The sequence below is a fragment of the Paenibacillus sp. J22P59 genome (assembly GCF_059383895.1).
Map to the genome: position 1 here is coordinate 1 of NZ_JBXENX010000018.1, position 57,671 is coordinate 57,671.

General features: G+C 46.5%; 58 protein-coding genes, 1 tRNA gene, 1 rRNA gene, 1 other RNA gene and 1 riboswitch (1 of these 62 running past the window's edge). Of the genes, 25 read left to right on the forward strand and 36 right to left on the reverse strand.

Annotated elements, in window-relative coordinates; all coding sequences use genetic code 11:
• The 15 genes from AC50YO_RS23115 to rpoE form a co-directional block, all read right to left on the reverse strand.
• Window positions 1-188 (reverse strand): 16S ribosomal RNA (locus AC50YO_RS23115); the annotation flags it as partial.
• 333 nt (window positions 189-521) lie between these two features.
• On the reverse strand, window positions 522-785 hold the full coding sequence (locus tag AC50YO_RS23120; RefSeq protein WP_494850687.1) for a pro-sigmaK processing inhibitor BofA family protein: 264 nt from the start codon (window positions 783-785) through the stop codon (window positions 522-524).
• Window positions 782-1,090 carry a hypothetical protein gene (locus AC50YO_RS23125; RefSeq protein WP_494850689.1) on the reverse strand — a complete coding sequence of 103 codons (309 nt, stop codon included), beginning with the start codon at window positions 1,088-1,090 and terminating at the stop codon, window positions 782-784. The genes AC50YO_RS23120 and AC50YO_RS23125 overlap by 4 nt, the downstream gene beginning before the upstream one ends.
• A 159-nt stretch (window positions 1,091-1,249) precedes the next feature.
• Window positions 1,250-1,849: a recombination mediator RecR gene (gene recR, locus AC50YO_RS23130; protein WP_494850690.1), complete on the reverse strand. Its 600-nt coding sequence runs from the start codon at window positions 1,847-1,849 to the stop codon at window positions 1,250-1,252.
• A 97-nt stretch (window positions 1,850-1,946) separates the two neighbouring features.
• Window positions 1,947-2,258: a YbaB/EbfC family nucleoid-associated protein gene (locus tag AC50YO_RS23135; RefSeq protein ID WP_494850692.1), complete on the reverse strand. Its 312-nt coding sequence runs from the start codon at window positions 2,256-2,258 to the stop codon at window positions 1,947-1,949.
• 22 nt (window positions 2,259-2,280) lie between these two features.
• Window positions 2,281-4,047, reverse strand: coding sequence for a DNA polymerase III subunit gamma/tau (gene dnaX / locus AC50YO_RS23140; protein ID WP_494850693.1), 1,767 nt, complete (start codon window positions 4,045-4,047; stop codon window positions 2,281-2,283).
• Between the two features lie 167 nt (window positions 4,048-4,214).
• Window positions 4,215-4,482: signal recognition particle sRNA large type (gene ffs, locus AC50YO_RS23145), an RNA gene on the reverse strand.
• A 108-nt stretch (window positions 4,483-4,590) separates the two neighbouring features.
• Complete coding sequence (locus AC50YO_RS23150) at window positions 4,591-4,905, reverse strand: hypothetical protein (RefSeq protein WP_494850694.1); 315 nt, start codon at window positions 4,903-4,905, stop codon at window positions 4,591-4,593.
• Window positions 4,906-5,087: 182 nt separating this feature from the next.
• The gene (gene rpmE / locus AC50YO_RS23155) at window positions 5,088-5,285 is read right to left on the reverse strand and encodes a 50S ribosomal protein L31 (RefSeq protein WP_494850696.1); all 198 of its coding nucleotides are present in this window, start codon (window positions 5,283-5,285) and stop codon (window positions 5,088-5,090) included.
• Between the two features lie 112 nt (window positions 5,286-5,397).
• A complete protein-coding gene (locus AC50YO_RS23160; protein WP_494850697.1) occupies window positions 5,398-6,651 on the reverse strand; it encodes a radical SAM family protein in 1,254 nt (417 codons plus the stop codon).
• A 23-nt stretch (window positions 6,652-6,674) separates the two neighbouring features.
• A complete protein-coding gene (gene rho, locus AC50YO_RS23165; protein ID WP_494850699.1) occupies window positions 6,675-8,030 on the reverse strand; it encodes a transcription termination factor Rho in 1,356 nt (451 codons plus the stop codon).
• A gap of 132 nt (window positions 8,031-8,162) precedes the next feature.
• Window positions 8,163-9,416, reverse strand: coding sequence for a UDP-N-acetylglucosamine 1-carboxyvinyltransferase (gene murA, locus AC50YO_RS23170; RefSeq protein ID WP_494850804.1), 1,254 nt, complete (start codon window positions 9,414-9,416; stop codon window positions 8,163-8,165).
• 488 nt (window positions 9,417-9,904) lie between these two features.
• The gene (locus AC50YO_RS23175) at window positions 9,905-10,303 is read right to left on the reverse strand and encodes a response regulator (protein ID WP_494850701.1); all 399 of its coding nucleotides are present in this window, start codon (window positions 10,301-10,303) and stop codon (window positions 9,905-9,907) included.
• Window positions 10,304-10,442: 139 nt separating this feature from the next.
• A complete protein-coding gene (gene pyrG / locus AC50YO_RS23180) occupies window positions 10,443-12,047 on the reverse strand; it encodes a CTP synthase (RefSeq protein WP_494850703.1) in 1,605 nt (534 codons plus the stop codon).
• A gap of 348 nt (window positions 12,048-12,395) precedes the next feature.
• Window positions 12,396-12,974, reverse strand: a complete 579-nt coding sequence (gene rpoE / locus AC50YO_RS23185; protein WP_494850704.1) for a DNA-directed RNA polymerase subunit delta — start codon at window positions 12,972-12,974, stop codon at window positions 12,396-12,398.
• A 367-nt stretch (window positions 12,975-13,341) separates the two neighbouring features.
• On the opposite strand from rpoE, the gene AC50YO_RS23190 reads away from it, so the two are divergent.
• Window positions 13,342-14,475: a S8 family peptidase gene (locus tag AC50YO_RS23190; RefSeq protein ID WP_494850705.1), complete on the forward strand. Its 1,134-nt coding sequence runs from the start codon at window positions 13,342-13,344 to the stop codon at window positions 14,473-14,475.
• 31 nt (window positions 14,476-14,506) lie between these two features.
• Here AC50YO_RS23190 and AC50YO_RS23195 read toward each other — a convergent pair whose 3' ends face one another.
• The 6 genes from AC50YO_RS23195 to speE all read right to left on the reverse strand — a co-directional run bounded on the left by AC50YO_RS23195 (window position 14,507) and on the right by speE (window position 20,052).
• Entirely contained in the window at window positions 14,507-15,211 is a 705-nt protein-coding gene (locus AC50YO_RS23195; protein ID WP_494850706.1) for a hypothetical protein, read from the reverse strand.
• Entirely contained in the window at window positions 15,208-16,074 is an 867-nt protein-coding gene (locus AC50YO_RS23200) for an ABC transporter ATP-binding protein (protein WP_494850708.1), read from the reverse strand. Before AC50YO_RS23200 ends, AC50YO_RS23195 begins: the two co-directional genes overlap by 4 nt.
• Window positions 16,075-16,197: 123 nt before the next feature.
• Entirely contained in the window at window positions 16,198-17,877 is a 1,680-nt protein-coding gene (gene argS, locus AC50YO_RS23205) for an arginine--tRNA ligase (RefSeq protein WP_494850710.1), read from the reverse strand.
• A 199-nt stretch (window positions 17,878-18,076) separates the two neighbouring features.
• Entirely contained in the window at window positions 18,077-18,526 is a 450-nt protein-coding gene (locus AC50YO_RS23210) for a YwiB family protein (RefSeq protein WP_494850712.1), read from the reverse strand.
• 64 nt (window positions 18,527-18,590) lie between these two features.
• Entirely contained in the window at window positions 18,591-19,121 is a 531-nt protein-coding gene (locus tag AC50YO_RS23215) for a DNA-deoxyinosine glycosylase (RefSeq protein ID WP_494850714.1), read from the reverse strand.
• Between the two features lie 103 nt (window positions 19,122-19,224).
• Complete coding sequence (gene speE, locus AC50YO_RS23220; protein ID WP_494850715.1) at window positions 19,225-20,052, reverse strand: polyamine aminopropyltransferase; 828 nt, start codon at window positions 20,050-20,052, stop codon at window positions 19,225-19,227.
• A 191-nt stretch (window positions 20,053-20,243) separates the two neighbouring features.
• Between speE and AC50YO_RS23225 the strand changes: the two genes are divergently transcribed.
• The 7 genes from AC50YO_RS23225 to AC50YO_RS23255 all read left to right on the forward strand — a co-directional run bounded on the left by AC50YO_RS23225 (window position 20,244) and on the right by AC50YO_RS23255 (window position 27,722).
• Window positions 20,244-22,346, forward strand: a complete 2,103-nt coding sequence (locus AC50YO_RS23225) for a transglycosylase domain-containing protein (protein ID WP_494850716.1) — start codon at window positions 20,244-20,246, stop codon at window positions 22,344-22,346.
• A gap of 154 nt (window positions 22,347-22,500) precedes the next feature.
• Entirely contained in the window at window positions 22,501-22,785 is a 285-nt protein-coding gene (locus tag AC50YO_RS23230; RefSeq protein WP_494850718.1) for a hypothetical protein, read from the forward strand.
• A 256-nt stretch (window positions 22,786-23,041) separates the two neighbouring features.
• On the forward strand, window positions 23,042-24,013 hold the full coding sequence (gene cyoA / locus AC50YO_RS23235; protein ID WP_494850806.1) for a ubiquinol oxidase subunit II: 972 nt from the start codon (window positions 23,042-23,044) through the stop codon (window positions 24,011-24,013).
• Between the two features lie 21 nt (window positions 24,014-24,034).
• Window positions 24,035-26,008, forward strand: a complete 1,974-nt coding sequence (locus AC50YO_RS23240) for a cbb3-type cytochrome c oxidase subunit I (RefSeq protein WP_494850719.1) — start codon at window positions 24,035-24,037, stop codon at window positions 26,006-26,008.
• Complete coding sequence (gene cyoC, locus AC50YO_RS23245) at window positions 26,009-26,635, forward strand: cytochrome o ubiquinol oxidase subunit III (protein WP_494850721.1); 627 nt, start codon at window positions 26,009-26,011, stop codon at window positions 26,633-26,635.
• Between the two features lies 1 nt (window position 26,636).
• A complete protein-coding gene (gene cyoD, locus AC50YO_RS23250; protein ID WP_494850722.1) occupies window positions 26,637-26,951 on the forward strand; it encodes a cytochrome o ubiquinol oxidase subunit IV in 315 nt (104 codons plus the stop codon).
• A gap of 117 nt (window positions 26,952-27,068) precedes the next feature.
• A complete protein-coding gene (locus tag AC50YO_RS23255; RefSeq protein ID WP_494850724.1) occupies window positions 27,069-27,722 on the forward strand; it encodes a peptidylprolyl isomerase in 654 nt (217 codons plus the stop codon).
• A 127-nt stretch (window positions 27,723-27,849) separates the two neighbouring features.
• Here the strand turns inward: AC50YO_RS23255 and AC50YO_RS23260 are convergent, their stop codons facing one another.
• Window positions 27,850-28,206 (reverse strand): hypothetical protein, encoded by a 357-nt coding sequence (locus tag AC50YO_RS23260; RefSeq protein WP_494850725.1) that lies wholly within the window; start codon window positions 28,204-28,206, stop codon window positions 27,850-27,852.
• Window positions 28,207-28,518: 312 nt separating this feature from the next.
• Here AC50YO_RS23260 and AC50YO_RS23265 point away from each other — a divergent pair, with 312 nt between their 5' ends.
• The 4 genes from AC50YO_RS23265 to AC50YO_RS23280 all read left to right on the forward strand — a co-directional run bounded on the left by AC50YO_RS23265 (window position 28,519) and on the right by AC50YO_RS23280 (window position 32,797).
• Window positions 28,519-29,475, forward strand: coding sequence for a polyprenyl synthetase family protein (locus AC50YO_RS23265; protein WP_494850727.1), 957 nt, complete (start codon window positions 28,519-28,521; stop codon window positions 29,473-29,475).
• A 90-nt stretch (window positions 29,476-29,565) separates the two neighbouring features.
• Window positions 29,566-29,751 (forward strand): hypothetical protein, encoded by a 186-nt coding sequence (locus AC50YO_RS23270; RefSeq protein WP_494850729.1) that lies wholly within the window; start codon window positions 29,566-29,568, stop codon window positions 29,749-29,751.
• 66 nt (window positions 29,752-29,817) lie between these two features.
• Window positions 29,818-32,160, forward strand: coding sequence for a sensor histidine kinase (locus AC50YO_RS23275; RefSeq protein ID WP_494850731.1), 2,343 nt, complete (start codon window positions 29,818-29,820; stop codon window positions 32,158-32,160).
• Window positions 32,144-32,797, forward strand: a complete 654-nt coding sequence (locus AC50YO_RS23280) for a response regulator transcription factor (protein WP_494850733.1) — start codon at window positions 32,144-32,146, stop codon at window positions 32,795-32,797. The genes AC50YO_RS23275 and AC50YO_RS23280 overlap by 17 nt, the downstream gene beginning before the upstream one ends.
• A gap of 5 nt (window positions 32,798-32,802) precedes the next feature.
• On the opposite strand, the gene AC50YO_RS23285 is transcribed toward AC50YO_RS23280, so the two are convergent.
• From AC50YO_RS23285 to AC50YO_RS23305, 5 genes are all read right to left on the reverse strand, one after another.
• Window positions 32,803-33,435 carry a hypothetical protein gene (locus AC50YO_RS23285; protein WP_494850734.1) on the reverse strand — a complete coding sequence of 211 codons (633 nt, stop codon included), beginning with the start codon at window positions 33,433-33,435 and terminating at the stop codon, window positions 32,803-32,805.
• Entirely contained in the window at window positions 33,435-34,562 is a 1,128-nt protein-coding gene (locus AC50YO_RS23290; protein WP_494850736.1) for a hypothetical protein, read from the reverse strand. Before AC50YO_RS23290 ends, AC50YO_RS23285 begins: the two co-directional genes overlap by 1 nt.
• Window positions 34,563-34,590: 28 nt before the next feature.
• A complete protein-coding gene (locus AC50YO_RS23295) occupies window positions 34,591-35,139 on the reverse strand; it encodes a zf-HC2 domain-containing protein (protein ID WP_494850738.1) in 549 nt (182 codons plus the stop codon).
• Entirely contained in the window at window positions 35,136-35,690 is a 555-nt protein-coding gene (locus tag AC50YO_RS23300; RefSeq protein WP_494850808.1) for an RNA polymerase sigma factor, read from the reverse strand. Before AC50YO_RS23300 ends, AC50YO_RS23295 begins: the two co-directional genes overlap by 4 nt.
• 191 nt (window positions 35,691-35,881) lie before the next feature.
• On the reverse strand, window positions 35,882-36,406 hold the full coding sequence (locus AC50YO_RS23305; RefSeq protein WP_494850740.1) for a YwhD family protein: 525 nt from the start codon (window positions 36,404-36,406) through the stop codon (window positions 35,882-35,884).
• 104 nt (window positions 36,407-36,510) lie between these two features.
• On the opposite strand from AC50YO_RS23305, the gene AC50YO_RS23310 reads away from it, so the two are divergent.
• From AC50YO_RS23310 to AC50YO_RS23330, 5 genes are all read left to right on the forward strand, one after another.
• The gene (locus tag AC50YO_RS23310) at window positions 36,511-38,520 is read left to right on the forward strand and encodes a M1 family aminopeptidase (RefSeq protein WP_494850742.1); all 2,010 of its coding nucleotides are present in this window, start codon (window positions 36,511-36,513) and stop codon (window positions 38,518-38,520) included.
• A gap of 17 nt (window positions 38,521-38,537) precedes the next feature.
• Window positions 38,538-39,353 carry a hypothetical protein gene (locus tag AC50YO_RS23315; protein WP_494850743.1) on the forward strand — a complete coding sequence of 272 codons (816 nt, stop codon included), beginning with the start codon at window positions 38,538-38,540 and terminating at the stop codon, window positions 39,351-39,353.
• 289 nt (window positions 39,354-39,642) lie between these two features.
• A riboswitch (cyclic di-AMP (ydaO/yuaA leader) is annotated at window positions 39,643-39,795 on the forward strand.
• Between the two features lie 3 nt (window positions 39,796-39,798).
• Window positions 39,799-40,269, forward strand: a complete 471-nt coding sequence (locus AC50YO_RS23320; RefSeq protein WP_494850810.1) for a C40 family peptidase — start codon at window positions 39,799-39,801, stop codon at window positions 40,267-40,269.
• Between the two features lie 124 nt (window positions 40,270-40,393).
• Window positions 40,394-41,743 carry a cryptochrome/photolyase family protein gene (locus tag AC50YO_RS23325; protein WP_494850745.1) on the forward strand — a complete coding sequence of 450 codons (1,350 nt, stop codon included), beginning with the start codon at window positions 40,394-40,396 and terminating at the stop codon, window positions 41,741-41,743.
• Between the two features lie 118 nt (window positions 41,744-41,861).
• Window positions 41,862-42,392, forward strand: a complete 531-nt coding sequence (locus AC50YO_RS23330; RefSeq protein ID WP_494850746.1) for a GNAT family N-acetyltransferase — start codon at window positions 41,862-41,864, stop codon at window positions 42,390-42,392.
• A 6-nt stretch (window positions 42,393-42,398) separates the two neighbouring features.
• On the opposite strand, the gene AC50YO_RS23335 is transcribed toward AC50YO_RS23330, so the two are convergent.
• The gene (locus tag AC50YO_RS23335; protein WP_494850748.1) at window positions 42,399-42,692 is read right to left on the reverse strand and encodes a hypothetical protein; all 294 of its coding nucleotides are present in this window, start codon (window positions 42,690-42,692) and stop codon (window positions 42,399-42,401) included.
• 172 nt (window positions 42,693-42,864) lie between these two features.
• On the opposite strand from AC50YO_RS23335, the gene motA reads away from it, so the two are divergent.
• Together motA and motB are read left to right on the forward strand one after the other, a co-directional pair.
• On the forward strand, window positions 42,865-43,665 hold the full coding sequence (gene motA / locus AC50YO_RS23340; protein WP_494850750.1) for a flagellar motor stator protein MotA: 801 nt from the start codon (window positions 42,865-42,867) through the stop codon (window positions 43,663-43,665).
• Complete coding sequence (motB, locus tag AC50YO_RS23345; protein ID WP_494850752.1) at window positions 43,649-44,473, forward strand: flagellar motor protein MotB; 825 nt, start codon at window positions 43,649-43,651, stop codon at window positions 44,471-44,473. The genes motA and motB overlap by 17 nt, the downstream gene beginning before the upstream one ends.
• A gap of 57 nt (window positions 44,474-44,530) precedes the next feature.
• Here the strand turns inward: motB and AC50YO_RS23350 are convergent, their stop codons facing one another.
• The 3 genes from AC50YO_RS23350 to AC50YO_RS23360 are packed head-to-tail and all read right to left on the reverse strand — an operon-like array spanning window position 44,531 to window position 47,868.
• The gene (locus AC50YO_RS23350) at window positions 44,531-45,241 is read right to left on the reverse strand and encodes a pseudouridine synthase (RefSeq protein WP_494850754.1); all 711 of its coding nucleotides are present in this window, start codon (window positions 45,239-45,241) and stop codon (window positions 44,531-44,533) included.
• A 10-nt stretch (window positions 45,242-45,251) separates the two neighbouring features.
• Window positions 45,252-46,010, reverse strand: a complete 759-nt coding sequence (locus AC50YO_RS23355) for an NAD(P)H-binding protein (RefSeq protein WP_494850756.1) — start codon at window positions 46,008-46,010, stop codon at window positions 45,252-45,254.
• A 58-nt stretch (window positions 46,011-46,068) separates the two neighbouring features.
• On the reverse strand, window positions 46,069-47,868 hold the full coding sequence (locus tag AC50YO_RS23360) for an ATP-binding protein (protein WP_494850758.1): 1,800 nt from the start codon (window positions 47,866-47,868) through the stop codon (window positions 46,069-46,071).
• Window positions 47,869-48,103: 235 nt separating this feature from the next.
• Here AC50YO_RS23360 and tadA point away from each other — a divergent pair, with 235 nt between their 5' ends.
• On the forward strand, window positions 48,104-48,583 hold the full coding sequence (gene tadA, locus AC50YO_RS23365) for a tRNA adenosine(34) deaminase TadA (RefSeq protein WP_494850760.1): 480 nt from the start codon (window positions 48,104-48,106) through the stop codon (window positions 48,581-48,583).
• A gap of 18 nt (window positions 48,584-48,601) precedes the next feature.
• On the opposite strand, the gene AC50YO_RS23370 is transcribed toward tadA, so the two are convergent.
• Window positions 48,602-48,769, reverse strand: coding sequence for a Spo0E family sporulation regulatory protein-aspartic acid phosphatase (locus AC50YO_RS23370; protein WP_494850761.1), 168 nt, complete (start codon window positions 48,767-48,769; stop codon window positions 48,602-48,604).
• 262 nt (window positions 48,770-49,031) lie between these two features.
• Between AC50YO_RS23370 and AC50YO_RS23375 the strand changes: the two genes are divergently transcribed.
• The 3 genes from AC50YO_RS23375 (at window position 49,032) to AC50YO_RS23385 (ending at window position 51,393) form a co-directional block, all read left to right on the forward strand.
• Window positions 49,032-50,519 carry an ABC transporter substrate-binding protein/permease gene (locus AC50YO_RS23375; RefSeq protein ID WP_494850762.1) on the forward strand — a complete coding sequence of 496 codons (1,488 nt, stop codon included), beginning with the start codon at window positions 49,032-49,034 and terminating at the stop codon, window positions 50,517-50,519.
• Window positions 50,512-51,234, forward strand: a complete 723-nt coding sequence (locus tag AC50YO_RS23380; RefSeq protein WP_494850764.1) for an amino acid ABC transporter ATP-binding protein — start codon at window positions 50,512-50,514, stop codon at window positions 51,232-51,234. Before AC50YO_RS23375 ends, AC50YO_RS23380 begins: the two co-directional genes overlap by 8 nt.
• Before the next feature lie 82 nt (window positions 51,235-51,316).
• Window positions 51,317-51,393: transfer RNA gene (locus AC50YO_RS23385), tRNA-Arg, on the forward strand.
• Between the two features lie 276 nt (window positions 51,394-51,669).
• On the opposite strand, the gene AC50YO_RS23390 is transcribed toward AC50YO_RS23385, so the two are convergent.
• From AC50YO_RS23390 to AC50YO_RS23400, 3 genes are all read right to left on the reverse strand, one after another.
• Window positions 51,670-52,086: a VOC family protein gene (locus tag AC50YO_RS23390; protein WP_494850766.1), complete on the reverse strand. Its 417-nt coding sequence runs from the start codon at window positions 52,084-52,086 to the stop codon at window positions 51,670-51,672.
• A complete protein-coding gene (locus AC50YO_RS23395; protein ID WP_494850768.1) occupies window positions 52,086-52,517 on the reverse strand; it encodes an SRPBCC family protein in 432 nt (143 codons plus the stop codon). Before AC50YO_RS23395 ends, AC50YO_RS23390 begins: the two co-directional genes overlap by 1 nt.
• Before the next feature lie 74 nt (window positions 52,518-52,591).
• Window positions 52,592-53,614 carry a sigma-70 family RNA polymerase sigma factor gene (locus tag AC50YO_RS23400; protein ID WP_494850770.1) on the reverse strand — a complete coding sequence of 341 codons (1,023 nt, stop codon included), beginning with the start codon at window positions 53,612-53,614 and terminating at the stop codon, window positions 52,592-52,594.
• A gap of 333 nt (window positions 53,615-53,947) precedes the next feature.
• Here AC50YO_RS23400 and AC50YO_RS23405 point away from each other — a divergent pair, with 333 nt between their 5' ends.
• Window positions 53,948-54,127: a hypothetical protein gene (locus AC50YO_RS23405; protein ID WP_494850771.1), complete on the forward strand. Its 180-nt coding sequence runs from the start codon at window positions 53,948-53,950 to the stop codon at window positions 54,125-54,127.
• Between the two features lie 121 nt (window positions 54,128-54,248).
• Here AC50YO_RS23405 and uvrA read toward each other — a convergent pair whose 3' ends face one another.
• Window positions 54,249-56,762 (reverse strand): excinuclease ABC subunit UvrA, encoded by a 2,514-nt coding sequence (gene uvrA, locus AC50YO_RS23410; RefSeq protein WP_494850772.1) that lies wholly within the window; start codon window positions 56,760-56,762, stop codon window positions 54,249-54,251.
• A gap of 233 nt (window positions 56,763-56,995) precedes the next feature.
• Here uvrA and AC50YO_RS23415 point away from each other — a divergent pair, with 233 nt between their 5' ends.
• Window positions 56,996-57,671 carry the 5' portion of a TioE family transcriptional regulator gene (locus AC50YO_RS23415; RefSeq protein WP_494850773.1) on the forward strand. 41 nt of this gene lie beyond the right edge of the window, so only the first 676 of its 717 coding nucleotides appear in the window; its start codon is at window positions 56,996-56,998; its stop codon lies beyond the right edge, outside the window.

Sequence of the window (57,671 nt, forward strand, 5' to 3'; positions counted from 1 at the left end):
GTTGTGTATCCGGTATTAGCATCCGTTTCCGAATGTTATCCCAGTCTTACGGGCAGGTTACCCACGTGTTACTCACCCGTCCGCCGCTAGATTCATTGAAAGCAAGCTTTCAATGAATCCCGCTCGACTTGCATGTATTAGGCACGCCGCCAGCGTTCGTCCTGAGCCAGGATCAAACTCTCCATTTAAGAGTTTTCACAATCAACCGGAGTTGATATGAAAATCTCGATGTGTTTTGATTGCTCATAAACATTTTTATTGCTTCTCCATCAATCCGAGGATTAATGGGGCAGTTTCGCTCGTTGTTCAGTTTTCAAAGAACAATTACTTTTTCGTGTCAGCCGATGTTGTTCTCAGCGGCGACTTTTATAATATAACACAGCTGCCTAGATGATTGCAAGTACTTTTTTTTATTTCTTTTTTCAATCCTTATTTCCTTGCACTTGGCGCGAGAAGTAATATACCATGCTTTATTAGCGTAGGTCAAGCCTTTCCTTATAATTAGTTGTTTTCAAGCATATTTAGATGACAAAGTACTGTATTCCGGTAATTAAAGCGATGCCCGGCACTCCAAGTACAACGACAGTACCTATTGTAACCGGATTTAGTGGAATATACATCTTGGGAATTAATCCCGAGTAATTCAACAGATACAATACGCCTGCTGCCAGTACCATATGGATAGCAAAAGCCTTGAACCAAGACCAAGATAATCGATTCTTAACTAAGGTTGCCAACAAGAGCATTGATGATACTACTAATATAATAAGCCATATTGTCTTCATTGCGACATTCCCTCCCAACGCGGCCATACTTTATTCGTCTTTTTCGCAAGCCTTAGCAGCATTTCGTACCTTTTTTCTGCAGCAATCATCGCAAATATCGCATAGTCGATTTGGTCCTTGCCTTCTGCTACTTCGAAAAAGGTATTCGCATTCATCCATTCCTGATGCGCTACGGCGATTTCTTTTCTTAATTCCTCTGTCCATCGTTGCTGCTCCAGATCCGTTTTTAGCTGCAGTTGCTTCTCTTGCCTTACATCAATCTTTTGCTGCAAACCACGATTGCTTCCCCATAGGCCAACTCTCATCTTATTGCTCCCTTCGCTTGTCCCATCATCCAACAACGACGTTATTCTATATGTATAGCTGATGGATATCGTTTAGAACTTCAGCGAAGCTTCAATTTCAGTTCTCCAATAAAGCAAAGAAGAGCTATCCCTAAGGACAGCTCTTCTGATACGTACTATTTAGTTCAGCTCTCTTCGACCTTCCAAAGCTTTGGACAGAGTAACCTCATCCGCATACTCCAAATCTCCGCCTACCGGGAGACCATGAGCAATGCGAGTTACACGTATTCCAAAAGGCTTCACCAATCGAGAGATGTACATCGCTGTAGCTTCTCCTTCGATATTCGGGTTCGTAGCAAGAATCAGCTCTTGCACCCTCTCATCACTTAAACGTCGAAGCAATTCAGCTATACGGATCTGATCAGGGCCGATTCCTTCCATAGGAGAGATCGCACCCTGCAACACATGATATTGACCTTGGAAATCCTTCATTCTCTCCATCGCAACAAGATCCTTGGATTCCTGCACAACGCAGATTACCGAATGATCTCTTGTCTTGTCCTGACATAGCCTGCACGGGTCGGTGTCGGTTATGTTGCAGCAGATGGAGCAATACGTTAGATTTCTTTTGACGCTGACCAGCGCTTTGGCAAAATCAATAACATCATCCTCGTTCATACGAAGAACATGAAAAGCCAGTCTTCCCGCCGTCTTAGGACCAATGCCCGGCAGACGTGAGAAAGCGTCGATCAGCTTCGCTATCGGTTCGGGATAATACAAAAGCGTGCAGCTCCTTTCAAGCTGAAGCCATACCGATTGGCATAAGCAGCCGGCATCTTCCTTTGGCGCAGCTTAATCGTACGCCGCAAAGTAAAATCTAGAACAATCCAGGGATTTTCATGCCGCCTGTGAATTTACCCATATCGTTATTCGCAAGGTCATCTACTTGTGTTAGTACATCGTTAATCGCTGTGATAACGAGATCTTGCAGCATTTCTACATCTTCTGGATCTACCGCTTCTGGCTTAATTGTGATGCTCAGAATTTTCTTATGTCCATTAGCGACTACAGTAACGGCGCCGCCACCTGAAGTTGCTTCTACCGTTTTGTTAACGAGCTCTTCTTGCGCCTTCATCATTTGGTCTTGCATCTTCTTTACTTGCTTCATCATTTGATTCATGTTATTCATCATGATCACCTCGTAATTGGAGTTAGGTTTCTTCTTTTACGACAACCAGATCTTCGCCAAACAATTTCACTGCTTCCTCTATCCATTCAGGACGGCGTGAGCTATCCGCAACCTCGATCGCATCAGGCTGAAGCTCTATTGCTTTCCCCTTCTGCGGTCCCCCCGAACTTTCAGAAGCCGCTTGCCAATCCTTCAGCATAACGGTAACGAACTTAATCGGCTTACCTAGTACATCTTGCAATACCCGTTCAATAATCTCGCGATGGGCAGGCTTTTCGGTCGTCTCTCGATGCATCGTGTTCTTGAAGGCAATAAGTATGGAATCCTCCTGCGCTGCTACTGGCTCACCATCAACGAACCAAGCATGCACCGTGATCTTAGCTTCCTTCACTCGCTGGAGGATCTCATTCCACTTCATCCGAACCTGCCCTGACTGCGGGCTTCCGGAAGCAGCGATGTAAGCATCAAGCTTAATAGATACTTTACTAACCGCTGCTCCTCCAAAGCTACCGCCACGATTACGCTGAACTGCTGAAGCACGAGAATTTCCGCTATCCGATGCTGCAGGGGAGACTACGCCATTGCGGAGCAATTGCTCAAGCTTCCGCTCCAGCACCTCCACCTTCTGCCGCAATTGCTGCACCTCAGCAGGCGCAGCAGAAGGTACTTCCGAAGATGCTCCTTCTCCTTGCCCTGCTGCACGATCCTCATTCAACGTACAAATCTTCATAAGCGCAACTTCAAAAAGAGTCTGCGGTTGTGCAGCATGCTTCATATCGGATTGATAGCCGTTAAGCGTATCAATCATACGGAACAATCTCTCTGCACTGAACGCTTCGGCCATAGGCCGGAAGCGCTCGGCATCGACAACCCTTTCCGTAGCTCCCCCTTGTGGAGCCAACTTCAATACCAAGAGATCTCTAAAGTAGTAAATGAGATTCTCGATACATTTGTCTGCACTCTTGCCTGCTTGGGTCAAGCTTTCCACTAGTGGCATGATCGCTGCCACGTTACGCTGCTGTACAGCCTCAGCGAGCTCATAGAACTGCTCGGCTGCCATACCTCCAGTAACATCAACTGCTCCCTCTAGGGTAATGCGAGATCCTCCAAAAGCAGATACCTGCTCAAGCAAGCTAATCGCATCTCTCATACCGCCTTCTGATAATCTGGCGATATAAGCAATAGCATCATCATCTGCTTCGATGCCTTCTTCAGCACAAATCGTCATCAGCCGCTGGGACTGCTCTTCCAACGATACTTGCCTGAAGTCGAATCTCTGGCAGCGTGATATTATCGTTGCTGGCAGCTTATGAGGCTCCGTAGTTGCCAGTATAAATATCACGTGCCCCGGAGGCTCCTCCAGTGTCTTGAGCAATGCATTGAATGCTTCGGCGGTGAGCATATGGACTTCATCTATTATATACACTTTATATCTGACTTCAGAAGGTGCATAACGCACCTTGTCCCGAATATCCCGAATTTCATCGATACCCCGATTGGAGGCAGCATCAATCTCCAGAACATCCATACTATGCCCTGCCGTAATTCCTAAGCAAGCATCACATTCATTGCATGGCTCTGCTGCAGGGCCTCGCTCGCAGTTGACTGCTTTAGCCAGTATTTTGGCTGCGCTAGTCTTGCCTGTTCCACGCGGACCGTTGAATAAGTAAGCATGTGAAACCCGGTTCTCCCGAATGGCGTTCTGCAAGGTTTGGATAATATGCTGTTGTCCGACCATATCCTGAAACGTCTGCGGACGCCAGGCACGATATAATGCAATATGTGTCACGCGGACCGTTCCTTTCGGCTTTTCCTGTCGTCATCAGGCTAATTACCTGTCCCTCTATTATACATTCATCAAGTCTATTAGCAAAACAAAAAACACCCGTATTCAGAAATTCGACAAGGCCGAATTGCTTCACTGGTGTCCACCTGTATTCCTATTTAATAATTGTACCGTGCACCTGCTCTCGATCCATGCGACCCAGGCGGCTTCCTTGCGTCCCAGCTCGAGTCAGGCACTCCCTCGGCACATGAACTAACTGGCTTACGGCTGCTTCCTTCCGGACCTGACCGGGTTCACTAGCGTACATTGCGAAGGACCCAACTGTCAACACTGATTGCAAATGCCAAACCCCGCATCGACATAACCTAAAACAGGAATTCAACCTCGCTAAAGCGGATTGCGAGTTACAGGGCACCGCTAACTCCCCATCTAGCACGGCAAAACTAAGTATAGCCGATCCACGAGCAAAGCGCAACTGCATGATCAATATGGAGTTAAATTACCATATTGTCCAATGGTCTTTTTGAGCTTCAAGCTGCTCAATTTTCACCTGCCCGTCTCTACCTTTACTTGATATCGAGGCATATTGGATTGCAGCAGGCTCTGCGCTTTTCGCTGTATTTCTTTCATTTCTTCGTTCGTGACATTCCGCTCCACGGTTAAGAATGCCCGGAGATATTGTCCATTAAAGGTAATGCTGCTATCTTTTACGCCTTTCACTTGCTGCAGTACCTCTCCGGCAAATTTGCCGTCTGACTTATAATTCAGATAAGAAAACGAGTTAGGCACATTAGGGTTGCTGTTGGAATAACCCATGTATCCATCATGGCCATAAGTTTTCACCTGATTGGAATTACTCATATTTCGAGGGTTGCTGCATCCGCTTATGCTTAGAGCTAGCCCCATGCAACAGACCAACATGAACCAAGACTTATGTTTTGTCAACAAATGAGTACGCATCAAAAAACCTCCCTTTCACCATAGGATGGCTAAGGGAGGTTCTTGTATTCTGCCAAATAAAGCCAGAACATTGGCTCTTGAAATTAAATGCCGTATTTTTTCTTGAAACGATCGACGCGACCGCCCACATCCAAGAACTTTTGCTTGCCCGTAAAGAACGGGTGGCATACGGAGCAAACCTCTACGCGCAGGTTCTGTTTAATCGAACCAGTCTCGAAGCTATTGCCACAAGCACAAGTAATAGGAGATACGTGGTATGTCGGATGAATACCTTGTTTCATCTCGTTCACCTCTTTCTGCCCTGAGCCACATGCGGACCCAGAGTTAAAATCACACATTCGGATTATAGCACGACCCTACCTAGCTTGCAATCCCAATATATGTTTTGACCGATTATCTGGAAAGCGCAGCAGGAGGGAGATGCGTGTAAGACCCTATTGCCACATCAGGCAATTCCTCACGGAATATCTCCAGCATTTGCTTCATGCCATAAATTTCACCTTGTGCAGGCGGAATCAAGGAAAGATAGCTCTCTGGATCAATATTCAGATTCCGCATCTGAATCAGCTTCAGCCCAGTACGCTTAACGAATCCAATCATCGCTTCCATCTCTTCCTCCCGATCGGTTACCCCAGGGAAGATCAAATAGTTTATTGAAGTATATACGCCTTTATCAGTCGCGTATTTCAATGACTTCTCTACATTAGCCAGGGTATATGCCCGCGGCTTGTAGTAGGCGTTGTAATGCTCGTCAAGCGCACTGATCGTGCTAACCCGCATCAGATCAAGACCGGCATCAACAATCGCACGAATATGGTCGGTAAGGCCCGCATTCGTATTAATGTTGATATACCCTAGCGAGGTCTGACTGCGGACACGGCGCATAGCCTCAACAATAATTTTAGCTTGCGTCGAAGGTTCACCCTCACATCCCTGGCCGAAGCTGATTATCGAATCCGGATGGCGCAAATGCTCCAGCATAATTTCTGATATCTCATCCACAGTCGGCTTAAAATTCATTCGAGTCTGCGGCGCAACGAACCCGCTATCATCGGGCTGTTCCGAGATACATCCGAAGCAGCCTGCATTACAGGAATACGAGACGGGCACACCGCCCTCCCAACGCTGCAAGAAGGTATTCGAGGAAGTTAGGCACTCATAACCAAGAGCGCAATTCGATAGATGCTTATACAAACGGTTCTCTGGATACTTGGTAAGCAAATTCTCAACCTGTGCCTTCACTTCACGACGATCACAGTTGAGCGGGTCCCATTTCTCCGGATCATCACTTTGTTCAGCTGCTACATAAAATCCATTATCCTTCCACACAACTGAGGTGTAACCGAATAAAGGAAACTTTTCTTTCTTATCTGTCTTTACATAGCCCGGAAGAGCAAGACGCGTGAAACCTTGCGGGAGTAAAGCTCCCACCGCCTGGACATCGCCTGCTAGCATCTCCATCTCTCCAGTATCGGGGTTAATGCCGACAGGACGAGTATGAGGCAAGCCGACAAGAGTAGCTCCGCTTGGCAGCGGAATCAACTCATTGTCCATTAGCTCAACAATCATATCTCCGCTGCGCCCAAGCGCTATATAGTCAGGGTGATCGTATAAATTACCCTTTTCATCTGCATAGACCAGATTCATCTTGATGTCCTCCCTTCAGCAGCTTACGAGCCGTGAGTCGTTCGCGGCGTAGTAGGACGCCTGCTCGTTGTTGATCCGCTGCTTGCTGATGTGCTGCTGGTTTTTAATCCGGAACGCTGCGCTGGCTTCTCGTCAGCCGTATCGAGCGACATCAAAAACTCGCTATTGGTCTTGCTGTCAGCCAATTTTTTAAGGAAGCTATCAACAAAGTCCGGTGTATCCGTCATATTGCGGCGAACAACCCACAGCTTCTCCAGTTCTTCCTTGGACAAGAGCATTTCCTCTCTGCGCGTACCTGATCTGCGAATATCCAGTGCCGGGAATATACGGCGTTCAGCTAGCTTGCGGTCAAGATGCAGCTCCATATTGCCTGTTCCTTTAAACTCTTCATAAATGATGTCATCCATACGCGAGCCTGTCTCTACAAGAGCTGTCGCTAGTATGGTCAAGCTTCCGCCCTCTTCCACATTACGCGCCGCACCGAAGAAACGTTTTGGACGGTGAAAGGCTGCCGGATCAATACCTCCGCTTAATGTACGTCCAGACGGCGGAATGACTAAATTATAAGCACGTGCCAGACGAGTGATACTGTCCATAAGAATAACAACATCCTTCTTATGCTCTACCAATCTCAATGCTCTCTCAAGCACAAGCTCTGCCACTTTAATATGATTTTCTGGAACCTCGTCGAACGTTGATGCGATAACTTCCCCTTTAACCGAACGCTGCATATCCGTAACTTCTTCTGGACGCTCATCAATCAACAGCACAAATAACTCGATCTCCGGGTGGTTAGTCGAAATACTGTTGGCAATTTCTTTGAGCAGTAAGGTTTTACCTGCCTTAGGAGGTGCCACGATAAGTCCACGTTGGCCTAGTCCTACAGGTGCTAGCAAATCCATAATTCGTGTTGAAAGTTTGGGAGATGCCGTCTCCAGCACAAGTTTCTTCTGTGGATATAGAGGGGTTAGAGCGGGAAAGTGAAGTCGTTCCGATGCAACTACCGGGTCCATGCCATTAACAGCATTCACCTGAAGCAGCCCGAAGTACTTCTCAGAATCTTTGGGCAGCCTACATTTACCAGATACAAGATCCCCTGTACGCAAATCAAACTTGCGAATCTGGGAAGCAGAGATATAAATATCCTCTTTACTTGGCAAGTAGTTAATCGGTCTAAGAAAACCGAAGCCCTCCGGCAAAATTTCAAGAACTCCCTGCATAAACATAAGGCCGCTTTTTTCAGCTTGCGCACGCAAAATTGCAAAAATTAATTCCTTTTTCTTGAGCTGACCGTAATAAGGAATTTGATACTGCTTTGCCAGCTTGTACAATTCCGTCAGCTTCATCTCTTCCAGATCTGCGATCTGAAGATCAGTCATGTTCTCACCACTTTATTCAGTTTTTGGATACTCTATATGATTCAGTCATTAAGTCCCGATCTATCATTATATACCAGATTCGGCGCCTTCTATTCGTACGAACGATAGATAGCGCCGAATTAACCATCCCTGTTATTCCATCTCACGCCATACATCGGCGCCTAATTTTCTTAAGTTGTCTACCAAGTTATCATAACCGCGGTCAATATACTCTACACCCATGATTTCTGTGATGCCTTCCTTCACAGTAAGGCCAGCTATCATAAGTGCTGCCCCTGCGCGTAAATCTGCTGCACGCACTTTGGCCGCATTGAGTTCTCCGCCTTCAACAATTGCCGAGCGTCCTTCTACCCGTATGTTAGCACCCATTCGCGCTAGTTCAGGCACATGCTTGAAGCGATTGCTGTACACATAATCCGACAAAATGCTGACGCCCTCTGCCTGAGTAAGCAAGGTGGTCATTGGCGATTGGAGATCAGTAGGAAACCCCGGGTAGACTAATGCCTTCACATCAATAGCTGAATAATTCGGTCCGCCTATAATCCTTATCGACTCATCCATCTCATGAACAGTAACGCCCATCTCTTCCAGCTTAGCTGTCATAGCTTCCATATGCTTAGGAATTACATTGTCGATTACAACATCACCGCGTGTTGCTGCAGCAGCGATCATATACGTACCCGCTTGAATTCGATCTGGAATAATAGAGTGACGGCAGCCATGCATACGCTCGACTCCTTCAATGCGAATCGTTTCCGTACCGGCTCCTTTGATTTTCGCGCCCATAGCGCCGAGAAGAGTAGCTACATCTATAATTTCAGGCTCTTTCGCCGCATTTTCGATAATCGTTGATCCCTTGGCACGTGAGGCCGCAAGCATAATATTAATCGTTGCTCCGACGCTAGCGACGTCAAGATAGATCTTAGCTCCACGCAGTTCCTTAGCAGAAATACGCATTGAGCCATGCTCATTCGTTACGGTTGCACCCAAAGCTTCAAAGCCTTTAATATGCTGATCAATAGGCCTTGGCTCGAAATTACAGCCGCCTGGCAGTCCAATAATCGCTTCTCCGAATCTTCCGAGCATAGCGCCCATCAAATAATAAGATGCACGAAGCAGCTTAACCTTGCCATTAGGCATTGGTCTTGCTTCCAGACGCGATGGATCAATGCGCATCACATCGCCTTGCCAAGAAACAGCAGCACCCAGCTCCTGCAATATTTCACTATAAACGGCCACGTCACTTATATGAGGTAAATTGTCCAATATGACTTCGGATTCTGCCAATATAGCAGCTGGAACTAACGCAACCGCGCTGTTCTTAGCACCGCTAATTTGAACGGAACCCTTCAGAGGACGTCCACCGCGTATCATTAATTTCTCCATCAAATTCATAGTCCTCCCGTAGATTGGAAGGGAACAAAGGAAAAACGCCTCGATAAGCAAATGCTTAGGCGCTCGCTATATCATAGCGATTCGGCATCCCATGCTCCTGTTATTACGCTTGGTGTCACTACTACTCAACAAGCGAATGTTCCTCTTGGATAACAACTGTCATGGCTGCACGAGCAGAGTAAAGTATCCATACCTTACGGGCCGTGCGTTTTAAGTTTTGTATTCACGTTGAATGGCGACTGCAATAGCTTGAACACAAACAAATCGCTTCGTTTGGCTCAGGGAGCTACCATGCAAAACAACCGGTACCAGAATGGCATCGGATACTACAAATCTTCAAGCCTTACCCGGCTTGTGCCATTATATCATAACAGGACAAGGAATGGTAAAGGTGTTTTGGTCAACTATTGGCCTATTTCAAGGTTTTGGAAATGAAAGCGCTACAGCCAAATTCACTATAGAAAAAAAAGGGCCCCGTATCAGGACCCTACCGCAAAACGATTATTCGTATTGCCTCCGTGCAGTTGCATATTGACCGCCATACGCATCTCATCAATGTCGAATGGCTTGGTGAAATGCATAAGCGCTCCCAAATCTGTCGCTTCCTTAATCATGTCAAGCTCACCATAGGCTGTCATCATAATAACCTTAATTTCTTTGTTGATGGCTTTCACATGCTTTAAAATTTCAAGCCCGTCCATTCCGGGAATCTTCATATCGAGAAGGACCAGGTCAGGACTCTCATGCTTCACAATTTCCAAAGCAAGCTTGCCGTTCGACGCTTGGAAAGTGTTGTAGCCCTCGCTGCTGAATACTTCCATCAGGAGTACCCGGATACCGTTCTGATCATCAACGATCAATACCTTCTTCTTCTCCAAAATATAATACCTCCTACGACTTGAGCGACAACTGGTCAACTCTCCCATAATCGTTAATATATTCGAGGATAGAGGCATATAATCCTTCTCACTTACGGAAAAATTTGCAAAATATTAGTTGCTTATCATTTACCCTGTCTTATTGCCCCGAATATTGCAGAGCAGCACTTACAAAGCCGCGGAACAAACGCTGAGGGCGGTTAGGACGTGAAGTGAATTCTGGATGGAATTGTGCTGCCAAGAACCAAGGATGACCTGGCAATTCAATCATTTCTACCAGTCTTCCGTCAGGTGATGTCCCAGATATCATGAGACCTGCCGACTCCACTCTCTCCCGGTATTCATTGTTGAACTCGTACCGATGGCGGTGACGCTCATACACAAGCTCTTCGCCATATTCCCGAGCAGCCAATGAACCTGATGAAAGCTTACAAGGGTACAGGCCTAGGCGCATTGTTCCGCCCATATCTTGAATATCCTTTTGCTCAGGAAGCAAGTCTATAACTGGGTAAGGAGTGGATGGATTAATCTCCGAGCTGTTGGCATTATCCAACCCTACAACGTTACGCGCATATTCTACAACGGCTACTTGCATACCTAGACAAATGCCGAAGAATGGAATCTTCTGCTCACGTGCATGACGGATCGCAGCGATCTTCCCTTCAATGCCTCGGTCACCGAACCCGCCTGGTACCAGAATGCCATGAATGCCATGAAGCTTGTCCGCTACATTCTCATCGGTCAGTTCTTCTGAATTTACCCAACGAAGCTTGATCTCGGAATCATTGTCTATTCCAGCATGACCAAGTGATTCTACGATACTGAGGTAAGCATCATGAAGTGCAACATACTTACCTACAATTGCGATTTCAGTCGTTTTGTGCAGCGATTTGACCCGCTCAACCAGACTTTCCCACTCCGTCATGTTCGGTTGATTCGTAGTCAGCTTCAAATGATTGACTACAATATCATCCAGTCCTTGCTCACGCAGCATAAGAGGTACTTCGTATAGGGTCGAAGCATCGCGGCATTCGATAACCGCATTCGCATCAATATCACAGAACAAGCCAATCTTGCGCTTAAGATCTTCTGCAAGAGCGTGCTCCGTACGGCATACGATGACATTCGGCTGAATACCGATACTGCGCAATTCTTTAACGCTGTGCTGGGTCGGCTTCGTCTTCACTTCGCCCGCCGCTTTGATATAAGGAATGAGTGTAACGTGAATGTACATAACATTCTCACGGCCAATATCACTCTTAATCTGACGTATAGCTTCAAGGAATGGCAAGCTCTCGATATCGCCCACTGTTCCGCCGATTTCTGTAATAACAACATCAGATCCCGCTTCTTTGCCGGCACGATATACGCGTTCTTTAATCTCGTTGGTAATATGAGGAATAACTTGAACTGTTCCGCCCAAATATTCGCCGCGACGTTCTTTGGAGATGACATTAGAGTAGATTTTACCAGTTGTTACACTGCTGTACTTCGTGAGGTTGATATCAATAAAACGTTCATAATGCCCAAGGTCAAGGTCAGTCTCGGCTCCATCGTCTGTTACGAATACTTCACCATGCTGATAAGGACTCATTGTTCCTGGGTCTACGTTGATATAAGGATCGAACTTTTGAATCGTTACTTTCAAGCCTCTGTTTTTCAACAGACGTCCAAGCGATGCAGCCGTAATCCCTTTGCCAAGAGAAGAAACGACGCCTCCCGTTACGAAAATATATTTGGTCACTGTAATATACCCTCCATGCTTTTATGGTTATGTTTAGGTTTGCCCATTTGTCCGATAAACATGGACGCATAGGCGCCACATAGGTCTATCCATTTTATGGTTAAAAGCTCAAATGAGCTCTATATGAACCCTTGACTTGTACAAACAAAAAAAGTGACACCCGTCTTCACGGGGCACTTTTCATTTGGCACATTATGGTACGGTACGTTAACCGAATCTTAAAGCCCATGCAATAGTTTACTCTGCCCTTGTAGGGCCTGTCAAGGGAAAACGGGAGAACCGCTCCATTGACAGGTAAGCTAACGCTATGCAGGGTAAACATGATCAGAAGAGAGCAAGAATGGAAGGTTACTTATCGTTACCTTCCTCTTCATCCTCATCAAAATCATCTTCATCTGAGTCAGCATCGTCGTCATCAGCATCAAGCTCTTCGCCCGCTACTTCCTCGTCGATCTCTTCATCATCAATGGTTGCTTCTTCATCGACTTCCGCTTCTTCTTCAGCTTCCTCGAATTCACGGTCCTCGTCGTATACATCGTAATCTTCTTCTTCCGCTGCGTAAGTATCCTCTTCCTCGTCAGCGAACAGATCCTCATCATCAAGCTCATCTTCGTCATTGATGATACGTGGACGCTTAGCGTTAGCAATTGGATCTTCATTACGCTCTACTGGATACCAGCGCTTCAGTCCCCACATATTGCTGCCGACACATGCGAAGCGGCCATCAATATTAATTTCCGTATATACCTGAGCTATAACCTGATTAATGTCATCCGCCGATAGCTTGCGTACTTTAGCAATCTCCATCATCAGATCACGGTAGTAATAAGGCGTATTCGCTGCCTTGAGCACTTCAAATGCCAAATCGACCATAGGCATTTCCTTTAAGCGTTCAGGATCCAGCTTTAAAGTAAAATTGCTGCTCATATGGACACATCCTCTCTTGCCAGTATCTATCTTGCATAATCGTTTCCTTTATCAAACTATAGTAAAACCTATTTCATTCAAAAAAGCAAGCGGCTTGTCAAGCCATCCCTGCTCATGAAAGCTTGGACAAACAAGCAAAAAGCGAAGGGCTGTCCCTTCGCTTTGACTGTATCCATCCGGATAGTGCATGTCGGTGCACCCCGGAGAAGTAAGAGTCCTTAAGAACTCTTACCTCATCCTATGTCTGCTAACACGTTTTGACACGGTTTCAAGCCTAAATATGTGAAAAAAGGCAAGTGGCTCATGCAAGCGAAATAACTCGTTCATATAATAGTCCAGCATCGTCCGTCGGGAGGGGACGCGAATTTTGGACACCACCTCTTTTCTCCATTGGCTGCAAAGCACGATGGCTTGCACAGGACAGGCGACAAAAAACCGGATTATCCGTTTTCAGCAGCAAAGCGATTATCGACGATTTCTTCAAGATTGGTCTGAAGCGTCGACATCCTCTGCGCCCCTGAAGACAATTAAGCAAATGCAGATCATCCGTTCGATTTCTTGCCGTCTTCCTATTGAAGAAACGCTCGCGCAATTCTCTGGGCAGGTGTGGATAGAGAATGACCGCCGCCTTTCCGTGCATGCTGCCGCGCAAAAATCTTCTTCGCATGAAAAAGGCATCCCATGGGGCGTACAGCAAGTAAAAGCCCCCGCAGCCTGGAGTACGACTACAGGACACCGCATCAAAATAGGCGTAATCGACACAGGAGTCGATTTCAGCCATCCTGACTTGAAGCATTCCTTATCTCGCGGCATTAATCTATTAAACCGAAGCATGCTTCCCCATGATGATAATGGGCATGGCACTCATATTGCAGGAACGATTGCGGCTGCAAATCAAGTACAGGGCATGATCGGTATCGCCCCCAGATCGCAAATTTTTCCTGTAAAAGCTTTCGACCATAATGGAAGCGCATTTGTCTCCGACATCATCCTAGGCATTGATTGGTGTGTCCGCAACCGAGTCAATATTATTAACATGAGCTTCGGCATGAAAACACGCAGTAAAGCGCTTCTTACCGCAATAACGAATGCATATAACGCAGGAGTTGTTGTTGTTGCCTCATCTGGCAATGATGGCAAACGCCGCGCCGTCGATTATCCGGCACGTTACTCGCAGACGATCTCAGTTGGTGCAACAACCAAGCTAAGACGTATCGCTCCATTCAGCAATCGCGGCAGCTATATCGATATTTATGCTCCCGGGGACAAGATTGTGTCCTCCTGGCTGCGCGGCAAATATAACGAGATGAGCGGAACCTCGATGGCAACCTCGCATGTCAGCGGTGCGATTGCTCTGCTTCTTGCTCTGAAGCCTGGCTTATCGCCGGCTGAAATTAAATCTATACTGAAACGATCTGTCCAGCCGCTTCGAGGACCGAAGGCTCCTCGGCTCGTCGGAGAGCTTGATATTATGCGAATGCTTCAGGCCGCGGAGCGATAAGCCCCGCGGCTTCTCTTCGTCTTCCATCCTGCTACTTGCGATGCCAGCGCATGAAACTGGCGGTGCCAGCCAAGACAACAAGGGTATACAGAGTGCTCCATAAAAGCGGACCAGTCCCATCCACGGCTGTATCTACTTCATTCCAACTCTCCATCACAATGCCAGCAGGAGGCAACAGCCAGGTCAGTGGACGAAGCCAAGCAGGCAAGGTATCTGCGATAGCTGTTGATGATAGCGACAAGGTCAATAGCAGGAGCAGTCCACCAATGGTGGAGATAAAGCGATTGCCGAACCACTCATATAAAAAGGCTGCCAAGACAACTCCAAGAAGAGCCAGTATGAGATGACCGTATATGGCGAACAAGGACTCTCCGAAGGAGACTTCTCGTTTGAAGGCGCCTCGGATTATAGGAAAATAAACCGCCGCTAGTGACAGTGGGAGGGTTGTAATCCATGCGGTAAGCATTCGACTCCAATAGTAACGCATGGAGCTTCGAGCGTGCATATTGGTCAATTGCTGCTGCACCTCAGGTTCTACGAAGTAGAAATTCAGTCCTAGCCATGAGCTAATCAAATAAAGAATAACGGCAGTAGCCGCATAACTGCTCATAACAGGGCTTGGGATGACAGAATAGATCCAGACCAGAATAATAAGATACAAGGCCATCGGAGTAAAATAACGATAAGAGCGGCTAAATTGAATAAGCTGATAATTCACTAGATGCATCCAGCTCATAAGTCACCTCCGGACCGCGTCAATGAAACAATCGACCCGCCCTTGCTCAGCAGTTCCTTCAAGATGGAATCACTTTCCCCCGCTTCAACAATGAGCTTCAGTACCGAATCTGATCCATCCACCTTCAGCACGCCTTTTCTATTGGATAAGGAAAGATAGTCGGTTACACCTGTTGCATGAATTCGCACAGTTGCCATCGCCAATACTGAGCCTCGTATCGCGCTCCATTCCCCGCTCGTTTGATCCATGTATAAGCTCCCCTGCTTCACACGCATAACTCGATCTGCCAGACTGCTCAACAAAACAGTCTCATGACAGGCAAATACCAACGTCATTCCCTGCTGCTTGAGCTGCCTGAGCAGTTCAACCAATTCCTTCACAGTATACTCGTCCAGGCCAGATAACGGCTCATCCAATACCAGCAGCTCCGGCTCAGAGAGCACCGCCTGAATCAATCCGACCTTTTGCAGCATGCCTTTGGAAAAGTAACGAATTTGCGTATCTCCCGCATTCGTAAGACGTACAAGCTCCAGCAGCTCTCGAATGCGGCTATCCAGCTTCTGTCGATCAAGCCCTCGGATCAGTCCCATATGTCTCAAATACTCGAATGCAGTGAATCGCAGCTTGGGAAAACGGTCAGGAACATACCCTAGCCGAGCGGGCTGTTCGCCAAGATAATGAATCTGCCCTGATGTAGGGGATGTCATGCCTAAGATTAGCCGCAATAGAGTACTCTTGCCGCTGCCATTCTCCCCTACAATCGCCAGAGCCTCTCCTTTATGTATAGAGAGGGTTACCTGATTCAGCACATTCCTCCCCTGGAATCTCTTCGTCACATCCTCCAGATTTACAATAACCTCCATCATTCTTCTCCTTATGCTGGGTAATCAATCTAGAATCCTTGATAAAAAAAGGGCTGCATCCCCGTCATCTTGGCAATGATCGGTGAAACAGCCCTTCCTGATGTCTTAGCTATGGATACTTCCTTACATCCGTTCTGGTGCGGATACGCCGACTAAGCGAAGCGCATTGGCGATGACCGTCCGAACTGCGTCTAGCAGAGCAAGACGAGCCTGTGTTTGAGCGGCATCCTCTGTGATCACGCGCTCTGCCTTGTAATAACTATGGAACTGCGAAGCCAGTTCATAAACGTACCGTACGAGTCGATGCGGTGCATATTGCTCTGCCGCCTCCGCAACCTCCTGCGGCAGCTCGCCAAGCTTGCGAAGCAGATCGAATTCCGCTTCGGAAGAAAGCTTCTCTAGATCAACAGCATCAAGCGCAAGCCTAGCAATGCCTTGCTCTTCAGCTTGGCGGAAAATGCTGCATACGCGAGCATGTGCATACTGCACATAGAATACAGGATTCTCGTTGGATGTCGAAATCGCAAGATCCATATCGAAATCAAGATGTGAATCCATGCTCCGCATGGTGAAGAAATAACGGATTGCATCTACCCCTACTTCCTCCATTAGATCCTGCATCGTAACTGCCTTGCCGGTACGCTTCGACATTTTCACCTTTTCGCCATCTTGGAAAAGGCTAACCATCTGTGCAATCAAGACTACCAGCTTATCAGGATCATTGCCAAGAGCCTCCATTGCTGCTTTGACACGTGGGATGTAACCATGATGGTCCGCTCCCCAAATATTGATCATGCGATCGTAGCCTCTGTTATATTTATCACGGTGATAAGCAATATCAGGAGTCAAATAAGTATATGAACCGTCATTTTTCACCAATACACGGTTTTTGTCATCCCCGTAAGGCATCGTTGACAACCATGTCGCGCCTTCCTCTTCATACACTTGCCCCTTCGCCTTCAAAGCATCCAGAGCCTCTTCTACTTGTCCGTTAGCGTACAGGGAGGATTCACTGTACCAGATATCAAAGCCGACACGGAATTTGCCCAGGTCGCGCTTGATTTTGTCCAGTTCCTTCTCTAGGCCAAACTCTCGGAAGAACGTGAACCGATCATCGTCAGTCAGAGACAACAACCGGTCTCCCTCTTGCTCAGCAAGCAGCTTGCCGAATCCGATAATATCTTCACCGTGGTAACCGTCCTCCGGCATGGCTGCTTCTTGGCCCAGCGCCTGGCGGTACCGCGCCTCAATTGAATGAGCGAGATTGTTCACTTGATTGCCTGCATCATTAATATAGTATTCACGTGTTACTTCATAACCTGCGAAATCAAGTACATTACAGAGAGCATCGCCAACAGCTGCCCCGCGGGCATGGCCCAAGTGAAGGCTTCCTGTCGGATTGGCACTGACGAATTCGACCTCTACCCGTTGGCCAGCACCCTTGCCTACACGGCCGTAGTTTTCTCCAGCAGCCGTAATCTCAGAGATAACCGAATACAGATAGCTTTTGTCCATCCGGAAGTTAATGAAGCCTGGGCCCGCAATTTCTGCGGATTGGATTCCGAATTTCTCTCCATTTAAATTAGCGATAATTGTCTCCGCAATTTGGCGCGGGTTCTTCTTAGCGAGCTTAGTCAGCTGCATAGCCGCATTTGTCGCCAAGTCACCATGTGCTTTATCCTTAGGCACTTCCAGCACGAAGGCCGGTAGCTCTTCGCGTCCAGCAAGCCCCCCTGCCACCACTGCATCTGCAATGGCTTCTTTGACCTTCTCATACATTTGATCCAATACGTTAGTAGTCATTTATTTTTTCCTCCTAAAGGTTTTGCGTAGCAAAATCCAACATCGAAAGCATACGCTTAGGTTTTGCGTAGCAAAATCCGACTTCGAAAGCTTACGCTTAGGTTTTGCGTAGCAAAATCCGACTTCGAAAGCTTACGCTTAGGTTTTGCGTAGCAAAATCCGACTTCCCGTTATTTATGGGCCACTTCGCCCCGCTAGCCTATACTCGTTGCTCCACATGAAGCTTATTCTGAAACCGACCCGATAATTGTTCATTAACCCACAAGTCATACTCCCATTCGATCAGGAACGGCGGCACAAGCTCTGCCCCTTCATATCCATTCTGTGGAGCAGCAGTTAGTTTCTTCGTATCGGTCTCCATTCGGAATGACGTGTACGGAGATTTATAAAATCCGTCTCTTCGAGTAACTCCTGCCATGAACAGCTGCTCTGATTCGACTGCGCCTCGTCGGGTAATCGACAATTCATTGGTTCTGTAGCGTACAAGCGTACGTATCTGATCCGCATCAGTACCGCCCGCTGGAACTTCTTCATAGCGAATATAGATAGATCGCTCCTTACGGAACCATTCTCCATTATAGATATGTACACCTGTCGAGCCATCCTGCGTGCTCTCTAGCGTTATTTTTACAAGCATTTTGTCCAACATGGTCTTACTCCTATTGATTCCGTCTTCTTATATGTTACTACTATATACAGGACAGCCCGCAATTTCAACGATTAGGTGGCATTTCACCGTTCAAATAGGGCAATAGAACACTCCAGGCTGCTATTCGATCTTCAAGGTTCCGCATTTTTTGCGTCGGTATAGGGCTTGTTGAAGGCAGCTTCACTAAAACAATCGTTTCAAAAGCAGGATGATTCTTATAATATTTGCGGAAGGTATCATACGCTTTGCTTCCATTGAAGGCGAAGCAGCGAAGCTGCGGGTACTTCGCAATAAGAGCAGGCAAATCATTGGGCTTCTCATCGCGAATGTTGACGTCCAGACTTCCCTCCCTCACACAGGATTCAATGACATCGAACACCGCCAAATGATGCTCCTGAAGAAAAGCAATTCTATTCCTATAGTCCGCATCAGGAGCGCCTGCTCCAAACAATCCATAGACAACTCCCCAGAAATAATTGCGTGGATGCCCGTAAAATTGTTGATGCTCAAGAGATTTGACGCTAGGCGCCGTTCCTAATACGAGCACACGAGCATGTTCATTAATAATGGGTGGAAATGAATGAATTCTAGTCATGCTTACCCCGCCCTTCCCCTATTCGTTATCGCTGTCTCCTCAGTATTCTTCAAATAAATAAAAAGCATCATCCACTTGATGGATGATGCTTTGGCTTGTTCGTTTATTTTACCAGATCTTCTACAAATTTCGGCAATATGAATGCTGCTTTGTGAAGACGCGGAGTGTAATACTTCGTATCAATCTCAGGGATGGAAGCCTCGTCCACCTCAAGCGGATCATACTTTTTGCTGCCCATTGTGAATGTCCACAGACCGCTCGGATACGTTGGAATATTCGCGCAATAGACACGTACGATCGGGAATACTTCTTTTACATCTTTGTTAACGCTTTGAATGAGATCGGCTTTGAACCAAGGATTGTCCGTTTGAGCAACGAAGATGCCGTCTTCTTTCAATGACTCGTAGATGCCTTGATAGAAGCCGCGTGTGAACAGGTTCGCCGCAGGCCCTACTGGCTCCGTGGAATCAACCATAATAACGTCATAAGTATTCTTATGATCATGAATGTGCATGAAGCCGTCGTTTACGAGCACTTCAACACGAGGGTTGTCCAATTCACCTGCAATTGAAGGCAAATATTTTTTCGAATATTCAATAACCTTGCCGTCAATATCAACAAGAACCGCTTTTTTTACCTTAGGATGCTTCATCACTTCGCGAATAACGCCGCCATCGCCGCCGCCTACAACCAGCACGTTCTCTGGGTTTGGATGCGTATAAAGCACAGGGTGAGCGACCATTTCATGATACACAAACTCATCCTTAACGGTGGTCATTACCATGCCATCAAGAACGAGCATCGTGCCGAATTCTTCCGTTTCAATCATATCTAACTGTTGAAAATCAGTTTGTTCATTTACGTAGCTCTTTGTAATCTTCGCCGTAATGCCGAAGCTCTCGGTTTGTTTTTCCGTATACCATAATTCCATGTCGCTAGATCCCTTCTTTCCTTCAATGGTTCACAGGTTCACCCTGTATTATAGTAGTTCGAGGGGAAAAAGCAACCTTTTCCAAGCGATCTAACAAAAAAAATAGTCAGCTCCGATGACTCGTGAATATCGCGGTCTCCCTTTTTCCATACTAAGGAAAAGGAATCGTGTATACGAAGGGAGCCGGCAGCATGAATAAGCCGAACGTCCGGCCGGGCAAACCGCGCCGTAAATCTGCTTTTCCTATTCTTACCGAACGGTTTCTCCCGCAACTATTAAGGCTCAGAAAAAGGCTGCGCTGGACCATCGGAATAATGATCGTGATGACTGTACTGGTCAGTGCTTCACTGCTCTATTTGAGATTTCAATCACTCCCAGTTGCTTCAATTAGTCAAACATCGCAAATGCTTGATCTGCAGGGGCAAGTTATTGATACTTTCCATACGGGAGAAAACCGAAGATCTGTACCGCTAGAGGAAATATCTCCTTATGTCATACAAGCGACACTAGCTATCGAGGATCGCAGGTTCTACGAGCATCTTGGCTTCGATATGAAGGGGATGGCAAGAGCGGTTCTAGTCAATGTAGAATCCTTCTCAGCCAAGCAAGGCGCCAGTACGCTTACACAGCAGCTGGCACGCAACCTGTACTTAACCCATGAGAAGACCTGGCAGCGCAAGCTCAAAGAAGCGATCTATACCATACAGCTGGAAATGAATTATTCCAAGAATGACATCCTCGGCCTGTATCTGAATCAAATCTACTATGGGCATGGCGCTTATGGCATCGAAGCCGCGTCCGTCATGTATTTCAACAAGAAAGCGTCCGAGCTGTCACTAGCAGAGAGCGCCATGCTTGCTGGGATCCCTAAGGGCCCTAAATATTATTCGCCATTCATGAATATGAAGAACGCCAAGGACCGGCAGCATACAATACTCAAGCTGATGGCCGAGAACGGTAATATTACAGCCCTTGAAGCCTCATCGGCTTATAAAGAAGTTCTAAGCTTCCAACCGCTCAGCTCGGGGGAACAAGCCGGATTTGCCCCCTATTTCCGTGACTACATTCGTTATGTTGCCGTCGATAAGCTCGGAATCAATGAGCAGCTGCTGAATGAGGGCGGCATTACGATTTATACAACGCTCGATCCTGTAGCTCAACGGGCTGCTGAAGAATCCGTTAAAGAAGGACTGCGGGGCAGTGAAGACCAACAGGCCGCTTTAGTTTCAATTGATCCACGAAATGGGTACATTAAAGCAATGGTCGGTGGACGTGATTATAAAATCAATCAGTTCAATCGAGTATTGGCCGAGACGCGTCAGCCTGGCTCTTCATTCAAGCCGATCCTTTACTTAACAGCACTTCAAAGTGGATTCATGACGCCAATAACAAGGTTCAAAAGCGAGCCAACCTCCTTCAGCTATGATGAGGGCCGCAAAACGTATGAGCCGCGTAACTATAATGATAAATATTTCAATGATTACATCGACATGCGGCAAGCTATCGCAAGCTCGGACAATATCTATGCCGTCAATTCCATTATGACCGTTGGAGCAGACAACGTAATTGCGACAGCACGGAAGCTCGGAATTACAAGCCGGATGACAGCCTTGCCCTCGCTTGCGCTTGGCACTTTCCCAGTAAGCCCCTTCCAGATGGCATCCGCATTCGCTGTTCTCGCTAATGGCGGCATGAAGGTGGAGCCTCTGGCGATTCTGCGAATAACAGATAGAGATGGGCATACACTATATGAAGCGGAGCGACAAGCCGAGCAGGTTGTGAGCAGTGCCCATGCGTATATTCTGACGAGCCTGATGGAGAGTGTCTTCGAAGGCGGCGGAACCGCGAGCCGGGTATCTTCTTATATAAAGAGGCCTGTAGCGGGCAAGACAGGAACGACGGCTACCGATGCTTGGCTTGTCGGGTACACGCCAGAGCTGGCAACAGCCGTATGGGTTGGATACGACAAGGACCGCAAGCTAACAGTAGCTGAGGCCCATCGTGCTGCACCGATCTTCGCCAAATACACAGAGCAGGCCCTATCCGCTATTCCGCCGAAGATTTTCCCTATCCCTGAGGGAATTGTCAGCGTATATGTGGACCCAACTAGCGGCAAATTAGCCGAGGAGACCTGCCCGAATAAACGTCTGGAGAATTTCGTAAGCGGAACTGAACCTACAGAAGTATGCGGCAAGCCATTGGAGAATAATAATTCGCCAGTGGACAGCGACACCAAGGGAGCTTCCGAGCATTTCAAATGGTGGAAAGATTTGAAGCGCTGGTGGCAGGAGTAGGACATAAGAACCGATATATCCAATATTTGAATGTGACCTTTGTCTAGATATGTCGGAAATTTGATCAAAAAGTGAATTTTCTTTGAACATTTACTGTAAGATGTGTTATAGTAAATTATAGGTAATAACTTATAACGTTACGGGAGTGTTGAAGATGACAACAAAAACAGCATCAGTAAGTAATGTTCAACCCACATCGGCTGCGAGCGTTAAACGCTTGGTTACATTAATGACCGCCTTCGCATGGACCGCATTGACGGTAGGCGTTCTACTGTGCCTAATTAATTTGGGTCACTTTAGCGACAAGAACGTTTATCTCATGGTCGGCATCGGTTGCCTGGTAGGCAGCGTATTCATATTTGTAATCGGCACAGCAATTGGCCTTGTTCATGCAAGAATGAATCAGGCTTTATTAGAGAAGAACCAATCACAGCAATAGCCAGTCAATATGACCCTATATAGGTCAAATAAAAACCGCTTTTCTCCCACTAATTGGAGAGAGCGGTTTTTATTTATTTTAAAGGGATGAAAGGATAATTATCACAGTTGTCTAACAGGTGAACATTCTATTACAGAAAAAAGACGAATTGTTGACGTAATTGTTAAGTCAGCAGTTATTATGGTTAAGTTCTGTTATCGTTGTACTACGAGAACAAACAAGGAGTTGAAGCAATGTGAGACCGTATATTCGTTGGATGATCCCTCTTACCATTATGTTAATGGCCATCCTGCTGACTGGCTGCGGCGAGCAATACTTAGTTATGGACCCGAAAGGGCCTGTAGGTGAGGCACAAAAGGATCTCATTAATATTAGTGTTATTCTATGTGCAATTATTCTTGTACCGGTGCTTGCGTTGACCGCATTCATTGTGTACCGCTACCGTGATAAAGCAGGAAGCAAAGCAGCTTATGCACCTGAATGGGAGCATAATACAAAGCTCGAGATTACGTGGTGGGCTATTCCGATCGTGATCATCGCGATTCTTGGTGTCATTACAGTTAAATATACGTATGAGTTGGAGCCATCCAAGCCTCTCGTATCCGATAAGGAGCCCATCACGATCGAAGCGACTTCGCTCGATTGGAAATGGCTGTTCACTTATCCTGAAGAAGGAATCTCGACCGTCAACTACATTCAGATTCCTGAAGATCGGCCTATACGCTTCCGGGTGACTGCTGATACAGCGATGAACTCCTTCTGGATTCCTCAGCTCGGCGGTCAAATTTATGCGATGTCCGGCATGGCAATGACTTTGCATCTTCAAGCTGATGAGCAAGGTGTCTATTATGGTTCCGGGGCGAATTTCACCGGTAAAGATTTTGCAAAAATGACCTTTGATGTGAAAGCAACCTCTGAAGAGGATTACAGCAAATGGATTCAGGATGTTAAGAGTACGTATCCTGAATTGACAACTGCTGGATTTGAGAAGCTTAGAGAGCCTGGCGCCTCTAATCAACAGTTCTTCTCAGGCTTCCCAGAAGGCTTGTTCGATAAGATTGCAATGCAATATGTTGAAGAAGGCGCTACTGGCCATCACCATGGCGGCGCAGCTAAGACAGAAGGCACTACTGCAAAAGATGAAACATCCAAAGAACACGAAGGCATGGATCACGAGAACATGGACGAAGCTCCAGTTGCCAAAGTGGATCCCCATGCAGGACATTAAAAGGTTGAAAGGAGACGCCACATGTTTCAGAACTTTATGGATTTCTTGATGAACGATTTCTTCGTAACTGGCGACCCGCTAATTCTAGGCGCTCAGGTATCCATTGCACTGTCTATGGTTGCAGTCGTTGTCGTTCTTACCTACTTCAAAAAATGGCGCTGGCTATGGACGGAGTGGTTGACCACTGTCGATCATAAAAAAATCGGTATCATGTATATTATCGCATCCATTCTAATGCTATTCCGCGGCGGTGTAGATGCACTGCTTATCCGGACCCAGTTAGCGTTACCGCAGCTGGAATTCTTGAATCCGGATCACTATAATGCGATATTCACAACGCATGGCGTAATCATGATTTTATTCATGGCGATGCCGCTTATGTTCGGTTTATTCAATATCATCGTGCCTCTTCAGATTGGTGCGCGCGATGTCGCATTCCCGTTCCTGAACTCCCTCAGCTTCTGGCTGTTCTTCTTCGGTGCAATGCTGTTCAACGTATCCTTTGTTATTGGCGGTTCGCCAGATGCTGGTTGGCTCGCTTATCCACCGCTGTCAGAGCTATCAGGCAGTCCTGGTTTAGGGCAAGACTTCTATATATGGGGTATTCAGATTTCGGGTATCGGTTCCTTAGCATCCGGTATTAACTTTATCGTTACGATTCTGAAAATGCGTGCTCCTGGCATGAAGCTGATGAAGATGCCGATGTTCACTTGGTCGGTTCTCTCTTCTTCGATCACTATTATTTTCGCTTTCCCAATCTTGACCGTAACTTTGTTCCTATTATTCATTGACCGTTATCTAGGCGCCCACTTCTTTACGCTCGATGGCGGCGGTAACCCGATGATGTATATTAACTTGATCTGGATGTGGGGTCACCCTGAGGTGTACATCGTTATTTTGCCGGCATTCGGTATTTTCTCAGAGATCGTATCGACGTTCTCCAAGAAAAAACTATTCGGTTACAAATCAATGGTATTCGCCCTTATGTCCATTAGTTTCTTCTCTTTCTTTACTTGGGCCCACCATTTCTTCACAATGGGCTCGGGAGCTAACGTCAATGCCTTCTTCGCTATCACGACGATGTTGATCGCGATACCGACAGGGGTTAAGATATTCAACTGGCTGTTCACCATGTTCCGCGGACGGATAACGTTCTCGCAGCCTATGATGTGGACGCTGGCGTTCATTCCGTGCTTTGTTGTCGGCGGGATGACAGGGGTTATGCTGTCCGTTGCGCCAGCTGACTTCCAGTTCCATAACAGTTACTTCTTGATCGCGCATTTCCACCAAGTGCTAATCGGTGGTGTCGTATTCGGATACTTTGCAGGTCTTTACTACTGGTGGCCAAAAATGTTCGGCTTCAAGCTGCATGATGGTCTTGGCAAATGGGCATTCTGGCTATGGAACATTGGTTTCTATGTCTGCTTCATGCCGCAATACGCACTTGGTCTGATGGGTATGACTCGTCGTTTCAACGAGTATAACTTCGACATGGGCTGGCAGCCGCTTAACGTTGTATCCACAGTTGGTGGATTCATCATGGGTCTGGCATTCCTGTTCCAAGTATGGCAAATTGCACACAGCATTAAGTTCTACAAAAAAGAACCAACTGGCGACAACTGGGATGGCCGTACGCTCGAATGGGCAACTGCATCTCCAGCGCCTGTATACAACTTCGCTCGCATACCTGTAGTTGAGCATCAAGATGACTGGTGGGAAGAGAAGCAGCGCCTGGCTAAAGGCGGCAAGCCTAAGCCGCTGGCACCGCTTGAACCGATTCATATGCCGAAAAATTCGGCGATTCCGTTCATCATGTCCGTCTTCTTCTTCATCGCTGGCTTCGGCTTCGTATGGGGCTGGACTTGGATGATCGTACCTGGTCTGATTGGTGTGGTAGCATGTATGATCGCTCGTTCATTCAGTTATGATACCGACTACTACATTCCAGTAGATGAGATCGAACGAACAGAAGCAGCGTTAGGAGGTAGCAAATAGATGGCACATACTGTAACTCAGCATGGCAGTCACGGTCATGATAATCATGACAACCATGACGGTCACCATGATCACGAAGAAATAAAAGTATTCGGCTTCTGGCTGTTTCTCATAACCGACGTTATTCTGTTCGGTACCCTGTTCGCTACGTTTGTCGTGCTCCGCTTGAGCACGGCAGGCGGGCCAACGCCGGGTGATATGATCGAGCTGCCGGGAATTATCGCCTCCACCTTCATTTTGCTGACTAGTAGCTTTACCAGCGGTCTTGCTTTGCTTCAAATGAATAAAGGCAACACCAAAGGGCTTATCGGATGGCTTATTGTTACTGCATTGCTAGGCGCTTCATTCCTATACCTTGAAGTAACAGAGTTTATTCACCTGGTACATGAAGGCGTCAATATCGGTACTAGTGCATACTGGTCCGCATTCTACACGCTTGTAGGAACGCATGGTCTTCACGTTACGGTCGGTCTGGTCTGGATGATCGGCTTGATGATTCAGCTTCGCAAACGCGGCATTACGCCTGTAACGAAGCGTAAAGTCAATATTATCAGCTTGTACTGGCACTTTCTGGACGTTGTCTGGATCTTCGTCTTCACAGTCGTATATTTGATGGGGGTGATGTAGGATGGAACAACATAATTCGCATACCGAATCCCATGGTTCAATGAAATCCTATGTCATCGGCTTTATTCTATCTATTGTACTGACGATTCTTCCACTGGTCGTCGTACTCAATGATTTGATGAGCAAAAAAGCAACTGTAGGTTTCATTCTTCTAATGGCTGCTTTGCAATTGCTGGTTCAGCTGTTCTTCTTCATGCATATCCGTGATGAGAAGAAGCCTCGCTTCAATGCAATGGCGCTAATATTTGGTCTTATCATTATGCTGACGATCGTGGCAGGTTCTATCTGGATTATGTCATATAATGTCGTTGGTTAATTGAATTACACAGCCTGAGAATCAGCATAACAGCTGATTCTCAGGCTTTTTTTTAGTTATCCTCGTATGCTATGATTACCTGACAGATCAACTAGTACATAAGGAGGGTTTAACCCGATGTTTCAACAAATTACGCGCATACCGATCTTGCTGCTCCTTACAGCCGCTTTAATCTTAGTCCTATCTGGTTGTGGTCAGGACAAATCAAAGCCTGTAGAGCAGGGTTCAAATGCGTCTGACAACGCATCTGACAAGAATCCTATCGTAACGATAGAGATGGACAATGGAAAAAAAATTAAGGTAGAGTTGTATCCGAAAGTAGCTCCCAACACCGTTAACAACTTCATTTCTCTTGTACAAAGCGGATTCTATGACGAAACGATCTTCCACCGTGTCATCCCCGGCTTTATGATTCAGGGCGGTGACCCTGAAGGTACAGGCATGGGCGGCCCCGGTTATGGTATCGCTGGGGAGTTTTCTTCCAACGGATTTACGAATGACCTGAAGCATACGAGAGGCGTCATTTCGATGGCTCGTTCCAGAAGTCTGGATTCAGCAGGCTCCCAGTTTTTCATAATGGTTGCTGAGGCTCCTACGCTTGATAACAGCTATGCTGCATTCGGACAAGTGATTGAAGGAATGGATACGGTAGATGAGATTGTCAACCAAAAAACCATCCCTCAAGATCGTCCTGAAAAGCCGCTTGCGATGAAAAAAGTAACTGTCGATACCAAAGGCGTGGAGTACGCAGCGCCTGTAACAATTAAATAAACGGCACAAAAAACTGACGATCCCGGGATCGTCAGTTTTTTGTGAAAAAATAGTGCTCTATATAGAGAGTTTCAATTACCCCGAACAGAAATGATGCATAGAACAATCGCATCCTTCAAATGCAGCATCAATTGAAGCATTCATGAATCCGATCAAAGGTATGCAGAATGGCTACAAACTCTTGAATGATCTCTCGATCGACGGTACAATAACCCCGCCAGCCATAACAATCCTTTAGCAATATGCACAATGAATCGTTCGTTTGCATGCCCCATACTTCCTCAACACGATAAGATGAATTATGGGCAGATTGCTCCCCTTGCTTCTCATTAACAAAACCTATGAATAAAGAGGACTGCCCTGCCAAGGCCTCCGCTAATTTTCCTTCTTTCATTTTCTCAATCTGATTAGGCCAGACTGGATCATTCTCAAGCTGCTGATATAACCCCTTAACTTGGCTTACGGAAGTAAGCAGACTACTCATTAGGGAAAAGTAGTATGCTTTAATGGTCTGATTAAACCCATTAAGTTGGTTTCGATAAATTCTCATGCTCTCCATATACGTTGGATCAAAGCTGCTATGCATTTATTCCGGTGCCCCCGTCTCTTCATTGAAAACATTTAATAAAATATCACTATATCAACCATAACTCGTTCCTAACGATTTATCTCCATAGACTTCATTGGGGTATCCCCTAAAGTTTTTGGGGTATTTCGCGATTTTGTCCCAAAAAAACACAACTAAGGAACTACTATACATGTATGATTAAAGAACTACAGAAAGGTGGTTATGAGGATGGATATAAAAGCAGGCATTCAGACTGTTAACAAACACGAACTGAAACAACGGGTTCAACAAGAAATTACTCTAATTATTGACGAGCACTTCTACCATCAAGACTTCAACAGGCTAGTCAAAACCTTCGCTCAGTACAAGCATACCGAGACGATGGTATGGTCAGAGCTAACCCTGTACACACATTACATGCTGGGCGGACAATCCCCTCATATTTTTCGGGCTGCTGCCCAGACAGAGCTTTTGGTCCTTAGTCTGGACATATTGGATGATCTTCAGGATCAAGACAACCCTGTCCCGCCTTGGATGCATGTCGAGCACCGTCTTGCTATGAACACAGCGTCTGCTCTGCTGCTTGCAGCTGCCGCCGGGGAGCCCTGCCACTCTGTTGCTCCTTCCATTGCCGAGCTGCTTATCAGAGCCCATAACGGCCAGCATCAGGATCTTGCATATGCCGTCACCTCGGAAGAAGCCTATCTTCAAGTCGTCAGCGAGAAATCTTCCTCGCTCCTGAACCTGGCTGTCCGCAATGGGTATCACCTTGTCGACAGCCTGGATGCTGAAACAGCAGGAAAGCTTGATGAAATCGCCCAGCATATCGGCATTGCTGCACAATTACAGAATGACAGCAAGGATTTGCTGCTTTCCTCAGAGCGTAATGATCTGATTCAACGCAAAAAAACTTTATCGACGATGTATTTGCTCGAGCAAAGCAAGGATTCATTCCCTTTGCTGCAGCAATACTACGATCGTGAATGCACGATGCACGAGCTTCTTGCCTATAAAAAAGAATTGATCGCCTTTATTCATGCATCTGGTGTGATGGAATACACATCAGCTGTACAATGGCTTTACTCGGAGCGTGCCAACCAAATATTCGACACGATTGCTACCATTGGCCCCTGGCGCTCTTCCTTCGCTGCAATTACTATTGACCCATACCACAAAAAAATATAGGGCGTACCCCAAATAAATATAGGGTTTATTTCCTATTTACTTTGGTATAATTAAGATTGTTAATTACTTTATAATAAAGGGGAGTTTAACATGTGGACAAAACAATTTAAGGAAACTGCTCTTCAATTAGCACAGCACAACAAATTATCGGACAACCTCTCTGCCATGCTGCAAAATGCAAAATTATCACTGGAGCAGAAGACTGCCTTAAACAAGGCTTATGGTTCCCCTCGCTTAGCAACAGATACAGGTACTACTGATCCTTATTGGTTATAATTAACATAATAGCAATGAGCCTGACTCCTGAGTCAGGCTCATTGCTATTCCATGTGAAAGGACTGTATGATGCTTAATTCAATACCTATTAGACGCTTGGTCGTTGTTCTTGTTGGTGCGGTATTATTGTTCACTCATTCATGGGTAAGCTATATCACATTCATCTATCCCTATATCGGTGCGGGTGTTAAGCAGACACACTCCAATACGTGGATTATTACTGATTTTTTCAAAAAAGGTCAGGGTAAAAAACAAGGACTTGCTATTAATGATGAGATTGTACGGATAAACGGTTTACCCGCCGATCAACACTTTAGTCTTCCTAAATACCATATTATTGAGCAAGCCCACTCGATTGTCGTTAAGAGAGATGGCGCTTATTTTTCCTATGAGTTAAATGATAAAGCAAGCCAATTCTCATCTCGTTATCTATTTGGGCTGGTTGCAGAGCTGCTCTGCTTCAGTATTGCGGCGCTTTATTACTATAAAGCCAAGCTCAGTCCATCCGTCTATTATTTGATCAGTGTGTTTATTTTAATGGGCGTGGCATTTATGTGCGCCGAGGCATCGACTCGCGCAGATGCTTTTTCCAAATTTACAATATCAACTGCAATAGCCTGTATTCCCTTTTTGTTCGCCTATTTTATTTATCTCTTTCTCAAAGAAAAAGGGTATGATCTCTTTTCGCCTAGATGGTTAAGGTATGGCCTGATTATCCTATTACTCATTACTGCCTTTCGAGTATTTTATTTTTTCCCTAGCGTCTCTCACTTGTATTACAGCATTGACCGTTTCTTAACGTTGCTTTCATTTGCTCTAGGCTCCTTGCTCAGCATTGCTTTTCTAGCCTATATGTATTTCAAGAAAAGACGTGAATATTCTTATTCAGCAATGGTTATTCGGACATTGTTGATTGCGTTTTCATATTCATTCCTGCCATTTTTACTGTTATCCATCATGCCTAACTTATTCGGACCGCCATTAATTCCTTACGATTTATCCATTTGGTTTATCGTCATATTTCCAATTGCGTTCATTTATTATAGTATTAAAAACAAGCTGTTCCATATTCAAGTTGCGGTTAGTAAAACCTTATTTTTATCCAGTCTGGCTGTTATACCGTCCTTGCTCATCACTCTGATTGCCAGCTATCTCATTACTGAAAACCTATCTGCTACTCAAATATCTTTTCTCGCGGGTACGGTATTCTCCATTGTGGCCCTTATGATTTATATTATTGATAAATATCATCAGAGCTTGACCGGGTTTTTATTTCCTCAAAAACATCGGTTGATCCTCGCCTTTAACCAAATGACGAATAAAATCAGACAAGTGAGCAAGCTCGAGGATTTGCAGCACCTGCTGCTGCCTGACCTTTGTATAGCGCTAGGCATTAACACTGCCGCCATTCGCCTGTATGATAATGGTAATATAAGATATGCGTCATACGGACATGTGAATCTGGATGAGATTGAATTTGCAATCGGCAGGGGCATGATGAATACGTCCAAATATGATATTTATATGATTAAGCAAGAACGGGACTATTCAAGCAATCTAATCGTGTCTAGAAATTTCTCTGACCGGCCCTTCCATCCTCAGCAGCAGCAATGGGTAGATATGCTCGTATCCTATTTGGCTGTCGTCATCGAGAATATTTATCTCATTGACAAGCTGTCTCTTGTCTTGAATGAAGTCACATTAAGTGAAACATCAGCCGCCAGCAATGAATCGGTTCATCAGACCTCGTGGCTAAGAAAATCCGTATTCCAAATGCAAGAGCAGGAGCGCCAGCGGATCGCTTCTGATCTGCATGATACGATCATGCAGGATATTTATTTCGCGAAGCACCGCGTTCAAGCCTTGCGCAACCTTAGCCTCGACCCCGGAACGATGGACAATGAACTGCAGGAGCTAGCTGATTATTTGGATATTATTAATGTGAATATACGCGAAACTGGCTTCCGTCTCTATCCGTATATGCTGACCGATGTTGGATTTTCTTCTACGGTCTCCAGTCTTATTGAGATGGAGAGACCCAATACAGCTTTCAAGCTGCATATTCAAATCATGGAGCCTGCCCGCTGGGATGCTCTGCAGCCTGAGGTCCATCATCATCTCATTCGTATAACACAAGAGCTGATTGCTAACGCGAAGAAGCACTCGAATGCTTCCAGTGTTCACTTCAATTTCAGTATTACTAATCAACAGTGTTGTCTTGAATATCGGGATGATGGCGTTGGCTTTGATCCTAATCAGTTCTCCAAAGGGATCGGCTGGCGTGGTATTGATCATCGTCTACTGAGTATGGAAGGGAATTTGCAAGTGATTACTTCAATCAACAAAGGCTTGACCGTCAAAATATCCTTGCCAGAAGAAAGGGGGAGGGCAATTGAAGGAATCCATTAAAGTGCTTATTATAGATGATCATCCGGCTCTAGGGCTCGGACTTCAGCATCTATTAGAGCAGGACAGCTCCATTCGAGTGCTTGGCGTGGCTTCATGCGGGCATGAGGGAATTCGGGTTGTCCAGCATCTAAGGCCTTCTGTCGTATTGCTGGACTTGAATCTACCCGATGATACAGGGGTTAATATTGCCGCTCAAATCAAAGAGTTATATCCAGCGATACATATCATCATTCATACCGGTTATGATTATATTCCTTACTTTAATCGCCTAATTCAAAGTGGAGTCAGCGGCATGCTGAACAAGAATGCTGCTCCCCAAGAAATTATTGATATGATTCATGCTGTCATGCGTGGTCTTACTCTGCTGCCCCTTACGCTGCTTCGGCAGGTGCAATTGCAGACCCCAGAGCATACCAGACATTATTGGGAAGCAGATTTAACCACCACGGAGCATAAAATCCTCACCATGGTGGCTCATAAGTATACCAATGCAAAAATTGCTGGCGCTATTCATATGAGTGAAAGCTCTGTAGAAAACTATTTAAAGAAAATCTATAGAAAATTAGGTGTAACTTCAAAAGCTGAGGCGATCGCCAAAATTGCCAACGATGATCGGTTCCAGCAATTACTGGACTAAGCGGCTTAGAAGCCGCGTGTCTCAATTTTCACTTTTTGCGGAAGTACCAGCGTCAATTGTGCATGGAGTGAATCGGACCTAACCGATCCACTCTTATGCTCCATTCCTCCAACCATTACATATAGGGTACTGCCTACCCTGCTCGTGTTAAGCCACTCGTCAGGCTGCTCCAGTGCATCTGCTGACCTGTATTGCACTTGTCCAAGCAGTTGTATGGAACCGCCATCCCCTTTATCAAGATCAACAGGACCAAATGACTGTACGACTATTTTCTCGATTCCCTCTGGTACTTCCATAGGCTTGGTCTCTACCAGCGACGTCCGTTCGACTAATTGCAGAGACTCTCGAATTTCTCCCATTAACCCTGTCGAGGAGAATGCTGCCATAATCAAGCTTCCCGATCCAATAACCGCCACTAGAAAAAGGCTCAGCCAATCATAACGAAGAATCGTTCGTTCTTTGCCTGCCAAGATCAGATAGACCAAAAGCTCTGCTCCAAGCAAAATAAAGACGATTGGAGCTACCCATAACAATAGATTAAGAGCATCATCCCCGCTCCATATAGAGACCGCTACCGCCACACCCATCAACAGCAGCGTGACACCCATGGATAATGTTCCTACGCGCCAATTTTTCATTAGCGTTTCTCCCTATCTATTGGACGGTGTTTATCTAAATGCATCTTGTCTGGGGACTTCTTTCCGCCGCCAAATACCAGACGGAATCCTACAGCAATCATAATAAAGGCGACGAGAGCGGTAGGCATATTATATTTCAAATTTATATACTGTCTATAAAGGCCCTTCCAATGCTCCGAAACATAGATTTCCATGAACCGGTCTCCCAAGTAGTAGACACCTAATACCAGCAGGCCAATCCCAATCCACTTTTGATATGGGGCTAGCTGCGTTAGAATCGCCTGATCGTCCATTTCATTCTGATCGCGTTTGGACATTTGCTGCAAAGCATCAAAGAACGCATAGCACCAGAATAAAGGCATTAGGAATAGAAAGAGGGACAACCGCAAAGAATCCATTAAATAAAAAGCAAATAGAAAACCGGCCATTAACTGAATGCCTCTTTTTTGTAAGCCGAGATACAAATGGCCTGCGCCTGGGAACAGGGATAAGGCAGCCGCTAGCACCTTATTCTTCTTGCCTGTGCCGATATGCTCCTCCAGTTCCTCGAAGAAAGGACGATCCTGCATGGTTTCCCCTCGTTGCTTGCGCTTAAGCATTTGAATCGCATCAAACATGGCGTACACCCAAATAATCGGAACACCAAATAAAAAGATCAAGAAGCTGCCCGCATTCATGACAATGCTGACAAAAATAATCATTGCAAAAAAACCAAGGAATGCGATTAAAAAGGTAATTCCCCGCTGCATAAGACCCATCGCCATATGACCAATACCAGGAATGATCGATAGGACGATCGTCTGCATTTTCTCCCGCTGCTCATTATAAGATAGATTATTCAGATCCATTGCAGAGTCACCATGAACATTCTGTCCAGGCCTGCCTCCACCCCACGTTACGCATGTAATAATCATATCCAAGATATTAATAAGCCATATCGCCGCAGCAATTAATGCGAATAGGAAAGCTTCCTCTTCATTATTTGAGAACATCATAAGAATAAATAATATTATAGCTCCAAAAACGCCCCCGCTATAAAAAATGAATCGGAACGGTTTGCCCAGATAAGCATGGCCCGCACCCGGTATTAATGATAATAAAAAAGCAACGCCAGGGTTTTTATACATCCTCAGTCTTCCTCTCTTATCTTCTACTTTATTTGAAGCGATTCCCCTGCAGCCCATCGAACCAAGAAGCTGTACGATCAATCATACGTTCCGACCAGGTTGGAGGAGCCGGTTGATCATAGTTGACTTGCTGACTATGTTGCTGTTGTGCAGCATTCTTCTCCATCTCTACAAGCTTGGTTGTGAAACCATTGAAGCTGCCTGTGCCCAGCAATAACAGCGTAATTGCTGCCGCAGCTGTGAAATGGGTAGCTGGATGCTGGAACCACCGGCGATGATAGGGCTTCTCCTGCATAAGGGTTGGCTTGGCATACAAGGCTTCCTGTGCTGACTCTATGGATATGATGGCGCTCACCTGTCTGCCCATTTGCTCCATATTTGGCACTTCAACTGCCAGCTCGATTGAATCCATAGCTGACATGAACATTTGCAAGCATGGCTCGCAATGAGCCATATGCTGCTCAACCAGCTCACGCTCGTTCTCCGGCAGCTGATTGCTCACATAGAGCTCCATCTTTATTTCATCAGAATGAAACTCGTGATTAGCTTCTCTACCCGCATACTCGCTCTTATTCATTCAAAGTCCTCCTTCCGCCAATGCCGCCTTATCCAGTTGCGGGCACGATATAATCTCGATTCTACGCTCTTGCGCTCTAAACCCGTCTGTGCAGCAATTTCTTCATAAGATTTATGATCCATATAATAGGCCGTAATCACTTCACGATAATTATCTGGGAGCGAGTCGATTTGCTTCGTTATCTGCCGCTGGCTCTCGCCTTGCAGAACCGCTTCCTCCGCTGGCATAGCGCCAGTAGCAGCGTTCTGCTCCTCCAGCTTGCTCATGCTTTCCACAAGCTCTTCCGGCTTGCGGGCCTTGCTTCTCTTCCAATCAATTGCCTTATTCACCGCAATGCGGGTCATCCATGTCTTGAAGCCATCTAATCTACATTCCGGGAGGGAGCGATAGATTTGGAGCAAGACTTCCTGCGTAATATCTTCCGCATCATGCGGCGAACGCACGACAGCGTATACAGTTCTGTACAAATAAGCGCCATACGCTTCTACGAATAATTGAAACTCCGCAGGTCCGCCATCGCGAATAGCTTGGATCCATGCCTCGTCTTGAATCTCGCTCTCCTCCCTTCCCTATCTATAGACGGTGTATATCGCTTCTTCCCCTGCACTTGCAGCAAAAAATATTTTTTACGCTTATTGCTTACATTTATCCTGTCATAAAAAAGACTGGTGCAGTCAACGGCTTATACGCCGAGCCACACCAGTCCTTCCTTATCTATTACGCTACCTAATTAGGTCAATACCTAGCCTTCAAGCGCTTGCTTCAGCTCTTCAGGTGAATTGTTCCACCATTCCTCATTGTGGGCAATCAGCAGCTTGCGGAACGCAGCTTTCTCTTCAGGCCCAAGCTCACTTAAGTTGTAACGGCGCTTAAGCGCATGGTCCAGCTTATTCACATGATCCGCGAGAACCTTCCAGCCACGGCGCGCTTCTGTATCGATCAACATCTCACATGCTGTAGCACCTGCATATAGCGAGCCTTGCTCACCACGCTCGACGGCAACCCATACGATCCAGCATTGACGGCCATTCGGAGTATTAGCTTTGTCCGGGCTGAATTTGATGCCCCGCTCGACCTTGCTCTTCGCATGCATAGCACCGTCATCTATATAGGCGACGCCCTCGTCGATAATGACACAAGACACCGCGCTCAAATCAATCGTTCCCGCTCCAAACCCTTTATGCTGTTTATTGCTGACTACATTCAAAGCAATCGATTTCTTTTCCTTCTTAACCGGTTCTTCCGGCTGTCCTTGCTGATCCGTCATGGCTTTTCCACCTTCCCCATACATTAATTCCATTTTAGCTAATAATCTGCGAAAAGCAAACATATACATGCTGTAGATGCTTGTCAACGGGAGGGAAACGTTAAATGACTCCACGCCATGTCAAACGTTCATTGCTATTCTTGCTTACCGCCGTCCTGCTCGGCCTATCTATCCAGCAGGGCTTCGGCTACGCTTGGCAATCTCAATATACCTTCGCACTCGCCCCTGTCGCCAAAGCACAGCCCAAGCCAATACCGCAACAGACCCAATCGCCTGCTCCTTCTGCACCTGACACCTCCGCCTCAAACCCGCTGCCGCTCAGCAAAAGAGTCGTTGAGTACAACATCAACGTCACCTTGCGCAGCGACAATCGTTATTTGGACGGACAGCAAGCCGTTACATGGACTAATCCGGGGAAAAAAACGGTGTCCGAGCTCTATTTCCACCTGTATCCCAATGCCTTCCTCTCCGACAAAACAACCTTCATGCGTGAATCAGGAGGCAAGCTGCGTTCCGACAAGGCTATGGCAGACAGCCAAGGCCACATGAAGATGTTAACGCTCGAAACGCTTGAAGGAGAAAGCCTACTGCCAAGGCTTCATTACATTCAACCCGATGACGGCAATTCCAATGATTTTACGCTGGCCAAGCTCAAGCTGCCTGAACCAGTGGCTCCTGGCAAATCGGTCACGCTGAAGATGGGCTTCGAAGTCAAGCTGCCTCAAGTATTTGCGCGTATGGGCTACTCTAATCAATTCGTCATGGCTGGACAATGGTTTCCCAAGCTTGCTGTCTATGAAACGGCAGGCACACGCGGCCGCACGGCTGAGGGCTGGAACATTCATCAATACCATGGCAACTCCGAGTTCTACAGCGATTTCGGCATCTACTCCGTGCGCATAGAGGTTCCAGAGGCATTCACTGTGGCAGGAACAGGCATCCAGACCAAAAGAACGGACAACCCTGACAATGGAACAACTATTCATCAATTCTACGCGGAGGATGTCCATGATTTCGCATGGTCTGCCTCGCCCAACTTCATCTATGAGGAAGATACGCTATCGGCGAAGAATATTCCTGGAGTGCGCATCAAGCTGTATCTCGATCCCGCTCATGCCGAGCTTAAGGATCGCTACATGCATGCTGCCAAGTCTGCTCTGACCAAATATTCACAGTGGTATGGAGAATACCCGTACAGCACGCTATCTATTATCGTGCCGCCCAAAGGAGCGAACGGTGCAGGAGGCATGGAATATCCGACACTCGTAACCGCGTTCGCCGCAGAATCAGACAACCCCGGCTATGGTCTGGAACGAACCGTCGTACATGAGATTGGTCACCAATATTGGTATGGCATGGTCGCCTCTAATGAGTTCGAGGAAGCTTGGCTCGACGAAGGCTTCACCTCCTACGCGGAGGATCGTGTAATGGAAAGCGAATATGGGGTGGAACCGAACCTGCGCCTCGAATCAAGCTATATTACATCTCCTGCTCCCTTGAAGCAGCCCTCTTGGGCTTATCGTGACCATATTCATTATGCAGAGAATGTGTACATGCGTGCCAAGCTTGTGCTGCTCGGTATCGAGAATCAGGTCGGAGACAAAACGATGCAAAAAATTATGCGCACTTATTTTCAGAAATATAAATTCAAGCATCCCACAAGCGGCGACTTTCAAAGAGTAGTAGAGCAAGTAACTAAGCAGAAGTGGCATGATTATTTCAGTGAATACGTCTATAACAACCGCATGGCAGATTTCTCCGTGGAATCCATTGAGATTCGCAAAGTCGAGCAAGATGGACAACTGCAATATGAATCCCTCGTGCTTATTAAGAAAAATGGCGGGAATAACGGTCCGATTCCGCTTGTTATGAAATTCAAAGACGGCATGACCGTGCCTAAGACATGGGAAGCCGAGGAGGCACATGTCCAATATAAGGTCGTTCATAGCGCACCGTTGGAATGGGTTGCCTTGGATCCGCAGCACAGCAATGTACTAGATAACAAGTACTATAACAACTTTATGAAAGCCGAACTGTCAGAAGCGGCCCGTACAAGATGGAGCATGGGCGTTGCCAAAATGATCGAGGGATTGCTTGGGACACTAAGCTGGTAAGGAAAGGAGGAGAGGCAATGAAAGGCCATATCATACAAGGCTGGAGACTGGCTATCAAGCATTTCTATATCGTTATCCTATTGTTTCTGTATCAGCTGCTCTGGGGTTTCTTCTTATATCGCTTCGTAGACTCGGTCATATCGCCGCTGCTCAGGCGTTTCCCAGACAGCTCTCCCTACGGTTCATCCGTACAGCTCTTCATGCATGAAGCCCAGTTCCAGCTGACTAAGACGGATCTGAGCACACCATACCTATGGATGCTTGGAGGGCTGTTTGCTGCCCGAATGCTGCTCACTCCACTTTTCAATGCAGGTCTGTTCTACTCCCTTCATCATGCAAATGATCATAAAGGTACACAATTCCTGCAAGGCATACGTAAGGCGTGGAAGCCGGTTACGCTATTATACTGGGCAGAGATGCTGCTTGCATTGGCACCAGCATGGTGGCTGCTCCCGCGAGCTGTGAAGGGAATCCTCCATAGCTCCTCTCCCGGAGAGCTATTACAACACACGCTGCCGTTAGCCGCAGGGTGGCTGCTCTGGGGGATTCTGCTCCATCTGCTCTTCTTGTCGATGGCCTTTGGCATTATTACTCGCAGCGGAACTCTGCATGCGCTGTGGAAGGCTCTTCGCCATCTGATTCCTTATGCAGGCTTAACCTTCGCTATGTGGGGAATCGGTGCAGGCATTAACCTATTTGTAAGCGGCATCTCGCTTGTATGGGCCGGCCTGCTGGCCTTAATTCTCCACCAGAGCTTCCATCTCATCCGAACTATGATGAAGGTGTGGACCGTTGCTGCCCAGTACGATTGCCTGCAATCCAAAGAAAGTTAATGTGAGGCACGAAAAAAAACGGCTCGTAGCTTGCAGTTCCACTGTTGGAACTGCAAGCTACGAGCCGTTTTGATATATCCCCAGACTATCGTCCCTATAAAAAAACAACATATTTCTCTTAAACTCCACATAAATAAAAGTTATTAGCATTTGCACGCCTCTAATTTATATAAAATAAGCAGAAAACACGAATATACGCGCTCAATAGCCAAAACATTACATGAGAATTATTAGAATTTGCCAATTGAAGGAGGAGATACGTGGAAAAAAACGAATAGTTAGCAGGTACATAAAAAACTTGCCAAATTCCTTGTACTGGAAACGGGGGAACCACCTCTGGGTGAATTGATTTCGACGTCCGACTTGATCGGCGCCTGAGAAATCATAGGGATCCTTCAACCGAACCCCACAGCTAACCTCGTCGGCAATTGGAAGGAGCTCCACCATTTTGAAAAAAGTTACCGCACTACTACTGGGACTCGTGTTAATGCTTGCCTTTCAAGCAGGCAGCGCTTTCGCGGATTCCAAAATGAACGGCATCATCGATGAGTTAATCGGCACTCCGTACCAAAGCGGCGGAACGTCGACGAAAGGCTTTGATTGCTCTGGATTCACGAGCTATGTATTCGATAAGATGGGAATTGAACTTCCCCGTACATCCGGCTCACAATCAAAGGCAGGAAAAGCGGTCGCTAAGAGCGATCTCGTTGCTGGAGACCTTGTATTCTTCAACACGAACGGTAAAGGTGTATCCCATGTCGGCATCTATGTAGGAGATGGCAAATTTGCACATTCCTCGTCCAGCAAGGGCGTTGTAATTAGCAAGCTGAGCGATTCCTATTATGAGAATCGGTACGTGAACGCTCGTCGCGTTATGAACACTACTACGTTTGAAAAATATGCTGACGAAGAATAAGCTTATCACCACTTCCTGGCCGAAGTGATTATGGGTCTTATTCAGCAGAGCCGCAGTTATTTGTCTCTTGGACAAATCGCTTGCGGCTTTTCTGTTTTTATAATCTTAAGGAGGACCGCTTGCTATGTACTTATTTATTCACCGCAAAGACCTGCGTTCAAACGATATGCGAGCATTTAATTATATTCATAAGCATCATCATACGGGCATTCATCTGCTTGTCCTTGATCCATCCCTAATTAGCGATGAGCGATTGAACAGCCATAGCGGACGCAACTTCATTGCTCAAGCGGCGACACTTCTGCGGGCCTATTCATCAGTGGGCAAGCAGCTTCATATTCTATACGGCAATCCTGCTCAAATTGTTGCAGCCCTCCTGCAGAAGTATCCGATCGAAGAGGTTATCGTCCATGCGGATTACACCCCTTATGCCCGAGAACGAGATAAAGGAATCCAACTAGCTTGCTCAGCAGCCCGAATCAGATGGATGCCGCTGGCAGATTCCTCTCTGATCGACCTCGAAGCGTTCCAGACCTTTACTAGGAGAACAGAGCCCTACAAAGTATTCACGCCTTTTTATCGGATGTGGAGCTCCTATATGCTTCAGTATTATACGCCTTCAGGAAGTGCTTCTCTTACAGACTTAACAACCGTTACACAATTGCACAGCAGCATCACTGTGCGATACACCCTGCCAAGCGAGATAACTGCCGTCTTAAGCGCCTCTTCCAGTACATGTGATCTTTATTCAACTGTGACCGATCAGTTAGAGCTGTTCAGTAGAGAGCGATTGTCCTCTTATGTGGACGAACGGGATCACTACGCGGTCAATCGGACGAGTGAATTATCCCGCTTCTTGAACACAGGAGCCCTATCGGCACGACAAGCGTATGAATGGTGCCTGGGACTACCCGGCTCAGAAGCGTGGATTAGACAGCTTGCCTGGCGTGATTTTTACATCTATCAAGCGATGTACAATGAGCATTACTTTTCTTATGAGAGTACACTAGACTTATCCCTTTTATCTGATGAGCACTTTGAGGCTTGGGCTGCCGGGAGAACCGGAATTCCAATTATAGATGCGGCGATGACCCAATTGAATCATACGGGACAGCTGCCCAATCGGCTCCGCATGGTCACAGCCATGTTCTTGACTAAGAACCTGCTCTGTCCGTTCACCCTTGGAGAAAGCTATTTCCGCCTTCACCTAAGCGACTATGACAATACACTGAATCGGGGTGGATGGTTATGGAGCTCTTCCTTAGGATATGATGCCGCACCCTACTTCCGGATTATGAATCCCTTAACGCAATCCCGGACGCATGATCCAAGCGGAGCCTATATCCGCCAATGGCTTCCTCAGCTTGCTCACTTGTCCGATAAGGAAATCCATGAGCCGCAGCCGGGAGCTATCGTTGATCTAAAAGCTTCACGCAGCAGAGCTATTGCGATTTATAAGATTCTATTAGGCTAATCAGACTAACTAGCTACTTGCTGGTCTTGGCGACACCCTAGTACCAGCACTTCATCCAAGGCAAGTTAATATATACTTATAGAATGGACTAACCTTACAATAGGAGTTGGTGAACGGCATGTCCGATTCTTTTCAAGCCTTTTCTCATTATAAACTTTCTGCATCCGAAATGATTCTATTGCCCCTTAGCGTTGAGCATGCGCAAGCGCTATGCACTTGGCGGTATGAGCCGCCTTATGACTTATATAACTGGCCTGCATGGGCAGACATGCAAAAGGACGAAATCGAATTCGGCGATCCCGTCCTTCGGCACAACCAATATGCGGCCATTATAAATAAACAAGCTGTATTAATCGGATTTGCCCAGTTCTTTCCCATCGTAGGGGTCACTCGAATTGGACTTGGCCTTCTCCCGGAGCTGTGCGGCAATGGGAATGGCGCTGTGTTTGCCGCTTTTCTTGCACAAGAAGCCAGGCGCAGAACGCCCGGCAATGAGATTGATCTGGAGGTGCTGACGTGGAACAAACGCGCCATTCGAGCTTACGAGCAAGCAGGCTTCTGTATCGAAGATACGTACAGCCGTCCTGTTCCCAGTGGACCGCCAGAGGCAGAATTCCACTGTATGGTGTACCGGCCTAAGCATTCTTAGGCCAGGTTACACCAAACGAATCATTCGGGTCACATTATCCCCTTGGGCTACCTCAATGACATGATGCTTGGAATGGTACGTAATGGTTCCGCCTCCGACAGCTATAACCGACTGCTCGCCTAGACCGAAGAAGACATCATCCGCCAGCGCTTCCATAACCTCATGGCGATCTTCTGCCCCCAAGGCTTCCCATTCCTCTTGCTCCATCTCGAAGAAGGTATAGCTGCTGTCGATTGCGCTCACTGCCTCCGTGAGCTCCTTCAGAATATCCTCGTATTCTCTACCGTGTCTTACTCCCATGCTGTTAACCACCTTTTGCTTATTTTAGGATGTCTCTTATACTCTCATTTTACCGCATTTTATGAAATTTAACGCCTATCCTCGTAAATCATTCCGAAAGTCTAATTTCATAACCCCATCCTGTCGATATATAAAGAAAGAATTGTCGAATACGTACTGGACGGGGTGCATGATGAAAAACTCAACAATAATTGGTATTGTACTAGGTGTTGTAGCTGTATTAGTGGGAATGGTGTTCAAAGGGGCTGCTCTCTCTAACCTGCTTAACCCCGCTGCTTTTATGATCATTATCGTAGGAACGGTTGCTGCTGTATTGGTTGCTTTCCCAATGTCAGAGCTAACAAAAGTAGGCAAGCTGTTCAAAATCGCATTCACAGAACCATCCCTCATGCCTCGTGAGAAATTAATCGAGTACTTTATGGAATGGGCTTCTATTACTCGCCGCGAGGGCTTGCTCGCCCTTGAAGCGAAAGTAGATGAAATAGAAGATACTTTTCTTCGTAATGGCATGCGCATGATTATTGACGGCAATGATCAGGATTTCGTACGTGATGTATTGCTTGAGGACATCTCCGCTACGGAGGATCGTCATAAGGCAGGAGCTCTTATTTTCACCCAAGCCGGAACCTATGCTCCTACTCTCGGTGTACTCGGAGCGGTTGTTGGTCTAGTCGGTGCACTCGGGCATATGGACGACATGGCGACTCTAGCCAAATCCATTGCCGGCGCCTTCATCGCGACCTTGCTTGGTATATTCACCGGTTATGTGCTTTGGCATCCTATTGCCAACAAGCTGAAGCGTATATCCAAGCGTGAGATTCAAATTCGTCTTATGATGGTAGAAGGCCTTCTCTCCATTCAATCTGGCGTATCGACCATCGCCATCAATCAGAAGCTTTCCGTCTTCCTGACTCCGACAGAGCGATTGAAGTTGAAGGAGAAGGAGGAAGGAACAGTTGAGCAAAAAGCATAAGCACGATGATCACGAGGAGCATGTGGATGAATCCTGGCTCATCCCCTATGCCGACTTGCTAACCCTACTTCTTGCTTTATTTATCGTATTATATGCCGTCAGCGCTGTGGATGCCAAGAAGTTCGAAGAGATGAGCCAAGCATTCAATATTGCTCTTAATTCCGGCTCAGGCATTCTGGAGAAGCCGACGATTGTGGAGACGGGTCCTGAAACCATAGTCAACCACAATAAAAAAGACCCAGAAAAAGAAAAAACAAAAGAACAACTTGCCGAAGAGAAGCGTCAAGAGCTCATCAAGCAAGAACAAGAGGATCTAGAGAAGCTTAAGAAGCAATTGGACAATTATATTAAGCAGAATGGCTTAACCAATGATCTGAATACGAAGCTCAATCAATCACAGCTGATGATTATTATCAGTGACAATGCCTTGTTCGATTCCGGCAGCGATGCTCTCAAGGGGAACTCCAAGGAGCTAGCCTCAGCTATCTCTGGGCTGCTGCAGGCTTATGACCAATACGAGATCGTAGTGGCTGGCCATACAGACAATATTCCTATTTATTCTGAACGCTTCAAATCGAACTGGGATTTGAGCTCATCTCGTGCCATCAGGTTCATGGATGTGCTTCTGCAGAACAAAGCTCTGAAGCCTCAAAGATTCAGTGCCATCGGCTATGGAGAGTACCATCCGATTGCTACGAATGATACAACTAGCGGACGTGCCAAGAACCGACGCGTAGAAGTATCTATTATCCGGAAATATGTGGATATGGAGAATCAGCAGCAAATTCCTGCAACTCCTAAACAATAGAACGCAAAAGGGGCTATCCCAAAAATCATGAAGATGATTTTTGGGACAGCCCCTTTTTTATTTGGTGCCAGCTGGCTCGTAATTAAGCTCACCGAAGAGCTGCTCTTTCTCTGCCGCTGTCAAATCACGCCACTTGCCAACCTGTAGCCCACCAAGCTGAATATTCATAACTCTGACCCGCTGCAGCTTTCTTACATGGTAACCGAACGCTTCGCACATTCGACGAATCTGCCGGTTGCGGCCCTCTGTAAGAATAATCCGAAATACACGGTCCGTTACTCGTGTAATCTGACAGGGAAGTGTCATGCTTCCTAGTATATGAACGCCCTCTGACATCCCTTTAATGAACATAGCGGTTATGGGGCGATCCACGGTTACGATATACTCCTTCTCATGCTTGCCCTCGGAACGCAATATAGGATTCACAACATCTCCGTCATTCGTCATCAGAATAAGCCCTTCGGAATCTTTATCCAATCTGCCGATTGGAAATATCCGCTCTTGATGTCCCACGAAATCAACAATGTTCCCCTTAATATGCAGCTCCGTTGTACATGTAATGCCAACAGGCTTATTAAGTGCGATATAGACATGGCCTCTATGCTCACCAATTCGCTTGCCATCAATTCGTACATCATCACTCATTTCAGCCTGGCTGCCAAGCTGTGCCGTCTCACCGTTAATGGTCACACGACCGCCATCAATCAGCTTATCTGCCTCTCGACGCGAACAATAACCTGTCTCACTAATAAATTTGTTAATCCGCATAAGCACCCACCTATCTTATCTGTCTTGCCATCTCAACTAGCTGCTCGGATGAATAGGTATAAACGGCTGGCTGTGATGTCTTCGTTGCTCTATTAGAGGCCGACATCGCCTGTCTTGCAGAGAAGCGCATCGCTTTGGCCACAGTCTCTCCCGGAATCGGGCGATATCTCTTGAACGGTCCGACCATTACCCATTGGAACGCCTTCATCACTCTTGCGCCTATCGATTCTCCAAGACGCATCGAGGGCCGCTGCCCTAATAATAGCGATGGCTGGAAAAAACGGACCGATTCGAATGGCATTCGTACCAGCGCGTCCTCAAGATCACCTTTTACTCGACTGTAGAAGAAGGGTGAGGATTGATCAGAGCCCATCGCCGTAATGACCAAGAAATGACGAACCTCTTTTCCTACTGCCCACTGTGCCAGCTCTAATGGATATTCATAATCCACTTTGCGGAAAGCCTGCCTTGAACCCGCTGCCTTTATAGTAGTGCCCAATGCACAAAATACAAGATCAGCCTCTACATCATCCAAGGCATCCTGCATATCATCAAAATCGGCTATAATGACCGTTAATTTGTGGTGAGCCTCGGCAGGAGCTCCGTTCCAATCCAACGGTCGTCTAGCCAATACAGTAATGGAATGGCAAGACTCGTCGCCAAGCAGCTGTCTAAGCAAGGATGAGCCTACGAGACCCGTAGCTCCTACGACCACACAACGGTATATCTCCTGATCCGTAATGATCTTCAAGCTCTCATTATCTTTCACTCTGATCGCTCACCTGCCGCTCCCTGAAGTATCCTCACCCTAGTATAACGTCTGCTGCCTATTCTTTCAAAGCAGGCAAAGTAATGGTCACCGTCGTCCCCACATTGACCTGACTCTGTATATCCATCATCCCTTGATGACTATTAATAATACGCTGGCTGATCATCATGCCAAGACCCGTGCCCGTTTCTTTACCAGTAAAAAAAGGATTGCCGATCTTCGGAATCATTTCTTCTGGGATACCTATACCTTCATCTGTAATAGATATCGTAATCTGCTCTTGTTTGGAAGCAATGTGCGTATGAATGCGTCCGCCTGAAGGCATCGCCTCGATACTATTCTTTAGAAGATTAATGAATACCTGCTTCAACTGGTTCTCCTCACATGAAATGAGGCAAGGCCTCTCCGTGAACGAAGTATGAAAAACAACATTATATAAGTGGGCTTCACTGTCGAGCAAAGACAAGACATCCTTGAAGACATCCCTAACATCCTTCGTCGTAAATCTTGTCGCTTGCGGCTTCGCGAGAATCAGAAATTCACCGACGATTAGATTAATGCGGTCCAGCTCAGACAGCATAAGGCTTGTATGCTGCAAATTCATTTTTTTACTTTGCTGCTGCAGCTGCAGGAAGCCTCGCAAGGTAGTAAGCGGATTACGGATCTCATGCGCAACTCCCGCTGCTAATTGGCCTACCGTAGTCAGCTTCTCTGAGCGCCGCAGCAGCTCTTCCATCTTGTTGCGGCTTCTCATATCGCGAGTAATGCTAGCCAAAGCCTGTACTTTGCCCTCTGAGTCCCGAATCGGCGATATCGTGACACTTACCGGAATGATTTCTCCACTCTTGGTTACTCGCACAGTCTCCTGCGCTGGCAATACTTTGCCCGCTAGCAGAGAGTTAATGATCAGCCTCATCTCACCGCGGTGGGAATCTGGAATGAGCGGCAGCTGTCGCCCTAATGCCTCTTCACTGTCATAGCCCAGAAGCTGCTCGAATGCTTGATTGACTTGAATAATTGTACCCTGCAAATCCATGACATGGATAGCATCACTCGTATGATTAATAAAGGATTGCAAATAATCCTTCATTCTTCTGTTTTCCTCAAATGCTTTGCGCAGCTTGTCCATGTAGATACTCAAATTCTGAGACATGGCATTAATCTTCAAGGCCAGAAGACCAAACTCATCCTTACCCCTCACCTTGATAACGGAATGAAAGCGCCCTAAAGAAACCTCGTTCACCTTCCACAAAATAGACCGAAGCGGCTTAAGCAAATAGCCTGCCAGCAAGTAGCTGCTTACAAGCACAAATAGGATGATAACTAGCGCATACTTAATCGTATCCATTCTTTGAATATTAACGAGCTGATGATATCGCTCCCAACTATATACAATACTAATGACAATTGGATGAAGGCTCACGTTGCTGTAATAACTGCGTACGTATGCTGCATTCTTATATTTGGCCTGATGGGTAAGATAGCCCTTCCCAAATGCCTCCTTCACATATTTGTCGTCTGAGACGGCATCACGATATTCATAAGTGCCGAATACGACTTGATGATCAGTCAACCGGTCGAAGGCATCGCCATCTATATGAAACACAGTCACTTCTTTGACATTCGAATCAAGCTTTTTCATTAAATCTATAAATTCATTAGGCTTGAAGAGACGCTCCTTCTCTCGCTCCCTCAGAGCCTCCGGTCGATCTGAATAGGGCTCTAATGATGAAGACAGCTGAATGGATAACTCCATCAACAGCTTCTCCTTTTCCTTTTCTGTATTGCTAAGAGTCGAGTATTGGTCCAAAATAACGATAAGGATGAACATCGTTATGGCGATGATGGAGATAATCATAGAAAACTTGATTTTGAAAGACAAGGACCCTGCACATCCTTTACTCAGGTAGGAATCGCATATAATATCCACATGTTATTCACATTATCCACAATTAGCCCACATGACCCTGAATAATTTGTGTGTAGTTTTGTGGACATTCGTATAGTTATCCACAAACTTATCCACTACATGTTAACAACGAATATTTGTTCGATGAATAAATAGCAAAAATATAGCTTGATGGAGGTAAAATATGGTTCTTCAAAGGCAAGATGAATTATGGATGTATGAGGCAATCGAAGAAGCCAATAAGGCCGAACAAATCGGAGAGGTTCCGATTGGAGCAATCATCGTCAAAGATGGCACTATAATCGGAAGAGGTTATAACTTGCGTGAAACGAGACATGATCCGACCGCGCATGCAGAAATTGTAGCAATCAAGAAAGCCTGCGAGCAGCTCGGCGCATGGAGATTGCTTGATTGCACTTTGTACGTCACATTAGAGCCCTGCCCGATGTGTGCAGGAGCCATTGTCCAATCTCGCATTAAACGCGTTGTGTACGGGACCCATGATCCGAAAGCAGGCTGTGCAGGAACCTTAATGAACCTGCTTCAAGAGCCCCGATTCAATCACGAAACGGAACTGACCAGCGGCGTACTGCAGCCTGAATGCGCAGCGCTACTGACACAGTTCTTCCGTAAACTGCGGAATAAGCATTCCTCTAAGGAATGAGTTATATAATTGACAAAGTCAGCTGCCGTTATTGCGCTGCAAGTATTGAAGAGCAACGATAAGCTGGTCAGCTTCCTCACTGATGGCCAGAACGTCTGGGTCTGTTAAACTGCCTCGAGCCTCGGCTATTTCATGAAGCTTCTGCCGCAGCGATTGCAATTGATTAAGCAATAATGTTTTGTCCATAGCTCGCTTGAGGGCACGCTCCTTATATAGCACTCGTGTGGTATTAAGCTTATTATACGCTTTCTCATTTCAAGTGTTTGTAAAATCTTGTCGACAACTGTATACAATTTTCAGGCATTTTTCGACATATGCTGGAACATATTCCATTCCTTTAGGACTAAATTACCATTTTTTATAGCAGTAGTCTAGATGTTTCATCTATTTTTTGGGTAGGTTAATGTTATATGCTTAGATTACCTGTGCCCACGAAAGGAGAACTTCTATGAAAACTACAGCAAAAGTGGGACTGCGGCTGTTAGCCTTCTTGCTTGTCAGCGTCATTGCCTTGACTTCCATCTTGCCTGGAACTCTGTTGGCAGCAGAAGCAGAAAGCAACAGCGCGAGCTCTACAAATGCAGCTCCCAAGCAAACGCTTGTTATGGGTACTTCGCCAGATTACCCTCCCTATGAGGACGTAGACGCCAAGAATGGCGGTGCTATCGTTGGACTTGATATCGACATTGCCAAGTACATAACAAGTCAGCTAGGGTACGAGCTCAAAATTACTGGCATGGACTTTAATGGTCTTGTCGCTGCTCTGCAGACTGGACGGGTCGATTTTGTTATGTCCGGCATGTCTGCCACAGAGGAACGAAAGCGCAGTGTGGATTTCTCTACAGAATACTACGTTGCACGCAATACAATCGTCTCCAAATCAGCAGCCCCCTTTACTTCACTCAAGGAGCTTGAAGGCAAGAAGGTGGGCGCTCAATTAGGCTCCGTTCAAGAGGCGATGGCGAATGCCATTCCGAACGCCCAGATCAAGAAGCTCAATGATATTCCTGATCTTATTCAAGAACTCAATTCGAATCGTATTGATGCTGCTATTGTTGAAGATGCAGTTGCCCTTCAATATGCCAAGACTAATTCTGATCTGGCATTGAATTATTTGCCCGCATCCGAAGAGGATGTTGGCTATGCGATTGCTTTTCCCAAAAACTCTGAGCTTGTCGACGAATTTAACCGCGTATTCGCAGAGATGAAGGAAAATGGCAAGCTGGATGCCATCATCGCTCAATGGTTCGAGGAGACGGGGGATCAGAAATCTGATGCTTTTCTCGACTTCGGAATTTTGAAGGATTATGCCCCTTATATGCTTCGGGGTATTTATGTAACGCTCTTATTTACGATCGTATCAGCCCTATTCGGGTTCATACTCGGTACAATTCTATCGTTATTCAAAATATCCAATATCAAACCGTTGAAGTGGTTCGCCACCTTCTATACATCGGTGTTCCGTGGAACGCCTCTATTATTGCAGTTATTCTTGATTTACTTTGCAACGCCGCAAATTTTTCATTATGACATCCCGGCGCTATTAGCAGCTGGACTGGCATTCGGACTTAATTCAGCCGCTTATCTATCCGAGACGATTCGTGCAGGCATTATGTCGGTTGATCGCGGACAGCGGGAAGCCGCCATGGCGCTCGGCATTCCTTACCGTACCATGATGATCAGCATTATCATGCCGCAAGCGCTGCGGACGATCTTGCCAGCGCTGGTGAACGAATGCGTAGCGTTACTCAAAGAATCGTCGCTGGTATCTGTAATTGGTGTAGCAGATATTATGCGCCGGGCCAATGTGATTCAAGCATCTTCATTCCGGGCCTTCGAGCCATTGCTGTTCGCTGGGGTCATTTATTACGTACTGGTGCTCATCCTGACTTCATTAGCTCACCTGCTTGAGAGGAGGCTGCGTCGCAGTGATTAAAGTAGAACAATTGGTCAAATCCTATGGCAAGCATACTGTTTTGAAGGGCATCACGACGAGTATCGAGCAGGGAGAGGTTGTTGCCTTAATCGGGCCATCCGGTTCTGGCAAGTCGACATTTCTCCGCTGCCTGAACCTTCTGGAGACTCCATCATCCGGGACGATTACGATTGATGGGACAGAGCTTACCAATCGAAATACAGATATTACGAAGGTACGCCAGCAGATCGGCATGGTGTTCCAGCACTTTCATCTGTTCCCGCATATGACCGTCATTAATAACATTATGTTCGCCCCTATGAAGGTCAAGGGAATGTCTGAGGAAGCAGCAAGAGCCAAGGCTGAAGCTTTACTGGAACGAGTAGGCCTAGCGGATAAAGCAGACAGCTACCCTGCGCGCTTGTCCGGCGGTCAGAAGCAGCGGGTTGCCATTGCACGCAGTCTGGCGATGGAGCCAGACATCATGCTATTCGATGAGCCAACATCAGCACTTGACCCAGAGATGGTAAAAGAAGTGCTGAACGTTATTCGCGATCTGGCCCATACCGGCATGACGATGCTCATCGTCACTCATGAAATGAAGTTCGCTCGCGAAGCGGCGAACACGATTTATTTTCTCGATGATGGCAATCTGATTGAAAAAGCACCTCCCGAGCAATTCTTCACAAAGCCGCAAAGCGATCGGGCCGTGAAGTTCCTCGAACAGGTGCTGTAAACAAGATTAGCCCAAATAAGCTCTTCCTAAAGGGCCGCTGATGTACATTTGAAAAACATCATGCTATAATATTCATTGCTGCGCGCCCGTAGCTCAGCAGGATAGAGCGACAGTTTCCTAAACTGCAGGTCGTACGTTCGAATCGTATCGGGCGCGCCATAATAAGAGATCAAAAACCGCGTAGATACGCGGTTTTTTTAATTTTCACGATATTTAATCGTTATGAGAAATATGCCAATGGGGACGGATTGGGGACAATTGGATAGCAAGTATGATTTTTTAAGGACCACTCTCAGTCGATTGAACTGCACTTTATATCCGCCAGCCCTCCTGACCGTATCGGGACAGTCACGCCCTACTTGTGATACGGTTCTCCGTATTATCTATAGAGCAAACTAAAAAGGCACCCAAATTTGGTGCCTTTATAATTTAGTTTCAAATTTCCGTGTAAATTTGAAAGGTGACTCCGAATTTGTCCGTTACATCACCAAATCCGGGACTAAAAGATTCTTCTTTAAACGGCATATTAACTTGACCGTCTTGCTGCAGAGCTTCATAAATTTGTTTTGACTTTTGTACATTATTTGTTGTAATGCAGAGGGTGACCCGCTTTCCAGCTGCTATATGCGAACCTCCTGGAGCATCAGATAACATAAGTTCCGTCTCACCTACTTGCAGCTTTGCATGCGCTACGAGATTTTTCAGATCATCATTAAACGTGTTTGGCATGTCCGGCATTTCTCCATAAGTAATCATCGAGAGAACCTTTGCACCGATTGTTTGTTCATAAAACTGAATCGCTTCCTTTGCAGTTCCTTCCAATGTGATATAAGGGGTTAGTTTTATAGTCATCATTGCACCCCTTTTTCCGTGTATTGTTTGAAATTGTCCAAAATAGCTTGCCAGCCCGCTTGCTGAAATTCAACAGGATGGGTGCTCTCAGGATCAAAAGTTTCAATAACCTTCGTTGCACTGCCTAAATCCGCGAAGGTAATCTCGACCTTTCTCCCATCTTCTAACGTGTATGAAATCAGCTCATGCTGCTTTACTTCATCATACATCCCGAAAAAGTCAAACCCTATACTCCCATCCTTCGCTTCCATCCTTGTTAGAAACTTTCCTCCAGCACGCAAATCATTCTCCGCCCTCGGCGCATGCCAATCCTCAGATGCTTGATTCCACTTCGTGATATGCTCCGGCTCGGTCCAATAGCTCCATACTTGTCCAATTGGCGCTTGCACCACTGCCTGAACGGTTACTTTCGCCCCATTACTTGTTTCCATTTGAAAGACACCTCTCTCTTAGTATCATCGTTATTTTGTTTCTCAATAATATAGACGTCAGTCGAATTTAAAATTCATCGGTGAATTTGCTCCGGCAGCCCAAATCGAGAAAATAATTTGGCATTAATAAAATTTTGCACGTGGAGTATTTTCTGGTCCTTGATTTCGAGAACGTGAATCCCCCACGGAATTAAGATGGAGGTGTCCTCAGGATTCGGTGCATACTGCGCTAATGCGGGATAACCTCCGTTCACAGTAACCGACTGAAAACGGGAACCCTCGCAATGCCAACGAGTCAATGAAAAGAACTTGTACAAATCCTCTTTGCCACGTATCCACATTGGGAATGGAGGCATGGACATACAGCCTTCCTCGTGGAATAATGCAACAAGCGCATCTATATTAAATTTCTCAAAAGCATCTACATAACGGGACAGCAATTCATGGTCGGGAGTGTTGTCCATTCGGGTGAGCTCGTCAGAACGCAGTTTGGTCCGGTCCATCGTCTCTCTGGCTCTTTGTAAGGCGCTGTTAACGGCTGCTGTCGACATTCCTAATGTTTCGGAAATTTCTTTGGAGGACCACTCAAATACGTCTTTCAAAATAAGCACAGCACGTTGACGAGGCGACAAGGTTTGTAAGAGTGCTATGAAGCAGAGATGCAAGGTATCTTTACGAATGAGGGCATCTTCAGGGTTCTCCCCAAAGTCAGGAGCAAGCCATATCCATGAAGAGTCAGGCAGCGTTTCGCTGGGCTCAATGATAGAGGTCGCCGGATCAGACAGATCAACGGGAAGAATCCGGCGTTTTGCTTGCCTCAGCTTATCCAGACATAAGTTAGTAGCGATACGGTAAATCCATGTTTTGTATGAGGATTCCTGCCTGAATGAGTTCCAGCTCTGCCATACACGTATACTGGTCTCCTGAACAGCATCATCTGCATCTTCGATGGATCCGAGCATTCTGTAGCAAAACGATGTTAACTCCGGCTTTAAATTCTCTAATAACTGCAAATCAACTGCCGTCTCGTTCATATTGGCCTCCTTTTTGTGGGAAACAATGTCAAGAATGCGTTCTGTTATATTTGCTTGATACAAATTACTATAACATCAAACTATGTTTATAAAATCGGGTTGCTGTTCAATGGCGGAACGAAGACGTTGTTGCTGCAGGAAAAGAATCACTTAATCTTAGTATCGCGCTAAAGAGTATAGCGATACTAAAGCAGGCCGTACGTTTAAATCGTATCAACGCGCCATAATAGGAATACTTTAACCCTTATTATGTATCTGATAAAGCATTTCCCTCACGGCTATCCCTTTAATGACATTTGGAATTGTTCAAATGTCTCCCTGGCAAATACCCAATCAATTCATAACGCCCTTACATAACTTAAAGAGTACTCAAGAATTCAGGAGGTGCTTGCAATAATGTCAGGTTTTGTAGGTGGAAATAACATTGGTATCATATTGGTGCTCTTTATCCTATTGGTAATCATTGCTTGCAGTTGCGGTATCTTTAACGGCGGCTATGGCAACGTAGGCGGCGTAAATACGGGCTGTGGCAATGTCGGCGGCGTAGGCAATAGCCCTTACGGCAAAGGCTACTAAGAAGCTCTGACTTTCTAGCATGCCGCGCATGCAAACTATAGCGATTTATTTAAAATAACAGAACAGAGAGCAAGGTCCCGATTAAATGGGCCTTGCTCTCTGTTCTGTATTCCGTTATCCTTCAGCTCCCCAACCCTACTGCTTCCCGCAAGAAACGACCCGTGTGAGAAGCACGAACTTCCCCCACTGCTTCAGGGGTGCCGGCAGTAACTACTTCACCGCCCTCATATCCTCCCTCTGGGCCGATATCAATCACCCAATCGCTTTCACTGATGATATCGAGGTTATGCTCCACGACTATAACGGTATTGCCGGCGTCAACCAATCTATTCAGCAGTACCAGCAGTTGGGCGGTATCACGCGGATGCAAGCCCGTAGATGGCTCGTCCAGCAAATACAAAGTATGACTCTTCGTTTTACTACTCAGTTCCTTAGCTAGTCGAATCCTCTGCCCTTCCCCGCCTGACAGCGTACGAACCGATTGGCCCCATTGCAGATAGCCTAGACCAACCTCATTCAATAAAGTAATCTGTCCGTCCATCTTGATCTGCCCTTGAAGCACTGGCAGGCTTTCTTGTATGGTCATATCCAGCAAATCCGAAATGGAATATCCCTTGTAAGTAATGCGCAGGACTTCCTCTTTGAAGCGTTTGCCTCGGCATGCCGGACAGCGTACCTCTAGCCCCGGCATGAAGAACATATCCATCGGTACCACACCAAGACCCTGACAATGCTCGCATCTTCCGCCCGGGGTATTGAAGGAGAAATGCTTCGCCGTAAATCCTGCATCCTTGGCCTCTGGCAAGCTGGCATACCACTTCCGTATTGCCGTGAATACATCCGTGTAGGTTGCTACGTTGGAGCGGCTCATCCGTCCAATAAGCGATTGATCAACCGTCACGATATTGCCGATGCCATCGAAGCCAGTAATGCTCTCGCAGCCCTCCCGCTTTTGATCATCGCGACCACCAGCAGCTACGAGATCGAACAGCAGCGTTGACTTGCCAGAGCCGGATACCCCCGTTACAGCGACAAGACAGCCGAGCGGAAACTGTACGTCTATGTTTTTCAGATTACGCTTATGGGCATTACGCACGTGCAAGAACTGGCCATTCCCTATTCGTCTTGCCTTGGGTTCAGACGATCTAAGTGCTTCCCTCAAAAAAGCGCCTGTAACCGATTCAGAGCTGTCGATAAGCTCTTGCAATGTTCCTTCACCAACAATACGTCCACCCAAACTGCCTGCCCCTGGTCCCATATCAATCACATGATCAGCTGCGCGCATCATTTCAACGTCATGCTCGATCACCAGAACGGTATTCCCCAGATCCCGCAATTGCTTCAGCACGTGAATTAGCCCTGCCGTATCTCGGGGATGCAACCCTGTCGTCGGTTCATCTAGAATGTACAATACACCAGTAAGACCGGAGCCTAGAATAGAGGCAAGACGAAGTCGCTGTGCCTCTCCGCCGGATAGAGATACCGATTGACGGCTCAATGAAAGATAGCCTAGACCAACGTCGACAATCCGTTTGATACGGACAGTCAGATCATGCAGCATCGTTTCCACCTGTTCTTTTTCTTCCGATCTCAGCTCCCCCATAAGCCGCTCTAACCAGATCGCTGCATCTTGCAGTGCCCAACCAGATATATCCGTAATAGAAGCCCCTCCAACGGTTACTCCACGGATTTCTTCCTTCAGCCGGGCTCCCTGGCATGATGAGCAGGTTTGTTCATGAAAGAGCGCCGATTCACCGGACTCACTGCCTTTTTCCCTGTAGCGTCTCCATATCCCGGTCACGACACCCTCGAACTTCCCTCCGCTGACCGTTTTTGGAGGCTTCTTATCTGGAAAATGACGAGAAAATTGCTCACTCTCGACACCATAATACAGAAGGTCTCGCTGAATGGTATCATATTGCTTAAGCGCTAGATCCGCATCGAAGGAAATACCATAATAATGAGCAGCGGCTTGTATAATCGACGTGTAATATTGGGCTACCGCATCGTACCAAGCTGATACCGCTCCGCCATTCAAGCTCCGATCTTGATCAAATACAGCATTCATGTTCAAAGTAACCGTATGAGCGAGTCCATCACATGCCTCACAAGCGCCTTCTGGCGTATTGTAGGAGAAATGCCTACGTGTGAAGCGCTCCATCTCTCCTTCACAATGTGTACATCGAACGAGAGTAGGTTCAACTGAATCATCCTCCCCCTCTCCCTTCCATGAATCAGCGAGACTGTTATCTGAGCCAGACACAAATCTGCTGCCGCAATGGGGGCAAGAACGTTCCCCTAGCTTCTCATAAATGACGCGCAAATAAGTATGAACATCCGTAATTGTGCCAACTGTGGAGCGCGGGTTCCGGTTCGTCACATGCTGGCCTACACTGATCGAAGGCGATAAGCCAATAATGGCATCCACTTTGGGCTTGGCAATTGCATCTGAGGTCATTCCCATGGACTCCATATACTGCCGCTGGCATTCCCGTTGCAAAGTATCCATTGCCAATGTAGATTTTCCGGAGCCAGATGGCCCCGTCAGAACGACTAACTGATGCTTGGGGATCCGAAGCGTGACGTTCTGTAAATTATTTTCCCGAGCGCCTCGGATCTCAATAAACTGATTCACAAGAGCTTCCTCCATTCCTATACTGGGCTTCTTCTAAGCAATAATCGACTACTGTAGGTTCAATTCTACAACACTAATGCAAGTGATAAGGTGCTGCCTAACTTGTCCTTTACTTACCTATAAATAATTTAAAAAAGCTGTCACAGCACTTTAATGTTTTTCTATAGTGTTTGCTTGCGATGATTGCTTCTGGTAAAGTAAGAATCTACTTTTATGGAGGAGGTCAGTCGGGTATGGAGTACTACAAGCCTATTGAGATTGCCAGAGAGCTTCAGATTAGTACGAGTGCTCTAAGGCACTATGAATCTTGGGGAGTTATCCCTGTACCCGCTCGTTCTGCTAATGGGTATAGGCTATACACAAAGGTGCACCTGGCTTATTTTCGCTGTCTTCGTTCCATGTTTGCCGGGTTTGGTGTCGCCATCACCTGTGATGTGCTTCGTCTCATCCAGAAGGCTGATCTAGATACTGCATTCTGGCTTGTCAACAGAGAGCAAGCCACTCTGCATCAGGAAAAGACCGTCGCCGACCAGACCCTTGCATTATTTCAAGACTCCGCAATTCCTATGATTGCCAATAAGAAGCTTAAGGCCAGCATGACCATTGGTGAAGCTGCTGTCGTTACCGATGTTCAGACATCAGCTATTCGGCATTGGGAGAAAGAGGGACTATTGTCGCCCGAGAGAGATCCTGAGAATGGCTACCGGATTTTCACCCCCATGCATATCAGACAAATCTTGCTTATACGAACATTGCGAAGAACCGTCTATTTTTTAGAGAACATGAAGGAAATCGTTCATGCTGTGGAACATCAAAGTATAGAAAGAGCCAAGCAAGTAATTGAAGATGCTCGTTTCAGCATCAATGAGCGCAACCGCAAACAGTACTACGGCACTCATCAGTTAGTTG

Bases quoted from the DNA above. Each gene is read 5' to 3' on its own strand.
- AC50YO_RS23370 (WP_494850761.1), bottom strand. From the start codon at position 48,769: ATGGACAAAACATTATTGCTTAATCAATTGCAATCGCTGCGGCAGAAG.
- AC50YO_RS23255 (WP_494850724.1), top strand. From the start codon at position 27,069: ATGTTTCAACAAATTACGCGCATACCGATCTTGCTGCTCCTTACAGCC.
- AC50YO_RS23310 (WP_494850742.1), top strand. From the start codon at position 36,511: ATGACTCCACGCCATGTCAAACGTTCATTGCTATTCTTGCTTACCGCC.
- AC50YO_RS23395 (WP_494850768.1), bottom strand. From the start codon at position 52,517: ATGGAAACAAGTAATGGGGCGAAAGTAACCGTTCAGGCAGTGGTGCAA.
- cyoD (WP_494850722.1), top strand. From the start codon at position 26,637: ATGGAACAACATAATTCGCATACCGAATCCCATGGTTCAATGAAATCC.
- AC50YO_RS23215 (WP_494850714.1), bottom strand. From the start codon at position 19,121: ATGACTAGAATTCATTCATTTCCACCCATTATTAATGAACATGCTCGT.
- AC50YO_RS23270 (WP_494850729.1), top strand. From the start codon at position 29,566: ATGTGGACAAAACAATTTAAGGAAACTGCTCTTCAATTAGCACAGCAC.
- AC50YO_RS23135 (WP_494850692.1), bottom strand. From the start codon at position 2,258: ATGAATAACATGAATCAAATGATGAAGCAAGTAAAGAAGATGCAAGAC.
- AC50YO_RS23295 (WP_494850738.1), bottom strand. From the start codon at position 35,139: ATGAATAAGAGCGAGTATGCGGGTAGAGAAGCTAATCACGAGTTTCAT.
- tadA (WP_494850760.1), top strand. From the start codon at position 48,104: ATGGTTCTTCAAAGGCAAGATGAATTATGGATGTATGAGGCAATCGAA.
- AC50YO_RS23210 (WP_494850712.1), bottom strand. From the start codon at position 18,526: ATGTTGGACAAAATGCTTGTAAAAATAACGCTAGAGAGCACGCAGGAT.
- argS (WP_494850710.1), bottom strand. From the start codon at position 17,877: ATGACTACTAACGTATTGGATCAAATGTATGAGAAGGTCAAAGAAGCC.
- cyoC (WP_494850721.1), top strand. From the start codon at position 26,009: ATGGCACATACTGTAACTCAGCATGGCAGTCACGGTCATGATAATCAT.
- AC50YO_RS23225 (WP_494850716.1), top strand. From the start codon at position 20,244: ATGAATAAGCCGAACGTCCGGCCGGGCAAACCGCGCCGTAAATCTGCT.
- AC50YO_RS23230 (WP_494850718.1), top strand. From the start codon at position 22,501: ATGACAACAAAAACAGCATCAGTAAGTAATGTTCAACCCACATCGGCT.
- AC50YO_RS23275 (WP_494850731.1), top strand. From the start codon at position 29,818: ATGATGCTTAATTCAATACCTATTAGACGCTTGGTCGTTGTTCTTGTT.
- cyoA (WP_494850806.1), top strand. From the start codon at position 23,042: ATGATCCCTCTTACCATTATGTTAATGGCCATCCTGCTGACTGGCTGC.
- AC50YO_RS23315 (WP_494850743.1), top strand. From the start codon at position 38,538: ATGAAAGGCCATATCATACAAGGCTGGAGACTGGCTATCAAGCATTTC.
- AC50YO_RS23265 (WP_494850727.1), top strand. From the start codon at position 28,519: ATGGATATAAAAGCAGGCATTCAGACTGTTAACAAACACGAACTGAAA.
- AC50YO_RS23290 (WP_494850736.1), bottom strand. From the start codon at position 34,562: ATGTATAAAAACCCTGGCGTTGCTTTTTTATTATCATTAATACCGGGT.
- AC50YO_RS23260 (WP_494850725.1), bottom strand. From the start codon at position 28,206: ATGAGTAGTCTGCTTACTTCCGTAAGCCAAGTTAAGGGGTTATATCAG.
- speE (WP_494850715.1), bottom strand. From the start codon at position 20,052: ATGGAATTATGGTATACGGAAAAACAAACCGAGAGCTTCGGCATTACG.
- AC50YO_RS23390 (WP_494850766.1), bottom strand. From the start codon at position 52,086: ATGACTATAAAACTAACCCCTTATATCACATTGGAAGGAACTGCAAAG.
- AC50YO_RS23305 (WP_494850740.1), bottom strand. From the start codon at position 36,406: ATGACGGATCAGCAAGGACAGCCGGAAGAACCGGTTAAGAAGGAAAAG.
- AC50YO_RS23160 (WP_494850697.1), bottom strand. From the start codon at position 6,651: ATGAATCTGGTCTATGCAGATGAAAAGGGTAATTTATACGATCACCCT.
- rpoE (WP_494850704.1), bottom strand. From the start codon at position 12,974: ATGAGCAGCAATTTTACTTTAAAGCTGGATCCTGAACGCTTAAAGGAA.
- murA (WP_494850804.1), bottom strand. From the start codon at position 9,416: ATGGAGAAATTAATGATACGCGGTGGACGTCCTCTGAAGGGTTCCGTT.
- rho (WP_494850699.1), bottom strand. From the start codon at position 8,030: ATGACTGATCTTCAGATCGCAGATCTGGAAGAGATGAAGCTGACGGAA.
- AC50YO_RS23150 (WP_494850694.1), bottom strand. From the start codon at position 4,905: ATGAGTAATTCCAATCAGGTGAAAACTTATGGCCATGATGGATACATG.
- AC50YO_RS23120 (WP_494850687.1), bottom strand. From the start codon at position 785: ATGAAGACAATATGGCTTATTATATTAGTAGTATCATCAATGCTCTTG.
- AC50YO_RS23285 (WP_494850734.1), bottom strand. From the start codon at position 33,435: ATGAAAAATTGGCGCGTAGGAACATTATCCATGGGTGTCACGCTGCTG.
- AC50YO_RS23350 (WP_494850754.1), bottom strand. From the start codon at position 45,241: ATGCGGATTAACAAATTTATTAGTGAGACAGGTTATTGTTCGCGTCGA.
- AC50YO_RS23200 (WP_494850708.1), bottom strand. From the start codon at position 16,074: ATGGAGGTTATTGTAAATCTGGAGGATGTGACGAAGAGATTCCAGGGG.
- AC50YO_RS23240 (WP_494850719.1), top strand. From the start codon at position 24,035: ATGTTTCAGAACTTTATGGATTTCTTGATGAACGATTTCTTCGTAACT.
- AC50YO_RS23330 (WP_494850746.1), top strand. From the start codon at position 41,862: ATGTCCGATTCTTTTCAAGCCTTTTCTCATTATAAACTTTCTGCATCC.
- AC50YO_RS23325 (WP_494850745.1), top strand. From the start codon at position 40,394: ATGTACTTATTTATTCACCGCAAAGACCTGCGTTCAAACGATATGCGA.
- AC50YO_RS23125 (WP_494850689.1), bottom strand. From the start codon at position 1,090: ATGAGAGTTGGCCTATGGGGAAGCAATCGTGGTTTGCAGCAAAAGATT.
- AC50YO_RS23360 (WP_494850758.1), bottom strand. From the start codon at position 47,868: ATGATTATCTCCATCATCGCCATAACGATGTTCATCCTTATCGTTATT.
- motA (WP_494850750.1), top strand. From the start codon at position 42,865: ATGAAAAACTCAACAATAATTGGTATTGTACTAGGTGTTGTAGCTGTA.
- AC50YO_RS23195 (WP_494850706.1), bottom strand. From the start codon at position 15,211: ATGAGCTGGATGCATCTAGTGAATTATCAGCTTATTCAATTTAGCCGC.
- AC50YO_RS23375 (WP_494850762.1), top strand. From the start codon at position 49,032: ATGAAAACTACAGCAAAAGTGGGACTGCGGCTGTTAGCCTTCTTGCTT.
- AC50YO_RS23405 (WP_494850771.1), top strand. From the start codon at position 53,948: ATGTCAGGTTTTGTAGGTGGAAATAACATTGGTATCATATTGGTGCTC.
- AC50YO_RS23335 (WP_494850748.1), bottom strand. From the start codon at position 42,692: ATGGGAGTAAGACACGGTAGAGAATACGAGGATATTCTGAAGGAGCTC.
- rpmE (WP_494850696.1), bottom strand. From the start codon at position 5,285: ATGAAACAAGGTATTCATCCGACATACCACGTATCTCCTATTACTTGT.